The sequence below is a fragment of the Thermodesulfobacterium sp. genome (assembly GCF_030445475.1).
GTDB classification, from domain to species: Bacteria; Desulfobacterota; Thermodesulfobacteria; order Thermodesulfobacteriales; family Thermodesulfobacteriaceae; genus Thermodesulfobacterium; species Thermodesulfobacterium commune.
Genome location: NZ_JASUTP010000005.1, coordinates 1 through 57671, shown reverse-complemented (window position 1 = coordinate 57671; position 57671 = coordinate 1). Strand labels below are relative to the sequence as shown.

At 35.4% G+C, this 57671-nt stretch carries 56 protein-coding genes (1 of these 56 running past the window's edge); 17 read left to right on the top strand and 39 right to left on the bottom strand.

The window, feature by feature from the left end; translation table 11 throughout:
* A protein-coding gene (gene gatA / locus PWP26_RS03215; protein WP_345968896.1) for an Asp-tRNA(Asn)/Glu-tRNA(Gln) amidotransferase subunit GatA crosses the window boundary here: on the top strand, positions 1-1257 show its 3' portion. Its footprint begins 165 nt before the window's first position; 1257 of the gene's 1422 nt are visible here — the last part of the coding sequence; its start codon lies beyond the left edge, outside the window; the stop codon is at positions 1255-1257.
* An 18-nt stretch (positions 1258-1275) separates the two neighbouring features.
* Positions 1276-2151, top strand: coding sequence for a ParB/RepB/Spo0J family partition protein (locus PWP26_RS03210; protein ID WP_038060918.1), 876 nt, complete (start codon positions 1276-1278; stop codon positions 2149-2151).
* A gap of 16 nt (positions 2152-2167) precedes the next feature.
* On the opposite strand, the gene PWP26_RS03205 is transcribed toward PWP26_RS03210, so the two are convergent.
* From PWP26_RS03205 to speD, 19 genes are read right to left on the bottom strand one after another with little or no spacing between them, the layout of a single operon-like run.
* Positions 2168-2509 (bottom strand): DsrE family protein, encoded by a 342-nt coding sequence (locus PWP26_RS03205; protein ID WP_038060920.1) that lies wholly within the window; start codon positions 2507-2509, stop codon positions 2168-2170.
* Positions 2510-2523: 14 nt separating this feature from the next.
* Positions 2524-3540, bottom strand: coding sequence for an NAD(P)H-dependent glycerol-3-phosphate dehydrogenase (locus PWP26_RS03200; protein WP_287567971.1), 1017 nt, complete (start codon positions 3538-3540; stop codon positions 2524-2526).
* Between the two features lie 17 nt (positions 3541-3557).
* Positions 3558-5204 carry a peptide-binding protein gene (locus tag PWP26_RS03195; RefSeq protein WP_038060926.1) on the bottom strand — a complete coding sequence of 549 codons (1647 nt, stop codon included), beginning with the start codon at positions 5202-5204 and terminating at the stop codon, positions 3558-3560.
* A 2-nt stretch (positions 5205-5206) separates the two neighbouring features.
* Complete coding sequence (locus PWP26_RS03190) at positions 5207-5698, bottom strand: phosphate-starvation-inducible PsiE family protein (RefSeq protein ID WP_038060928.1); 492 nt, start codon at positions 5696-5698, stop codon at positions 5207-5209.
* The gene (thpR, locus tag PWP26_RS03185) at positions 5695-6264 is read right to left on the bottom strand and encodes an RNA 2',3'-cyclic phosphodiesterase (RefSeq protein ID WP_273025529.1); all 570 of its coding nucleotides are present in this window, start codon (positions 6262-6264) and stop codon (positions 5695-5697) included. The genes PWP26_RS03190 and thpR overlap by 4 nt, the downstream gene beginning before the upstream one ends.
* Complete coding sequence (locus tag PWP26_RS03180) at positions 6209-7477, bottom strand: nicotinamide-nucleotide amidohydrolase family protein (protein ID WP_287567974.1); 1269 nt, start codon at positions 7475-7477, stop codon at positions 6209-6211. Before PWP26_RS03180 ends, thpR begins: the two co-directional genes overlap by 56 nt.
* A gap of 13 nt (positions 7478-7490) precedes the next feature.
* Entirely contained in the window at positions 7491-7982 is a 492-nt protein-coding gene (locus PWP26_RS03175) for a phosphatidylglycerophosphatase A (RefSeq protein WP_301398944.1), read from the bottom strand.
* Positions 7969-8547, bottom strand: a complete 579-nt coding sequence (locus tag PWP26_RS03170) for a hypothetical protein (protein WP_038060935.1) — start codon at positions 8545-8547, stop codon at positions 7969-7971. The genes PWP26_RS03175 and PWP26_RS03170 overlap by 14 nt, the downstream gene beginning before the upstream one ends.
* On the bottom strand, positions 8540-9547 hold the full coding sequence (locus tag PWP26_RS03165) for a TrkA family potassium uptake protein (RefSeq protein WP_301398943.1): 1008 nt from the start codon (positions 9545-9547) through the stop codon (positions 8540-8542). Before PWP26_RS03165 ends, PWP26_RS03170 begins: the two co-directional genes overlap by 8 nt.
* Positions 9547-11358 carry a diguanylate cyclase gene (locus PWP26_RS03160; RefSeq protein WP_301398942.1) on the bottom strand — a complete coding sequence of 604 codons (1812 nt, stop codon included), beginning with the start codon at positions 11356-11358 and terminating at the stop codon, positions 9547-9549. Before PWP26_RS03160 ends, PWP26_RS03165 begins: the two co-directional genes overlap by 1 nt.
* A 58-nt stretch (positions 11359-11416) precedes the next feature.
* Positions 11417-12727 carry a hypothetical protein gene (locus tag PWP26_RS03155; RefSeq protein ID WP_287567981.1) on the bottom strand — a complete coding sequence of 437 codons (1311 nt, stop codon included), beginning with the start codon at positions 12725-12727 and terminating at the stop codon, positions 11417-11419.
* On the bottom strand, positions 12702-13586 hold the full coding sequence (xerD, locus tag PWP26_RS03150; protein WP_273010442.1) for a site-specific tyrosine recombinase XerD: 885 nt from the start codon (positions 13584-13586) through the stop codon (positions 12702-12704). Before xerD ends, PWP26_RS03155 begins: the two co-directional genes overlap by 26 nt.
* Complete coding sequence (locus tag PWP26_RS03145; protein ID WP_287567983.1) at positions 13583-14077, bottom strand: hypothetical protein; 495 nt, start codon at positions 14075-14077, stop codon at positions 13583-13585. Before PWP26_RS03145 ends, xerD begins: the two co-directional genes overlap by 4 nt.
* A 2-nt stretch (positions 14078-14079) precedes the next feature.
* Positions 14080-14739, bottom strand: coding sequence for a metallophosphoesterase family protein (locus PWP26_RS03140; protein ID WP_038060939.1), 660 nt, complete (start codon positions 14737-14739; stop codon positions 14080-14082).
* A gap of 8 nt (positions 14740-14747) precedes the next feature.
* On the bottom strand, positions 14748-15677 hold the full coding sequence (locus PWP26_RS03135; protein ID WP_038060942.1) for a radical SAM protein: 930 nt from the start codon (positions 15675-15677) through the stop codon (positions 14748-14750).
* Positions 15674-16741, bottom strand: coding sequence for a (Fe-S)-binding protein (locus PWP26_RS03130; RefSeq protein WP_038060944.1), 1068 nt, complete (start codon positions 16739-16741; stop codon positions 15674-15676). Before PWP26_RS03130 ends, PWP26_RS03135 begins: the two co-directional genes overlap by 4 nt.
* Positions 16710-17309, bottom strand: a complete 600-nt coding sequence (locus PWP26_RS03125; RefSeq protein ID WP_038060947.1) for an HD family hydrolase — start codon at positions 17307-17309, stop codon at positions 16710-16712. Before PWP26_RS03125 ends, PWP26_RS03130 begins: the two co-directional genes overlap by 32 nt.
* Entirely contained in the window at positions 17293-18159 is an 867-nt protein-coding gene (gene speB, locus PWP26_RS03120) for an agmatinase (protein WP_287567985.1), read from the bottom strand. The genes PWP26_RS03125 and speB overlap by 17 nt, the downstream gene beginning before the upstream one ends.
* A gap of 4 nt (positions 18160-18163) precedes the next feature.
* Positions 18164-18610, bottom strand: a complete 447-nt coding sequence (speD, locus tag PWP26_RS03115; protein ID WP_273010446.1) for an adenosylmethionine decarboxylase — start codon at positions 18608-18610, stop codon at positions 18164-18166.
* Positions 18611-18909: 299 nt separating this feature from the next.
* Here speD and PWP26_RS03110 point away from each other — a divergent pair, with 299 nt between their 5' ends.
* Positions 18910-20211: a M48 family metalloprotease gene (locus tag PWP26_RS03110; RefSeq protein WP_287567987.1), complete on the top strand. Its 1302-nt coding sequence runs from the start codon at positions 18910-18912 to the stop codon at positions 20209-20211.
* On the top strand, positions 20198-21109 hold the full coding sequence (locus tag PWP26_RS03105) for a sulfite exporter TauE/SafE family protein (protein ID WP_287567988.1): 912 nt from the start codon (positions 20198-20200) through the stop codon (positions 21107-21109). The genes PWP26_RS03110 and PWP26_RS03105 overlap by 14 nt, the downstream gene beginning before the upstream one ends.
* Here the strand turns inward: PWP26_RS03105 and PWP26_RS03100 are convergent.
* The 5 genes from PWP26_RS03100 to rpsU form a co-directional block, all read right to left on the bottom strand.
* Complete coding sequence (locus PWP26_RS03100; RefSeq protein WP_301398941.1) at positions 21099-22079, bottom strand: hypothetical protein; 981 nt, start codon at positions 22077-22079, stop codon at positions 21099-21101. The two genes, PWP26_RS03105 and PWP26_RS03100, sit on opposite strands and share 11 nt — an antisense overlap.
* 3 nt (positions 22080-22082) lie before the next feature.
* Positions 22083-23627 carry a sigma-70 family RNA polymerase sigma factor gene (locus tag PWP26_RS03095; RefSeq protein WP_301398940.1) on the bottom strand — a complete coding sequence of 515 codons (1545 nt, stop codon included), beginning with the start codon at positions 23625-23627 and terminating at the stop codon, positions 22083-22085.
* Positions 23628-23680: 53 nt separating this feature from the next.
* A complete protein-coding gene (gene dnaG, locus PWP26_RS03090) occupies positions 23681-25435 on the bottom strand; it encodes a DNA primase (protein ID WP_273010451.1) in 1755 nt (584 codons plus the stop codon).
* A gap of 131 nt (positions 25436-25566) precedes the next feature.
* Positions 25567-27870 carry an endonuclease MutS2 gene (locus PWP26_RS03085; RefSeq protein ID WP_301398939.1) on the bottom strand — a complete coding sequence of 768 codons (2304 nt, stop codon included), beginning with the start codon at positions 27868-27870 and terminating at the stop codon, positions 25567-25569.
* Between the two features lie 32 nt (positions 27871-27902).
* Positions 27903-28115, bottom strand: coding sequence for a 30S ribosomal protein S21 (rpsU, locus tag PWP26_RS03080; RefSeq protein WP_038060960.1), 213 nt, complete (start codon positions 28113-28115; stop codon positions 27903-27905).
* A 144-nt stretch (positions 28116-28259) separates the two neighbouring features.
* Between rpsU and PWP26_RS03075 the strand changes: the two genes are divergently transcribed.
* Genes PWP26_RS03075 through PWP26_RS03060 form a run of 4 tightly spaced genes read left to right on the top strand, consistent with a single transcriptional unit; the run spans position 28260 to position 33081 of the window.
* Positions 28260-30287 carry a GspE/PulE family protein gene (locus PWP26_RS03075; protein ID WP_287567996.1) on the top strand — a complete coding sequence of 676 codons (2028 nt, stop codon included), beginning with the start codon at positions 28260-28262 and terminating at the stop codon, positions 30285-30287.
* A complete protein-coding gene (gene fdhD / locus PWP26_RS03070) occupies positions 30288-31091 on the top strand; it encodes a formate dehydrogenase accessory sulfurtransferase FdhD (RefSeq protein ID WP_051754491.1) in 804 nt (267 codons plus the stop codon).
* A complete protein-coding gene (locus PWP26_RS03065; protein WP_287567999.1) occupies positions 31081-32478 on the top strand; it encodes an MBL fold metallo-hydrolase in 1398 nt (465 codons plus the stop codon). The genes fdhD and PWP26_RS03065 overlap by 11 nt, the downstream gene beginning before the upstream one ends.
* Before the next feature lie 21 nt (positions 32479-32499).
* Positions 32500-33081, top strand: a complete 582-nt coding sequence (locus PWP26_RS03060) for an RNA ligase partner protein (protein ID WP_287568000.1) — start codon at positions 32500-32502, stop codon at positions 33079-33081.
* Positions 33082-33086: 5 nt separating this feature from the next.
* Here the strand turns inward: PWP26_RS03060 and PWP26_RS03055 are convergent, their stop codons facing one another.
* The 5 genes from PWP26_RS03055 to PWP26_RS03035 form a co-directional block, all read right to left on the bottom strand.
* On the bottom strand, positions 33087-33623 hold the full coding sequence (locus tag PWP26_RS03055) for an LptE family protein (protein ID WP_273010936.1): 537 nt from the start codon (positions 33621-33623) through the stop codon (positions 33087-33089).
* Positions 33580-36165: a leucine--tRNA ligase gene (gene leuS / locus PWP26_RS03050; RefSeq protein ID WP_273010939.1), complete on the bottom strand. Its 2586-nt coding sequence runs from the start codon at positions 36163-36165 to the stop codon at positions 33580-33582. Before leuS ends, PWP26_RS03055 begins: the two co-directional genes overlap by 44 nt.
* Positions 36152-36361, bottom strand: a complete 210-nt coding sequence (locus PWP26_RS03045) for a ferredoxin (protein WP_273010942.1) — start codon at positions 36359-36361, stop codon at positions 36152-36154. Before PWP26_RS03045 ends, leuS begins: the two co-directional genes overlap by 14 nt.
* Positions 36361-37587, bottom strand: coding sequence for an isocitrate dehydrogenase (NADP(+)) (gene icd / locus PWP26_RS03040; RefSeq protein WP_287568006.1), 1227 nt, complete (start codon positions 37585-37587; stop codon positions 36361-36363). Before icd ends, PWP26_RS03045 begins: the two co-directional genes overlap by 1 nt.
* A 115-nt stretch (positions 37588-37702) precedes the next feature.
* Positions 37703-40057 (bottom strand): Lon protease family protein, encoded by a 2355-nt coding sequence (locus PWP26_RS03035; RefSeq protein ID WP_301398938.1) that lies wholly within the window; start codon positions 40055-40057, stop codon positions 37703-37705.
* A gap of 221 nt (positions 40058-40278) precedes the next feature.
* On the opposite strand from PWP26_RS03035, the gene PWP26_RS03030 reads away from it, so the two are divergent.
* Positions 40279-40692 (top strand): glycine zipper 2TM domain-containing protein, encoded by a 414-nt coding sequence (locus PWP26_RS03030; protein WP_211211349.1) that lies wholly within the window; start codon positions 40279-40281, stop codon positions 40690-40692.
* A gap of 18 nt (positions 40693-40710) precedes the next feature.
* Here PWP26_RS03030 and PWP26_RS03025 read toward each other — a convergent pair whose 3' ends face one another.
* The 5 genes from PWP26_RS03025 to fbp are packed head-to-tail and all read right to left on the bottom strand — an operon-like array spanning position 40711 to position 45020.
* Positions 40711-41910, bottom strand: a complete 1200-nt coding sequence (locus PWP26_RS03025) for a pyridoxal phosphate-dependent aminotransferase (RefSeq protein WP_301398937.1) — start codon at positions 41908-41910, stop codon at positions 40711-40713.
* Positions 41911-41950: 40 nt separating this feature from the next.
* On the bottom strand, positions 41951-42733 hold the full coding sequence (locus PWP26_RS03020) for a TonB C-terminal domain-containing protein (protein ID WP_301398936.1): 783 nt from the start codon (positions 42731-42733) through the stop codon (positions 41951-41953).
* 5 nt (positions 42734-42738) lie between these two features.
* Entirely contained in the window at positions 42739-43140 is a 402-nt protein-coding gene (locus tag PWP26_RS03015; protein ID WP_287568013.1) for a biopolymer transporter ExbD, read from the bottom strand.
* A 15-nt stretch (positions 43141-43155) separates the two neighbouring features.
* A complete protein-coding gene (locus tag PWP26_RS03010; RefSeq protein ID WP_038060990.1) occupies positions 43156-43881 on the bottom strand; it encodes a YkgJ family cysteine cluster protein in 726 nt (241 codons plus the stop codon).
* A complete protein-coding gene (fbp, locus tag PWP26_RS03005) occupies positions 43881-45020 on the bottom strand; it encodes a fructose-1,6-bisphosphate aldolase/phosphatase (RefSeq protein ID WP_301398935.1) in 1140 nt (379 codons plus the stop codon). The genes PWP26_RS03010 and fbp overlap by 1 nt, the downstream gene beginning before the upstream one ends.
* A 95-nt stretch (positions 45021-45115) precedes the next feature.
* Between fbp and PWP26_RS03000 the strand changes: the two genes are divergently transcribed.
* From PWP26_RS03000 to dtd, 8 genes are all read left to right on the top strand, one after another.
* Complete coding sequence (locus PWP26_RS03000) at positions 45116-45412, top strand: EscU/YscU/HrcU family type III secretion system export apparatus switch protein (protein ID WP_038060994.1); 297 nt, start codon at positions 45116-45118, stop codon at positions 45410-45412.
* Between the two features lie 65 nt (positions 45413-45477).
* Positions 45478-45909 carry a glycine cleavage system protein H gene (locus PWP26_RS02995; RefSeq protein WP_273019919.1) on the top strand — a complete coding sequence of 144 codons (432 nt, stop codon included), beginning with the start codon at positions 45478-45480 and terminating at the stop codon, positions 45907-45909.
* Positions 45906-46850 (top strand): ACP S-malonyltransferase, encoded by a 945-nt coding sequence (gene fabD / locus PWP26_RS02990; protein WP_038060998.1) that lies wholly within the window; start codon positions 45906-45908, stop codon positions 46848-46850. The genes PWP26_RS02995 and fabD overlap by 4 nt, the downstream gene beginning before the upstream one ends.
* A 74-nt stretch (positions 46851-46924) precedes the next feature.
* Positions 46925-47143, top strand: coding sequence for a ferredoxin family protein (locus PWP26_RS02985; protein ID WP_028842998.1), 219 nt, complete (start codon positions 46925-46927; stop codon positions 47141-47143).
* Entirely contained in the window at positions 47130-48215 is a 1086-nt protein-coding gene (gene vorB / locus PWP26_RS02980) for a 3-methyl-2-oxobutanoate dehydrogenase subunit VorB (RefSeq protein ID WP_287568016.1), read from the top strand. The genes PWP26_RS02985 and vorB overlap by 14 nt, the downstream gene beginning before the upstream one ends.
* The gene (locus tag PWP26_RS02975) at positions 48182-48940 is read left to right on the top strand and encodes a thiamine pyrophosphate-dependent enzyme (RefSeq protein WP_287568019.1); all 759 of its coding nucleotides are present in this window, start codon (positions 48182-48184) and stop codon (positions 48938-48940) included. The genes vorB and PWP26_RS02975 overlap by 34 nt, the downstream gene beginning before the upstream one ends.
* A gap of 12 nt (positions 48941-48952) precedes the next feature.
* Positions 48953-49525: a 2-oxoacid:acceptor oxidoreductase family protein gene (locus PWP26_RS02970; protein WP_287568020.1), complete on the top strand. Its 573-nt coding sequence runs from the start codon at positions 48953-48955 to the stop codon at positions 49523-49525.
* A complete protein-coding gene (gene dtd / locus PWP26_RS02965) occupies positions 49522-49974 on the top strand; it encodes a D-aminoacyl-tRNA deacylase (RefSeq protein WP_287568022.1) in 453 nt (150 codons plus the stop codon). The genes PWP26_RS02970 and dtd overlap by 4 nt, the downstream gene beginning before the upstream one ends.
* A 67-nt stretch (positions 49975-50041) precedes the next feature.
* Here the strand turns inward: dtd and PWP26_RS02960 are convergent, their stop codons facing one another.
* The 5 genes from PWP26_RS02960 to PWP26_RS02940 form a co-directional block, all read right to left on the bottom strand.
* Positions 50042-52153: an amylo-alpha-1,6-glucosidase gene (locus PWP26_RS02960; protein ID WP_301398934.1), complete on the bottom strand. Its 2112-nt coding sequence runs from the start codon at positions 52151-52153 to the stop codon at positions 50042-50044.
* 59 nt (positions 52154-52212) lie between these two features.
* Positions 52213-53259, bottom strand: coding sequence for a glycosyltransferase family 4 protein (locus PWP26_RS02955; RefSeq protein WP_301398933.1), 1047 nt, complete (start codon positions 53257-53259; stop codon positions 52213-52215).
* Between the two features lie 91 nt (positions 53260-53350).
* Positions 53351-54559 carry a glycosyltransferase gene (locus tag PWP26_RS02950; protein WP_038061014.1) on the bottom strand — a complete coding sequence of 403 codons (1209 nt, stop codon included), beginning with the start codon at positions 54557-54559 and terminating at the stop codon, positions 53351-53353.
* On the bottom strand, positions 54556-55182 hold the full coding sequence (locus PWP26_RS02945; RefSeq protein ID WP_301398932.1) for a DUF5752 family protein: 627 nt from the start codon (positions 55180-55182) through the stop codon (positions 54556-54558). Before PWP26_RS02945 ends, PWP26_RS02950 begins: the two co-directional genes overlap by 4 nt.
* Positions 55175-57403: a bifunctional alpha,alpha-trehalose-phosphate synthase (UDP-forming)/trehalose-phosphatase gene (locus PWP26_RS02940; RefSeq protein WP_301398931.1), complete on the bottom strand. Its 2229-nt coding sequence runs from the start codon at positions 57401-57403 to the stop codon at positions 55175-55177. Before PWP26_RS02940 ends, PWP26_RS02945 begins: the two co-directional genes overlap by 8 nt.
* Between the last annotated feature and the right edge of the window lie 268 nt (positions 57404-57671).

The window sequence follows — 57671 nt, the reverse complement described above, 5'->3', positions numbered from 1 at the left end:
AGCCTTTTAGGAATACCTCTTTCTATTAAAGACAACATTTGTATCAAGGGCTATCCTACGACCTGTGCTTCCAAAATTTTAGAAAACTTTATCGCCCCTTATGAAGCTACGGTGGTTGAAAAACTCAAAGCTGAAGGGGCTGTGTTGATAGGAAAGACGAACTTGGATGAGTTTGCCATGGGATCTTCTACAGAAAATTCTGCCTTTTTTCCTACAAGGAATCCATGGGATTTAGAAAGGGTGCCTGGAGGCTCATCTGGCGGTTCTGCTGCGGCTGTAGCTGTAAGGATGGGGCTTGGGTCTTTGGGTTCTGATACAGGAGGGTCTATCAGACAACCTGCCGCTTTTTGTGGGGTGGTAGGATTAAAACCTACTTATGGCCTGGTCTCCCGTTATGGTTTGGTAGCCTTTGCTTCTTCTTTAGACCAGATCGGACCTTTCGGATTAACCGTAGAAGACACTGCTATACTCTTAAAAGCCATCGCAGGAAAGGATGAAAAAGACTCTACCTCTGCCGCGGTTAGCATACCAGACTACCTACAAGTAATACATCAAAACGAAAAAACTAAATTTACCATAGGTCTACCTAAAGAATATCTCCAAACAGAAATGGACCCAGAAATAAAACAAAAGATCGAAGAGGTGGTAAACCTGCTCAGGAAAACCCATGAAATTAAAGAGGTGTCTTTACCTCACACCCCTTATGCAGTAGCTACTTATTATATCATCGCTCCTGCTGAAGCTTCATCAAACCTGGCACGTTACGATGGTGTTAAATATGGATTAAGAGTGGAAAGCACTAACTTGATTGACATGTATAAAAAAACCAGAGCCAAAGGGTTTGGAAAAGAGGTAAAAAGAAGGATCATGATAGGAACTTATGCCCTTTCTGCCGGATACTATGATGCCTTTTATCTCAAAGCCTCTAAGGTGAGAACCCTGATTTTAAGGGACTTTTTAGAGGCTTTTAAACAGGTTGACCTTTTAATCACCCCTGTAACCCCTACTCCACCCTTTAAAATAGGAGAAAAGATTACCGACCCCTTGCAGATGTACCTTTCTGACATCTTTACCATCCCGGTTAATCTGGCAGGACTTCCTGGTATTAGCCTACCAATAGGCCTTAACTCAGAGGGGCTTCCTATAGGATTACAAATAATAGGACCTCATTTCAGAGAAGATTTACTCCTTAGCTTGGCCTATCAAATAGAAAAAATGATAGACCAAAGGTTTATACCTCCTCTGTTAAAAAATTGAGCTTCAAGGATAAGAAACATGAAAAAAAAGGCACTTGGCAAAGGGCTTTCTGAACTAATACCTGACATAGACCAGGAGATCTCTTTACAAGAAAAAACTGACCATAAAGGTATAAGGTTTATTCCTGTAGATCACATACTTTTTTCTCCACTACAACCTAGATTGGTGTATAAAGAAGATGAAGAGTTTGAAGAGCTGGTTAAGTCCATCAAAGAGACAGGGATTTTGCAACCTATTTTAGTACGAGAAAAAGGGGAAGGTTTGTTTGAGTGTATCGCAGGAGAGCGCAGGCTTAGAGCTTGTAAAAAAGCTGGACTCTCCGAAGTCCCTGCCATCATCAAAAACCTTTCTGATGAAGAGGTCTTAATAGTTGCGCTGATAGAAAACCTGCAAAGGAAAAATCTCAATCCCTTAGAAGAGGCTATAGCTTATAAAAACCTTGTAGAAAAGTTCGGTTATACCCAAGAAGAGATTGCAGCTAAAGTAGGTAAAGACCGTACTACTGTAGCTAATCTGCTAAGGCTTTTAAACCTTCCTCAAGAAATCCAGCAAGACCTTATGGAGGAAAAGCTTACGGTAGGACATGCTAAGGCCCTTCTATCTCTAAGTTCTAAAGAACAACAATTAGAGGTAAGAAACATTATCCTACAAAAAGGACTTTCAGTAAGAGAAACTGAAAGACTGGTTAACAAGCTTTTAGCAGGAGAGAAAGCCAAAAAATTAAAACAACCTGACCCTAATCTTTTATATCTGTCTGAAGAAATAAGTAAGCTTGTTGGCACAAAGGTTAATATAAAAATACAAAACAAAAAAACTTATTTCATCTTCGAGTTTGAAGAACCAGAAAGGGTAGAAGATTTTTTGGAAACTCTTAAAAAAGCCTTCGGTATTTAGAACTATTTTCTAACATTTAAGCCCTTACATAGGCATATCCTTCCTGTTGCAGCTCTACCAAAGCTTTAATACCAGCAGGAACGGTTTTACCTCCTTTAGGCACTGCCTCAAAAGGTATGTTAAAGCCTTTTAAAGCGTTTTCACAAAAATAAACCTCTCCTCCTAAATCAAGTAGCTCGTTAAAAAGGTCTGTATAAGGGGTAAAATCTTTTAAAACGGTTATTCCTTCAAAGTTCACGATTATTTTAACCAAAGGTTGTTCTTCAGACCTACAGGCATTAAGAAAATTTTTCGCCATTTTTAATGCTGGTACAAACCTATCAGATTGAGGAACATGTAATAAAAGCTTTAACTCCATACTTACCCCCTCATCTATGATAATATATCCAAGTTCTCAAACTCTTTTTTAAGACTCCTTGAAAGGAGCCTTTTCAAACATTTTTGAGGGTTTTCCTTTTCAAAAAGGACATGGTAAACCTCTTCACAGATAGGCATCTCTATCTTAAAATGACGGGCTAAATTTTTTACTACCTTAGCAGTTTTAACTCCTTCAGCTACCTCTCTCAAATTTTGCAGGATATCTTCTAATTTCTCTCCCTTTCCTATTCGATATCCTACTTGATAATTTCGAGAAAGGGCCCCTGTACAGGTTAAAACAAGGTCTCCAAGGCCTGCTAGCCCATAAAAAGTAGAAGGCTGTCCCCCCATCTTGATACCTAAACGTATCATCTCTATAAGACCACGGGTTATCAAAGAAGCCCTGGCATTAAGACCTAATTGAAGTCCGTCGCAAATTCCAGAAGCTATGGCTATCACGTTTTTTATAGCTCCAGCGATCTCAACCCCGAGAGGGTCATCGCTTCTGTAAACCCTAAAATAAGGCTGGGCGATTAGTTCTTGGATCTTTTTGGTTTCTTCTTCTTTTTTACCTGCCAAAACTACCGCTGTAGGAAGCTCCTTAGCCACCTCTTTAGCAAAAGAAGGTCCTCCCAACACCATCACTTCACAACTTTCAGGCAACAATTCCGTTAATATATTATAAGGGGTCTTTCCTGTTTCTAAGTCTATACCTTTGATAGCGGAAACATGATATTTTATCCGTTTAGCCAAAGATTTTAACCCTTCTAACAAATGTCTTAAGGCATAAGAAGGCACCACCCAAAAAACAGCCTCAGAATTACCAAAAGCTTCTTCTGGGTCTAAGGTAGCTTTTAATTTTTTAGGTAGCTTAATTCCTGGGAGGTAAAAAGGATTTTCTTTTTCTTTATTGATACTATCACAAACGACCTCCCTTCTAACTAAAAGAGAAACCTCGATGTCTTTTGAGGCTAATACTTTACCTAAAGCTGTTCCCCAACTTCCTCCTCCTACTACCGTTATCTTCTTCATATACTCATACCTCTTTTTTATGGTATCAAATATTTTTGTCTTTCTTTAGGAACCCACCATTCTTCTAAGTTATACCCTATTCCTATGGCTGAGGTTTTTACCTCCTGAACCCTTGAACTTATAGCCTCTAAACTCATAGGTATATAAAGAAATGTATAGGGTTGGTCTTCAGCCAAGATCTCTTGTACTTTAAAATAGATTTTCTTTCGTTTTTTTACATCTAAGGTATATCTTCCTTGTTCTAAAAGACGATCAAGTTCAGGATTAGCGTATCCCACAAAATTTAACCCAGGAGAGACTGTTTTGGAAGAATGGAAAATGTCGTAAAGGTCTGGGTCTGGGCCAGTAGACCAACCCAAGATAACTGCTTCAAACCTTCTTTTGTCTATAAACTGATGGATAAGGGTGGTCCATTCTAAAGTTCGAATGTTTACCTTTATTCCTATTTTTGAAAGCTCTTGTTGAATAATCTGAGCGGCAAGAAGCCTTGGAAGATTACCTTGATTAACCAATAGGGTAAACTCAAAGGGTTTACCTTCCCTTTCTAACAAACCTTTTTCGTTTCTCTTAAAACCTGCTTCTAAGAGTAAGGTTAAAGCCTTTTGAGGATCATAGGGACAACTTTTTTCTATCGCCGGGTTGTAAAACCAGGTATCAGGTTTATAAGGACCATAAGCCGGTATCCCCTGACCTAAAAGCGCCCCCTTTACTATCTTTTGTTTATCTATCGCATAACACAAAGCCTTTCTTACCCTTTTGTCTCTAAAAATCGGATGAGCCAGGTTATACCCTATGTAAGTAAAAGAAAAAGCAGGATATTTATAGATATGAAAAGACTTTTCTATTTCTTTTTCCCTCTGAAGTTTTAAGTATTGAAGAGGGGTTAAGGAAACCCAATCTATACTCCCAGAACGAAGTTCCATAAAAAGGGTTGTAGGGTCAGGAATGATACGATAGATAAGATAGTTTAAATAAGGTCTACCTTTATAGTAAAGAGGATTAGCTTTTAAAACAATTTCCTGCTGAGTCTTCCATCGTACCAACGTAAAAGGGCCATTACCGATGGGATTTCTTCCAAAAACATTTTTTAAATAATCAAGGTCCTTCCCCTCAAGCAGATGTTTCGGAAGAACCACCAAATTACCCCAAGAAGACAGAGCTAAAGCAAATGGCCTTTTATAGGTAACCCTAAAGGTATAAGGATCAAGTATCTCAAACTTTTCTACCTCAAGAAAATCGCTGGCATAGGGAGTAGGTATCTTAGGGTCAGTAATCAACCGGTAACCAAAAGCTACATCTTCTGCTGTAACCTCAACCCCATCACTCCATTTAACTCCTTTTCTTAAATAAAAAGTAAAAGTTTTTTGATCTTCTGATATTTCATACCTTTCAGCCAATTCCCCTACAAGATTAAGGTCAGGTCCGTATTTAACCACCCCCAAAAACAGATGCCCCCCTATCGTATGACTCATAACATCTGTGGCTATCATAGGCACCATTACGCTGGCATCAGCTATAGCTCCTATAACCAGGGCATCTCCGTAGTCTTTAGAAAAGCTCTGTTTAGAGGTAGTTCCATAAAGCAAAATCAACGTCCCAAAACCAAAAGTAAAACATAAAACTAAAACTAAAACTAAAATTAAAAACTTTGGTTTCAACGACATGGTTATTCCTGTAAAGAGCTAATCCGAGGTTTTTTAAAAATTTTTATTCCCTTGTATATTATCAAAATAAACCTGCTCACTACCACCAAAACGATGGCAAAAGCCCACCAAAAAACTTCAAATCCTGTGACCTTGCCTTCAAAAAGATGTATCATAAACTCTCTTATCAAGAAGGCTATCAAAGCCTCTATCAGGATTTCCATACTTACTGCCTCGTGTTCAAAATAATCTACAAAAGCCCTTATCAATTCAAGTACCACTATCAAACTCAATACGTTGGTTACCAGATCTTTAAAACTTGCCCTAACTGTGGGTTCACTAAAAACAAAGGTAAGATCTTTGACGGTTTTAAAAATTCCTATTCCTAAACTTACGATCAAAATGATGATGGCTAAATTAAAAGCAAGCTTAATGATACCTTTATAAACACATAAAACAACATTTTGTAAAGCCTCTAACTGAGAAGATGGGCTACAGGGAAGGTCTTTTTTCATACCTTTAGTCCTACCTCCTTAAAAATTTTATAGACAGGACCTTTAGGGGTTAGTTTGCTCTCAAAAAAATCAATCTTTCTTACAGGAAACCTTATACCTTCAAGTCTTTCAGCCTCTTTGTAAAGGTTCTTAAAGTAGTCTTCAAAGGCTGACTTGTCTTTTATTTCTTTTATCCTAAAGAGGGTGATATGGGGGTGAAACCTTTGATCAAGGCCTAACTTGAATTTTTTAAAGGCTTTATGTAAATCTTCTACCAGTTTAAACAAAGTCCCTGTCTCTTCTTTAATCCCTATCCAAACCACCCTGGGATTGCCTTTTTCAGGAAAAAACCCAAGTTTATCTATGGATAAAACAAAACTTTGATGTTGGGTAGCCACCTTTTCTACAGACTTAACCAATCTTTCCAAAAGGTTAGCCCCAATTTCACCGAAAAAAACTAAGGTAAGATGAAAATTTTCCAGTTCTACCCATTTAGTCCTAAGACCCTCTGGTTGTGTAACTTTTTCTAAATCAGCAAGACCTTTCTTCAACTCCAAGGGCAAATCTATACCTAAGAAAACTCTCATCATATAGGATAAGCCTCCTTAACATATCTAAAGCAGTATAACTACTCATCAACTGAACCTCTCTTCTTTCTAAACCATAAAACCCAAATCTAAAAGCCTTTACCTTGTTTTGATAAGCAAGTCCTATGTAGACTGTTCCCACCGGGTTTTCAGGAGTACCTCCTCCAGGGCCTGCATAACCTGTAATTCCGATAGCAAAGTCTACCTTTACCTGTCTTCTTACTCCCTCTGCCATATCTAAAGCCACCTGATAACTCACCACCCCAAACTGTTCTATATGCTCCTTTTTTACCCCAAGTAGTTCCATTTTGCTCTCAGGACTATAAGTCACCCAACCTCTTTCAAAATAGTTAGAACTTCCTGCAACTGAGGTTAAAAGAGAAGCCAACATCCCTCCTGTACAGGATTCGGCAACCGCTACCTTTTTTCCTCGTTCTATCAAAAAGTCCCCAACCACTTCTACCAAAGAGCGATCTTCCTCACTTACTAAGGAAACTCCAAACTTTTTTTTAAGCTCAGATATTACCTCTGACAATAGGCCTTGATTTTTACTCCTAACCACCAACTTAACCTCAGGCCCAAGGGGATAGTATCCTATCTTTAAGTCTTGAGTATTTAAAGTATAACTTTTTAAAAATAAATTAAGGTCTGTTTCATTTAGGTCAAAAAATCGCAAAGATTTAGATAACTCTAAACCTTCTGCCTTAAACCTCTGAGATAAGAGTGGTAGTACCTTTTGGGTTAAAAGATATTCAAACTGATGAGGTACTCCAGGCAAAACAAAAATAAGTTTTTCTTTAAAGTCTAAAAGATATCCTGCCATAGTTAAGTTATCTGCCAAAGGCACCGCACCCTCAGGAAGCAGAGACATCTTTTTGGCTATTTCTTGAGAACTAGCATATTCTTTAGAATCCTTTATAGCCTTAGACACTTCCTGATTTTCAACCAAATTAAGCCCTAAAGCCTCAGCCACAGCCTGGTTAGTGAGGTCATCATCTGTAGGTCCAAGCCCACCAGACAAAACCAAAAAAGAATACTTTACATATAGGTCCTTTAAATAAGACTTTACCAAAGATAGATCATCAGGGATGGTAACTATTTCTCTAACCTGAAATCCATGCGAAGAAAGTTGCCTGGTAGCAACGATAACGTTGGTGTTTACCACCAACCCAGAAATTAGCTCATCTCCGATAAAGATTAAAGCACCTTTCATCTTAAAGATAAGTTTATATCAAACCAGAAAATTTGACAACATAGACTAACAAGGTTACGATGGCGTTGGTAAGGAGCCCTGCCAACAGATCGTCTAACATAATACCCCATCCCCCAGAAAAACTCTCTAAACTACCGATAAAAAATGGTTTTCTGATGTCTAAAACCCTGAAAATTACAAAGGCTAAAATAAATTCAAATAAGCTAAGTTTGCCTATCAAGGAAAACCACATCCCTGCTATCTCGTCTATCACCACAAATTCTGGGTCTTTCTGTCGAACGATTTTACTTGCCAAGTGGCTGGATAAAACCCCTAAGAGTGAAAGGCTTAACGTTAAAAAAATCTGAGTTAACAGGTCAGCCTGTTTGATAAACCAAAAATATATAAGCCCGGTTAAAGCTCCCAAAGTCCCAGGGCAAACAGGTAAAAACCCTACAAAACCCCCTGAGGCAATAAAAATCCAAAAAAGATTTCTTAGAAATTGAGGCTGCTTAGAAAGGGGCATTTTCTATCTCTTGGTTAAATTTTTCATAATCTTCTAAAGCTATCAAAGACCTCAGTTTCCATAAATAAAGTTCTATCCTTAACCTTTCTTCTCCTTTTTTGTTTTTTAATATCTCTTTAGCCTTTTGTTCCACAGCTTGATATTTTTGCATCGCTTCCTTTTTAAGGGTTTCTCGGTAGGTTTCAAGCTTGTTTTTTAAAGTTTCTACCTTAGGTTTAAACCTTTTCAACTCCCTTTCGCATTTTTTATAATACTTCTTTTTATAATACCCTTCTATACGTTCCCACTCCTTTAAAACAGCCTTATGTTCTTCCTTATAAAGGTCAGGTACCTTAGCTCCTTTTATCCATTCTATCATCCCTTTTATCTCTTGGTAAAGCTCCTTAGGTGGAGAATGAAGAGAAACATATTTTCTCACCAAAGGTAGGTTTGAAAGAAAAACCTTAACACGCTCTACGTTGTCCTCTTTAAACTCCTGAAAACGCTCTTTAAGGGTACAAGAAGACAAAAATAAGGTTAAAGTTAAAATCACAACCAAATTTTTAATCAACCTCTTTCTACCCATTAGTCATCTCTTTCTCAAGTAATTCAAGTTTATCTGGAGGTCCTATAGCTAAAAGAATATCTCCAGGCATGATATAGCTTTCTGCAGAAGGATTAAACTCTATCTTTCCTTCTCGTCTTTTTATTCCTACGATAATTACTCCGAAAATCTTGCCTATTTCTGCTTCCTTCAGTGTCTTACCTGCATAAGGAGATTTTTCTGATACATAAATTTCTTCTATGTCCACGTTTAGGTATTCTGAGCTGGTTATAAACTCCCAAAAGTCAACCACATTAGGCTTTAAAATAGTATGAGCCATCCTTAAACCGCCTATATGATAAGGACATACCACTTTGTTTGCCCCTACCATCTTTAGTTTTTTTCTGGCTGACTCTTCTGCAGCCCTGGCTATGATAAAAAGGTCAGGGTTTAAAGCCCTGGCACTTAACACCACGTAGAGATTATCGGAATCTGAAGAAAGGACTGATACAAGCCCTTTTGCTTTTTCAATGCCTGCTTCTTTAAGAATCTCATCTTTGGTTGCATCTCCTATCACAAATAAGTATCCCTCTTCCTTAGGGTCAAGATTTTTTTCTATCACCACTACCTCCTTACCATTAGCCTTAAGTTCTTTTGCAATAATCCTTCCCATCCTTCCATAACCACAGATGATGTAATGACCTCTTAGTTTTTCTAACATCTTTCTTCTCCTCCTTTCGTTAAAAACATCTTTTAGCTCTCCCTCTATCAAAATTTGAGCAATGGTTGTGGCTGCATAGGTAAAAACCCCAAAACCCAGGACAATAAGAACTATGGTGAAAACTTTACCTACTTCACTAAGCTCTTTGACCTCTCTAAAACCCACGGTAGCTAAAGTTATAACCGTCATGTATAAAGCATCCAAAAAACTTAATTCCTCGATTACCATATAACCAACAGTTCCTAAACCTATCAAAAACCAAAATAAAGTTAAAATAAAAAAAAGACGTTTACCTATCGAATATGAATATTCTGTAGGCATTAACTTAACACCTTAATAACTCCTCTTCCTTCAAACTTGGCTTTGTAAAGTGCCTGGTCTACTTTAAGTAGCAACTCCTCTAACTCCCTATCTGGCTCTATCTTAATAATACCTATACTGACAGAACCTACCACTTCTTTTCCGTTTGCTTTGATGCGGATTTTTTTAACCTCCTGTAAAACTCTTTCAGCTAATTTTTTTACCCCTTCAAGGTCTGCTCTAAGAATTAAAAGAAATTCGTCCCCTCCCCATCTAACAGCAATGTCCTCTGCCCGAGTATTTTTCTTTATTACCTCAGCTATAGCTTTTAAATATTCATCTCCTACCAAGTGTCCAAACTGATCGTTTATTTCTTTTAGATAATCCACATCCATAAAAAGTAAACAGTAGTTTTGCCCTCTCTTTACCAACTCGAAAATCCGTTTGATAACATCCTTTAAATATACCCTGTTATAAAGTCCTGTAAGTTGATCTTTAGTTGCTATATCAAAAAGTTGTTCCACCCTTTCTTTAAAGTAAGAAACATCATATCCTATCACTAAGTAATACAGACTGTATTCTTTTATAGGGATTATCTCAAAGCTGAAACACACCTCTTTTCCATTTTTTACTTTTAAACAAAACTCAAAACTCTCATCTTTTTCTAAATCTTTTGAATCCATTAAAGACAAAAAGGAAGATAAAGATTTATCGTCCATCAAGTTTTTCCATAAACTGTTTGCATATATCAAATTTTTTTCTTCATCAAATACCGCAACCACCAAGTTAGAACGTTCTGCTATCATCTGATAGATCTTCTTAGCTTGGTTGATTTCTTCAAGCTGAAGTTTTAAGAGTGAATAAACTTCGTTAAAATGTGCTACCAGTTCAACAAGCTCATCTTCTCCTTTTAAGGTGATCGTTTCCTTTTTACCCTGAGCAATCTGTTCTATTTCATCTTTTACAGAATGTATCCTTTTTAACACTTTCATCATATAAAAATAATATATTCCAAAAATAAGTGCTAAAAATAAGGCTTGTATCAGGATAAACTCCCAAAAATATTTTTCAAACATCAACTTCCTTGGAGTAGTAAAACTCAGAATCAAAGGATTACCAAAGAAATCTCTAAGTGTGGTGACAACCTCATAAAACCCTCTTTCATCAAATTTAATGCTATTCTCGACCTTTCTACCTTTATAATAAACAAAACTTACTTCGCTAAGCCCAAAAATGTGTTTAATCAAATCTAACTTCTCTTCGTCTAAAGGAGAAACCATAACCAAAATCCCTACAGGTGCCTTTATGCCCTCTGAATCACTTACAGGATAAAAACTGACTATAGATGGAACGTTTTTATAAAAAGAAATCGCGGTATAAACAGAAGTTAAGGTTATCTCTTTGTAAAGAGAACGATAATAGCGATAGTGTTCCTCTAACCATAAATGGTCTAAAGGAAGGATCTCTCTAGTTTTCTTATCAAAAAAACCTCCTGCCTTTACCCTTCCGTCAGGATAAAGATAGATAATCACAGAAAGTTTGTTGTTTTCATAGGATTCCTTGTTTAAGTTTGACTTAGGAAAATTAGGATTTTTATCCTGTAAAAATTCATATGCCTCATCCCAAACCGCCCAATCTCTGGTTAAAAGTTCAACTCTCTTTTTCTCTGCTTCAAGGTATTTTACTATTTCTACACTTGTTGAAGCAATCCAGTTTTTTTCTATTTCAAGTAAAACTTTTTTAAAAAAACCAGAATAAATCCCCCAACTTAAAACTAAGAACAGAAAAAGTTGAACAAAAAGCCAGAACAAAATCTTCTTTTTAAGCCTCATATAAAAACCTTAGTTTTTTTAATCTATACGCTAATTTTAATAAAAAAAGCAAATTTTACTACTCATTTTTAACCAAAAACTTTTTTAAAAACTCTATTTCATCTTCTTTAGTTTTAACCTTTCCTTCTAACCTTTTTAAACGAAGGATCTTTAAAAGTTCTCCTATTTCTTTCCCTGATCTAAAACCCAATTTTTTTAAATCTTCACCGTTTAACTCAGGTCTAACCTTAGAATAAACCTTTAAATACCGAAAAATTTCTTCTTTAAGTTCAGGGAAAATAACTGCAAAAGCACAAAGATACTCCCTCCGAACTTTATCCCACCACTCTAACTTTTCTTTCAAACTTAATCTGTTTATTTTATGATAAAATCCTCTAAAGTTATTGAGAAGACTTTCAATCCTTGTAATCTCTACCTCACTAAAACCTAATCTCTCTAAACCACTTAAGCTTTCAACCATCCCTAAAAAATAAACCTTTTCCCTTTCTTTGGGACTAAACTCTTCTTTTACCTCTTTTAACACCTCACAAAGTAACGGAAAATTTTCCCTGGCTACCTCAAGCCCTGCCTCTTTAAAAACCTCAAGCTGATAAGTAGTTTCAAGGAGCTTTAACAGAATCTCTTCCCCTTCTTTAAACAAATAAAGTTTCAGCTCATTGGCCAACCTTGCAGAAGAAAGCTTTTTTAAAGCTTCCTTTTGATAACAAACCTCTAAAGCCTGATAAAACTCCTCAGAAAAATCAAATCCAAGCCTTACTTTGTACCTTATCCCCCTAAAAATACGGGTAGGATCTTCCACAAACGAGTTAAGGTGCAAGGGTTTAACAAGAGAAGCTTCAAGGTCTTTTAAACCGTCTAACAGGTCAAGCAAAAGCCCTTCATAAGGAGCAGAAAGCCCTATGGCTAAAGCATTTATCGTAAAATCCCTTCTTAAAAGGTCGTCCATGAAGTTAGAAGGAAAAACCTTAGGAAGCTGGGCAATTTCTTCATAAACCTCTCTTCTTGCTGTGATAAAGTCCACCTCCAGAGGTTCTCCGTCTAAAAAAAATCTTACTTTGTAGGTAAGAAATTGAGACTTAAAAAGGATTTCTTTGTTTAGGTCTTCGTTTAGTTCCTGTAAAAACTTCTCTAAGTTTCCCTCTAAAACGATATCAAAATCTTTAGAACTTTGTGGGTTTAGTTTGCCTTTTTTAAAAAGGAGGTAATCCCTTACCACCCCTCCTGCAAAATACAAAAACTCTCCTCTCTTTTTGGCTAACTTCCTAAGTCTATCCAAAAATTCTTTGGTTTCCTCTTCCTTAGCCACAAAATCTAAAAAATCTTCGAAATCAACAGGATAAACCTTAGGCCCTTGGGTGATGTTTGTCATAAACTTCTCTAAGCCTCTTGTAGTCTAAGTGGGTATAAATCTGGGTGGTAGCTAAGCTACTATGTCCAAGCATAAGTTGAAGGGCTCTTAAGTCTGCCCCTCCTTGCAGGAGATGAGAAGCAAAGGAATGTCTTAACACATGAGGAGAAACCTTTTCAGGGTCTATCCCGGCTTTTAAGGCATACTGTTTAATTAACTGCCAAAATCTTTGTCTGGTAAGAGGACCTCCCCTTCGGTTTAAGAACACATAGTCTTTACTTTTAGGGTTGGCAAACAAAGGCCTTATGTTATAAAGATAGCCCTTTAAAAACTCAAGGGCATAATCTCCCATCGGAACAAGCCTCTCTTTTCCACCCTTACCCATAACCCTTAAAAAACCTAACTCAAGGTTGAAATCCTTGATCTTTAGTTCTACCAATTCAGAAACTCTGAGGCCTGTGGCATACATCACCTCAAGCATCGTCCTATCTCTATATCCCAACGGATGGGTCAGGTCTGGTTGAGACAACAACCTTTCTGTCTCATCAATACTTAATACCTTAGGGAGTCTCATCGGAAGTTTAGGGTTTTCAAACCAATCCGAACCGATGGTAAGTCCCTTTTCTACCTGTAGAAATTTTAAAAAACTCCTAAGACTTGAAAGCTTTCTTGCCACGGTAAAAGGATTATAACCTTTGGTCTTCAAATACTCTAAGTATTCGTTGAGATTGCCTATGGTTTCTACATTTAACACGCCTTTTTTTTGTAAAAACTCTTCTAAATCTCTCAGGTCATACCCATAGGAAACAATCGTGTTGAAAGAAGCATTTTTTACTGCCAAAAGATAAGACAAAAATTCTTCGATATATTCCTTAATCAAAGGGAAAGTTCCTTTAGAAGGGTTTCTACCTTAAAACTTATGGTTTCATCCTTAGAAGTAAGCACCAACGTTTTTAGCTTAGAAAGCATACCCTGTTTTTCTGTGGTAGTCCTTTGAGGAAAAAGTTCCTTTATTTTTTCTAAGGTTTTGATTACCAAATTTTTGTCGTCCAGGTCTAAAAAAAGCATAAGGGTCCGCCAATCTTCAGGCAACCCATATCTTTCCACAAACTCTTTGGCTAATTTTTTGAAATTCTTATTTTCATATTGCTGGTGTAACCGCTCTAAAAAACTCTGCTTTTCCAGCTCTTCTTTATCTACAAAAAGTTTATCAAGCTCTTTAAGGTATTTTTGTTTGTTTTTGGTGTCTATCCCAGAGGAAGCCTTATCTTTTCTTTCAAGTTTTTTTCTGATTTTACTTAAACCACTTTGAGACTTTAGTTTGTCTATCTCTCGCCAGGAAAGTTTTCTGTCTCCATCGTCTTTCGACATGGCTACCTCCTACTTTTACATTTTACCTGAAAAAATTTTATATCTGGTAACATAACCGCCGTTAGAAAACCTCCATACACACAACCTGTGTCTATACCTATCCTATCAGGACCTAAAAATGGAGTTGGAAAAGGGGTATGACCAAAAACTACTGTTTTAGGTAGAACCTTTTTTGACTCATAAAAGAGCCCTCTTATCCATAAAAAATCTTCTTCTGTTTGATCTTTCAAACTCTTATAAGGATTTATCCCAGCATGCACAAACAAGTAATCTTCACACTCAAAAAACAACCTTAACTCCTGAAAAAAAATCTGATGCTCTAAAGGAAGCTCAACCATTCGTTTTTCTGAATTATAATACTGACTAATAGTGACCTCTCCTCCGTTATAGAAAAAAAGTTCCACGTTTTTCCCCTCTAAAAACCATTCAAACATCAACTCGTGGTTTCCTTTAAGGGTAATTACATGCTCTGGATACTTCTTTTTTAAGGTTATAATTTTTTCTACCACCCCTCTCGGATTTTCTCCCCGGTCTATGTAATCACCTAAGAAAATCAACAGATCCTTTCCCCAGTTAATCGGCAAGATTTCCAGCAAGGCTTCTAAACTTTCCAGACATCCATGAATGTCTCCAACAGCAAAGATCTTTAAACCCTCATACATATACAACCTTACAGATCCCAAAACCTTGCCCTGCGATCATCAAGACGCTTAAGCCCATACTTTTTTGCCCAACCTAAGGCTCTTTTCCATTCCTCTTGGGTAATCTTTCTATCAAGGGGAGGATATTTCCAGGCATCTCCACAAGGTCTGTACTGATCCATAAGGTTAAAGTAGGTATCCTTTGAAACCTCTTCAGCGATAAACTTAATCACCTCTTCTGTCTGAGAAAGGTCTTCAGGTAAAACTAAATGTCTTACAATCAAACCTCTTTTGGCTATACCCCCTTCTATCACCAAATCTCCCACCTGTCTATGCATCTCTTTTACAGCTTCCCTTACCACAGAAGAGTAGTTTTTTACTTTAGAAAGTTTTAAAGCAATTTTATCATCCATATATTTGATATCAGGCATGTAAATATCTACTATGTCTTCCAATAATCTTAAAGTTTCTAAAGATTCATAACCTCCGCAGTTATAAACAATCGGAAGCCTTAGCCCCATTTCTGCTGCTAACTTTATAGCCTTTACAATGAAAGGAACTTGATGGGTAGGAGTAACTAAGTTGATGTTATGACAGCCCCAGACCTGAAGGATAATCATGATCCTTGCTAAATCCTCTACTTCTAATAAGTCCCCTTCTCCTAAATGACTGATTTCCCAGTTCTGGCAATAAACACAAGCCATATTGCAGTAAGTAAAAAAGATAGCTCCAGAACCGTTTTCCCCTACCAGAGGTCTTTCTTCTCCAAAATGAGGGCCATAACTTGAAATCATAGGCTTATGTAAAACCTTGCAAAAACCTCTTTCCCCCTTGAGCCTGTTAACCCCACACCGATTGGGACAAAGGTCACAACTTTCAAGCTTGGCATAAAGAATTTCTATCCTTTTATCTATCTCTCCGGTTTCCATCAGTTTAAGATAAGAGGGATAGGCACTCATAACAACTCTAACCAATGCTTTATCTGAGGAGGTGAGCTTAATACCATGTTAAAATTAAGAAAACAACCGGCACAAAATGTGGCAACAACCTTTACCTTTACTAAGTTTTGAATCCAAACCCGTTTATATTTCTCCGGAAAACCTTCCCAATAAAGAGAAATCTTTGGAGAACCACAACAAAACTCACTTACCTTTATTTTATTTTTTACCAAAGAAAACTCTTCTGTCAAGTGGCAAGGAAGATGAAAAAGAACAGAACTATCCTTTGACCTATCAGCTAAAACTTTTAACTCCTCTTCTCCAAACAAAGAAAGGGCTTTATAGGCAAAAATTCCCCTTTTAGCTAAATCTAAAAAATCCTTTTCATAAGAGGTGCCTTCGAAAAACTTAGGATAGACCTTTTTAAACATCCAGAGACAGGTAGCACAGAAAAAAACCACAGGAGCCTCTACTTCTTGCAAAACCTTAAGGTTTTTTAATGCCCTTTGTTTTACCAAAGAGGGGAACCCTAAGCTTAAAAAATGCGCCCCGCAACATTCAGAGTCCTCAACTACCCAAACGTTTATTCCTTTCTTCTTTAGCAAACTTAAAAATTTTTCTAAAACCTGAGGATAAAGATGTTTTAAGTCACAAGAAAAATAAACCAACAAATCTGGTTTTCCCTGATTTTCTTTAAAAGAATAGATCTTTTTAGGGTTAACTTTACCTTTTTCTGGTAATATCTTGTCAAACCTGTCTAAAAACCGAAGTTTAGATAGGATTTGTAGGGGATGACCCCCTATAAGGTCAGAGGCTTCTTTCAAAATTATGGGTTCTTTTTTATCCTTTATAATTTCAAGGCCTGACTCTACAAACCCAACCCTGTTGGGGCACACCCTTTCACATTTTCCACAAAACAAACAAGCCTCAAGGGACTGATGATATATTCCTCTTTGAAAAAAAAATAACCTACCTCGTGGGGAATAAGTCTCAGACCTAAAAACCCTGTAGGTTGGGCAATGAGGAACACATTTGCCACAACGAGTGCAGAGGTTAGCGTTGATGTTTTTTACGGTAGAGGTCATTGTTTTTTATCAAAAAATCATACCACCAGCTACACCAATCAGTTTCTAAAATACTTTCAACCAGGGTTTTAGCAACCTCGGTGATTAACTTTGGCTTGGCATAATCGATCCATTTTTGAGCATAAGGGTTATTGAGGTCCTTTTGTTCTTTAAGCTGTATGATAAGGTCGATTACGTCTGCGTCATGAACCAGTCTTGCCTCTAAAGAGTTTAGGCTTCTATACTCCTTCCATAGCTCAAGAACTTCCTCACTTAAGGGTATACCCTGAAAGGCGTCTTCAAGAGCCTTTTTTTCGTCAGTTTGGTTGTAAAGCTTGTTTAAAGCATTAAAATCTCCAGTCCTTGTCTCTGGAAGGTCATGTATTAAGGCTATCTTGAAAAGCTTTTCTTTATCTACTTTTTCTTTTACAAGCTCTGAAAGTATCCAAGAAATAAAAGCAACTCCAAAGGAATGAGAGGCTACATTTTCATGCCCTGTACCAAGATAGGGATATCCTGTCCTTTCTACTCTCTTTAGAAAAGCTACCTCAAAAAGAAGATTAGCATATCGATTATAAAAGTCCTTCATTTTTAGCGGCCAGATATACAGCTACCTTAAAAATAAGTTTAGCTGCCAAGAACTCTGTAACAGGATTCCCAGGGTCTGGCTTTACCTCAACCAAATCCATACCTATCAACCGATGCTTTACCAGGATTTTAAGTATGTTTAACGCTTCCCACCAATCAATCCCTCCTGGTTCAGGAGTTCCAACCCCAGGGGCTACCGCAGGGTCAAACACATCCATATCAAAACTAAGGAAAATATAACCATCTTTGAGAAAACTTTCTATCTTTTTAAGGCATTCTTTAAGATCAACCTTTAAATCTTTAGCCCAAATGACAGGATAGTTTTCCTGTTTTATAAACTCATACTCTTCTTTACACAGAGTACGAATTCCTATGCTTAAAACAGGAACACCAAGTTCATAAATCCTTCTCATAACTGTAGCATGGGTGATTGAACTATGGTTATACCGGTCTCTAAGGTCTAAATGAGCATCAAGATGAACCACCTTTAACCTAGGAAAAAACTTTTTTAAAACCCTTATACTTCCTAAAGTAACCGTATGTTCTCCTCCGATAACTAGCGGGAATCTATTTAAACTAAGAGTTTCCTCTACTTTTTGAGATATCTCTTTTAGCGCCTCTTCAGGGTCAAAGGATAACTCCTCTACCGGATAGGTAAAAAACCCCATCTTTTCTGAAGGGTCTAAGAAATATTCTTCGTCAAAAAACTCCATGTTAGGACTTACTTTAAGGATTTCTAAGGGAGCTTCTTTTGTGCCCTTTTTCCAAGAGGTAGAATACTCAAGAGGAGCTGGGATAAGGGCTACCTTGGCCTGAGGATGGTCAGGTAGCCCTAAAAAAGAAATTTTCATAAACCTATATTATAAGGTCCTTTCTTTCCATCTTGATAAACTTTTCTACTGCCCTGATAGAACGCGGGAACTCAAGACCTCTGTCAAAAAACTTTATCTCGCTCTTTTGGATTTCAAAAATTCGGGTAACGTCACTGATAACCTTGTCAGCATCAAAAGGTTTACAGGAAAATACATCGATGCTGAGGTAAAGCTTCTCTGGGAAGGTATGGATGCTTATATGGCTTTCTGCGATGATAACAAACCCAGAAATACCCCAGTCCTCAGGCACAGGAGCATAATATTTAAACACATAGGGAGGCATAATCTTGGTCATTTCTATCTCTTCAGGATATTTACTAAGAAAATTATATATAAAATCTAAATCCATAAGCTTTTCTCTGTTAGCACCATAACCATCTATCACCAAATGCTGACCAAAACCATACTCAAACTTTTCCATCTCTTTCATCTTTATATCCCCCCTAACCTAAGTTAGATTAAACCTCAAGTCGGCTTTTAAAATATATCAGAAAAAAAATTTGTCAAGATTTTTCCTGTAAAATTTTGAAAAATTTTTAATTATCTAATAATAACCTGATTAAAACCCTAAAAGCTTTAAATTTTTTTGTTTATTCTTTATTTTTTGGTAAAATTTGTCGTTGACTTATTAAACTTTAATTTTTATAATATGTTTATAAATAATTACCTTTTTGAGTTGTGCCTTGGTTCGAAATTTTTTGAGAGGTTTTAATTTTAAATCAATTTTTTATGATTAAAAGTACAAAAGACATTTTTTTAAAAAAATTTTTAACAACCATTTACCTGTTTTTGGTGCTTTTTGTTTCTGGTTGTGCCAACTCTAACGGACCTTTTTTAAACTTAATTCCTGAAGAAAAAGAGATAGAATTAGGGAACCTATATGTCTATCCTGCTATAGAGGAATATGATGGGCTTTATCCTGAGAAAATGGTGCAAGAGTATGTATCAGGCTTAGGACAAAGGCTTGCCAGGTTTTCTGAAAGAAAGCTCCCTTATAAATTCTATGTAGTAAACTCTGACGTGGTAAATGCCTTTGCTCTACCAGGAGGTCCGGTGATAGTTACCAGAGGTCTACTTTTAACCTTAGACAAAGAAAGTCAGCTTGCTGGGGTTTTAGCCCACGAAATAGGACATATAACCGCTAAACATCATGTAAAAATGTTAGAAAAACAGCTGGCCCTAAACTTTCTTCTTCAAATAGGAAGCCTGTTAGTCCCACAAGACCTTACAGGAGAAATTTTGTTAAAATTAGGGGCTGTGTCTGCTTCACTACTCCAGCTTAAGTTTAGTAGAGATCAAGAAAAAGAGGCAGACTACTATGGTTTTCTCTTTGCCTATAAAGCAGGATATTCTCCGCAAGGCATGATAGAGGTCTTTGAAAAGTTTAAACAGATGGAAAAAGAACGACCTCCTGAATGGCTTTCTACCCACCCCTTACCTGAAACGAGAATTAAAGAAGCTCAAAACTATATCAACACCTTTAAACCCTCTGGTGCCTTTATCTCTGACACCGAAAAATTTCAAAAAATAAAAAACTTGTTGGTTAGCACTAAACCTTCTTACCAACAAGTATCCAAAGGTAAGGCTGAGTACAAGAAAAAGAACTTCGATGCAGCAGAAGCTTATTTTAAAGAAGCCTTAAGTTTATATCCTCAAAACACTGTAGCTTTAGTTTATTTAGCTTCTATTAGGTTAGAAAAGAAAGATTTTGAGGGTGCAAAAAACTATGCCATTAAAGCTGTAGAAATAGACCCTAACTTTTTCTCAGCTCAGCTAATCGCAGGTATTTCCTGCTTCAAGATAGGAGAATTAAGTAATTCCCTTGTTTACTTAGAAAAGGCCTCACAGCTTATTCCTTTTAACGGGATTTCTTATTATTATAAAGGTAGAGTTTATGAAACTCAAAAACAATTCTCTTTAGCCTTAAAAAACTATCAAAAAGCTTTAGAATTAGGACCACAACAAGCCTCTTGGTATTCTGACTGTAAAGCAAGATATCAACGATTGAGGTTTTATTATGAAAATGGATAATCTCTTAGACCTTTTATTAACCTCTTTACCTTGGGTTGTAACCTTTAAGACTTCAGGGGTAACCACCTCTCTTCTACTACCTCCTTTAGTTGCTTTTGTCATCTCTTTTCTCTGTGCCTCTGGAGGAATAAGCGGTGCTTTTTTACTTTTACCTTTTCAGGTAAGTGTCCTTAGGTTTACCACTCCTGCGGTTAGTGCAACCAACCATCTTTTTAACGTGTTTGCCATTCCTTTTGGGGTCTATAGGTACTGGAAAGAAAAACGTTTTTTCTATCCGTTAACCTTAATAATTGCTGTAGGCACCTTACCTGGTGTGATTATAGGATATTTTTTAAGAATAGGCTATTTTCAGGAACTGTTAAGATTTAAGCTTTTGGTTGGAGCTGTACTTTTGGTAATAAGCTTAAAGTTTCTTTATGATATCATATTTCCTCCTAAAAAAGATGCCTCTTTTTCTCCAGAACCTCCAAAACTTCTCCAGTTTAACTGGAAAACCTTAGCATTCATCTATGACCATAAAACCTACCAAGTAAGTTCTTTAGCTATATCTCTGGTTGCTTTTTTTATAGGGATTATAGGTGGTATTTATGGGATAGGAGGAGGGGCGTTGATGGCCCCTATCTTGCTTGGGTTTTTTCACCTACCTCCTTACGTGTTTGCTGGGGCCACTCTTTTTGGAACTTGTTTAACCTCAGTCGTGGGAGTATTGGTTTTTACCTTTGGAGGGAATCCACCAGACTGGGCGCTTGGAGCTCTTTTAGGTTTAGGAGGAGCAGCTGGACTATATTTAGGAGCTAAAGCTCAAAAAAAAATGCCTCAAAAGCTTATAAGGGTTATCATAACAGCGTTGGTACTTTTTATAAGCTTAAGATATCTCTATTCTTACTTTATGCGGTAAAAACATCGTCATAAAAAAGTTTTAACCTAACCTTTTTTAATTCTTTTAAGGTGGTAAGCATAAGATATTCGGTGATATCTATTTTTTGAGCCAGTTCTTCTATCAACTTTATTTCCTCTTCGTTTTTAAAATGACACATCGTATACAGGTTATAATCCCAAAAAGGATAGGTCTTTCTTTCATAACAATGAGTGATAAAGGCTTTCCTGGTAACTTCTTTAACAAAACTTTCTATCTTTTGTTGAGGTACCTTCCAGGCTACCATGACGTTAGTTTTATATCCTAAGCGGTCATGTTTTACCAAGGCCCCTAACCTTCTTAAACCGCCTTGCTTTTTCACTTCCATCAACCAAGAAAAAATCTCATCTTCTCTGACACCGAGTTTTTCAGCTATAGGTTTAAAAGGTTCTTTTATCAAAGGAAGAGGCTCTTGAAGATGTTTAACAAACCAAACATCTTTTTCTGAAAAACTTTCCTCTGTTTGCTTTTGAAACCCTATCTCTTCGTTTTTTTCGTTTTCGTAACCTTCTACTTCTAAAACCGTAGATATCTTAAAGACCCTTAAAGCAGGTAAAAATAAAAAATCTTCTACTTGACATCGCTTACAAAGATTTTTTGCCTCAGTCAAAAGGTCTTTTCCTGGGGGCACTACTAAAATAAACCAGAGGTTGTAATCATGAGATCTTAAGTAGTTATGACTTACCCCTTGATGACTGTTTATGATCTCTATTATCTGAAGAAGGTTTTCTTCCTTAGCCTTTAAGGCAAAAAGCCCAGACCTATGTCCAAAAAAACCAGGATTAAAAATCGCAGAAATCTGCCTTATTATTCTTTTTTCTTGTAACTCCCTAACTTTTTCTAAAAAAAAATCTTCTTCTAAACCAATCTTTTCAGCTAAGCGTAAAAAAGGTCTATTTTCTAAAGGAAAATCTTTTTGGATAACAGAAAGAATCTTTTTCTCAACATCCATACGTTAAGAACTATAAATAAGAAAATTCTTTAAAAACTTTATCCTTTGAGGATGTTTAAGTTTACGCAGGGCGATGTTTTCTATCTGTCTGATCCTTTCTTTAGTAACCCCAAACTTGTTTCCAACCTCCTCTAAAGTGTAGGATTCTCTTTCACCTATTCCAAATCTGAGCCTTATAATTTTTTCTTCCCTAGGGGACAAACTCTTTAGAAGTTCTCTTACTTTTTCTGATAAAGCTTGGTTAAAGGTAATTTCATCAGGTTTTAAAGCTTTTTGGTCTTCTATAAAATCTCTTAGTGTAGAATCGTCTTCTTCACCTATGTTGGTTTCCAGAGAAATAGGTTGTTTCATGATCTTAAATATATAGTTAAGTTTTTCTATAGAAAGGCCTGTTTCTTTAGAAAGTTCCTCTAAAGTTGGGTCTCTGCCATATTCTTGATAAAACTTATTAGAAATAAGTTTACTGATTTTGTATATAGTTTCTATTATATGAAGAGGAATCCTTATGGTCCTGGTATTTTCTGCCAGATATCTGGTGATAGATTGTCTTATCCACCAGGTTGCATAAGTGCTAAATTTAAATCCTTTTCGGTAATCAAATTTTTCTATGGCTTTAAGAAGCCCTATGTTTCCTTCTTGTATTAAATCAGAAAGAAACATCCCTTTAGGAGAATACTTGCGGGCTATAGAGATGATAAGTCTTAGATTAGCTTTTACTAACTCCTCTTTACAGGCCTTGATAACTTGAAAAGCCTTATAAATCTTCTCTCCGCTTTGGTATACTTTCTCTAAAGGTTCTCCAAAGAATTCATCAAAATGTTTCATAAACTTACGATGTTCGTTTACTTCTTTAACCAGCTTATCTAAATCTATCTTATCGATAGCGAATCTTTTTGCTAAACGAAGAAAATTAATCTGTCTTCTGTTAACTGAAAAAATTTTTTCTATCGTGATAGGTTTGATCTCGTATTTAGTTTGTAGTTTATTTTTTAATCTATTTAGGTTGTTAACCCTTTGATAGGTTTCTAAAATCTCACAACAAAGCTCATCTAAGAGCAGTTTACTTGGTCTTACTTGATAAATAAGTTCTATGGTCTTTTCCAACAGCTCAGGGTTAACACCATGAGAATTAAAAGACTCTAAAATGTCACTTAAGCTTTGCTTTAAACTTTGTATCCAATGTTTAAACTTTTCTTTATGTTTTTGTAATTCATCACAGTCCTTAAAAAGCAGGCCTAACTTGCCATATCTTTCTGATTGAATAACCAGATGAAAAAACTTGGCAGTAGTAGCATAATAGCTAAAGACCTCATTCAATATTTCCTTTTCTTTTTCTTCTATAGTCTTCCCTATCCTTATTTCATCTTCTTTGGTAAGAAGTTTATGAGAAAAAACTTCCTTAAAATAAATCTTTATAGGGTCTTCGTCTTTAACTCCAGACCTTTTTTCCTCTTCTTCAGGTAACCAAAATTTTTCTGAAGAAGCCTCCTCTAAGAGCATTTCATCTTCTTCAAAAAGACAAAAAGTTTTTTTATTTCGGAGGCTCATCCAATCCTCCTTTATTAAAAATTTTTATACAAACTTTTGTTTAATTATCTACTTTAATTATCTACTTTGTCTAAACCACAAACCTTATTAAGCAAAGTGGATTTCAAAAGGCAAAGATACTGATTTTTTTCTTCTTTTGCCCCTATATTTTCTAAATTTTTTATACTCTCTGCAAGTTTTTTAAGTTCCAGCTTGATTAAAGACTTTTGGAGAAAGGATTTTATGTCTTTGAGAACCTCCTCTCGACTTTCAAAAGGAGGACTAAAGAGAAGATCGCTTAGAATAGACTGAAATTCAGGATCAGAGACACAAGAAAGCTCTCCCAGCCCTTTTTTCAAACTCTCGATTAACTTTTTTAAAAAAACCGCATACTTAGAAACACAAACTTCTAAATACTTAGAAAGTCCTGACTCCTCTAAAATTTCTAAATCTTGAGGATAATTTACTAAATATTGAGCGATCATCCTCAAACAACTATCTTCCCTAGGCTCAGCTGAATTTTTTTCAGAAGATGAAATAAGTATAGCAGGTTTTTTAGATACTTCCTTTTTAGATAAACTTTTTAAAATCTCTGTTTCAGACAAATCCAGTTTAAAGCTCAATTCCTTAGCTACTTTTTTCTTTAAAAACGGGTCTTCTATACCCTGAAAAACCTCAATCAATTCTTGATAGGCCTTAGAAGGATTTTGTTTGAATTTGTCTTGGAAAAAAGAAGCAACAAAGGAAATTCCATCTTGGGTTAAATCCTTTATTTTTTCCTTAATCTCTGAGGAATTCATCTTAATTTTTTGGACAAAAGAATCAGGATCCTCCCCTTCAGGTAAAACGACACATTTAGGTAAAATCCCTTCTTTTACAAACAAAGACACAGCCCTTACCGTAGCTTTTTTCCCAGCTTCATCGCCGTCGTAACACACCAATATCTCTTCTGATAATCCTTTAAGAATCTTTACATGATTAGGGGTAAGGGCTGTACCACAGGTAGCAACCGTATTTCTTATCCCAGCCTCCCAGAAAGAAAGGAAATCAAAGTATCCCTCTACTAAAAAACAGGTTTTTTCTTTCTTGATATATTCTTTAGCCTGATAAAAACCATAAAGGATTTCTGATTTTTTATAAATCTTAGACTCTGGGGTATTTAAATACTTGGGCTCATCTTCTTTAACAAGGGCCCTTCCTCCAAAACCAACACATTCTCCTTTGGAATTAAAAACAGGAAAAATTATCCTAAACTTAAAAAGGTCTACAAAAGAACCATCTTGTACTTGTTTGATCAAGCCAAGCTCTTCTGCGTGTTTGAATTCTTCTTTCGAGGTTCTTAAATAGCTAGTTAATACCCTACCTTCTTGAGGAGCAAAACCTAACAGGAAATGCTTTATAGTTTCCTCAGAAAGACCTCTTTCTAAAAGATATTCTCTTCCTTCTTTAGCCCCGGGATGAAAAAACAGCAAATGATGGTAAAACTTGGCTACTTTATAAGCCAGACTAACAAGCTCGTTTTCTTTTCTTTTTTCTAGAAAAATCTTCTCTTCTACATAAATCCCTGCTTTCTCTGCTAATTCTAAGATAGCTTCTTTAAAAGATAACCCCTTTATCTTCATGTAAAAAGTCACCACATCCCCAGACTCTCCACATCCAAAACATTTGAAAATCTGTTTCTCAGGACTGACCACAAAAGAAGGGGTTTTCTCTGAATGAAAAGGACAAAGCCCTACAAAATTTTTGCCTACCCTCTTTAACCTTACATAGTTAGACACTACTTCTACAAGGTCATAGATTTCTTTTATCTTTTCAAAAAGTCCTTCCAAAGGTTACCTCTGTGAACTTTGTTTGGTCTTTAAAGTTAAAGTATTAAAGATAAAGATTGAAAGAAATTTTTTCATCAAAAATTTTATAATACACTTTTTTAAATATGCAATAGTAAAATAAAAAAACCTCCTTAATAGTTTTTTTCCAAGAAAACTACGGTAACCCCTGTCCCTCCCTTACTTTGTTCTGCAAACCTAAATTCTCTTACCAGAGGATGGTTTTTCAGATGTTTATGAATAGCTTCTCTTAACCTTCCTGACCCATGCCCATGAACAAGATAAACCTCAGCTACCCCTTCTAAAAAACTCCTGTTAAGTTCTTTTTCTACCTCTTCCAAAGCCTCATCCACTGTCAAACCCAAAAGATAAACGCTTTTCCTAATTCCTTTAGATATTTGAGACGTAGGAGAAGCTTTTAGAGAAAAGCCCTGAAATTGATTTGATTTTAGTGTATGATTCTCTAAGATAACCTTAGATAACCTTTCTAAGGGTAACTCTAATTTTAAAGCACCACACACAACCTCTGCTAAACTATTATTTTTTATCTTTATAACCTTTCCTTTCTGATTAAACCCTTTTATTAATACATAATCTCCTTCCTGAATAGTTTCTTCTTTTTGACTTTCTTTTAAAACCTTAGCCACAAACTTTTCAAACTCTTTCGCCCCGCCTTTTTTACCTATACCCTTTTCACTCAATTCCTCTATCAGTTTCTTAAACTCCCTTTCCCATTCTTTAAACTTGAGTTCGAGTTGTTTGACATAATGTTTTTCAAGTTCTTCTTTTTTATAATTAAGTTGAAGCTCTCTTAATTCTAATTCTTTTTCTTTGTTTTCTAAAGATTCTTTAAGCTTTTTAACCTTATCAAACTCTTTTTCCCAAAGTTTATACCATTCCCAGTATTCTTTATTTTGCAAGTATTCAAAGGCTCTATCTAAAATTCGCTCAGGAATACCTATTTTTTTGGCCAGCTCAAAGGCTAAAGAATCCCCATAAACATCATAAACCAAACTGTAAGTAGGTTCTTTAGTCTCAAGGTCATACTCCATCGTAGCAACCTTTAACCCCTCTATCTTAAACCCTAAGGTTTTCAAAAACTGAGAATGGGTAGTAACCACTACTTTTACCCCTCTTTTTAGAAGCTCTTCCAACACCGCAGCAATAAGTGCCATACCTTTTTCAGGGTCTGTGCCTCTGCCTGGTTCATCAAGAAGCACCAAGGTTTGACTATCTGCCTGGTCTAAAATCTCTTTAAGGCCTCTTAAATGAGAAGAAAAAGAAGACTCGCCCTGAAAGATATCCTGATCATCTCCTATATCAGCAAAAACTTGGGTAAAAACCGGGATTTCAGCTCTTTCTGCAGGTATTAAAAAACCGGTCTGAGCCATTAAACAAATCAAACCTATGGTTTTTAGAGAAACTGTCTTACCACCTAAGTTAGGTCCTGTAATAAGCAACCCCTTTTCTAAGAAAAAATCGTTTCTAGCTGCCTTAACCTGTTTTTTTTCGGTTTGAGAAAGTAATAAAAAAGGATGAACTCCTTGCCAGATCTTAAGGCTTCCCTGAGGTTTTAACTCAGGGAAAATCCCTCGATAAACCCTTCCTAAGTTTACCTTCCCCCAGGCTATTTCGAACTCTAAATAAAGGTCTTCAAGCTCAAAAAAAAGATCTCTTTTTAAAAACAACTCTTGAGAAACTTCTTTTAAAATCTTTAATTCTTCTCTTTGCTCTTGGTGACGAAGGGTTTCCACCTCATTTGAAAGCCCTATGATAGAAACCGGTTCTATAAAAGCAGTAGCCCCACTTGAAGAAAGTCCATGGAAAATCCCTTTTACCTTATTTTTAAACTCAACCTTAACAGGAAGAACATACCTACCTTCTTTTTGGGTATAAAGATTTTCCTGTAGATAACCTTTTTTAAAAAAATGTTCTCTAAGTTTATCAAGCTTAGTATAAAGAAGGTCTAAAGCCTCTCTAATCTTTTTTCTTATTACATAAAGTTGATAGGAAGCTTTGTCTTTAATTTCCTTTCTTTCATAATCAAGTACACGGTCTAAAACTTGTTGCTCTAACTCCATAACACCTTGATAGACCTCCACAAGCCGAGAAAAAGGAGAATTATTGAGAACTGAAGATAACCTTTTTAAAACTGTAAACCACTGCTTAATCTGTATAAGTTCTAAAGGAAGAAAAACAGAACGTTTTTGAGCCTTAAGAAAAAGAAATCTTAATGATTTAAGGGGGACAAGGTCTATCCTTTCCCCCTTTTCTATAAGGTTCCAAAGATAACTTGTTTGCGCCTGAAGTATATAGGCTTTTTCAAAATCAAAATTAGGTAATAATTGTTTTACTTCTTGTTTAACAAAATCACTAACTACATTTTCCGAAAAATAATCTAAAAGTTTAGACCATTCAAGTTTAACAAAAGATTTCAACACTACGTTCTAAAATTTTAGAGGAATACCCCTTATTTTTCTTTCATTTTTTGTTGCAACTTCTTAAGTTTTTTCAGCAGTTTTTTACGGGCTGCTTGCATCTTTTTTCTACGTCTAACCCCAGGCTTTTCGTAAAACTCTCTTTTTTTAACCTCAGAAAGTATTTTTGTTTTTTCTACAAGTCTTTTAAACCTTTTTAAAGCTTGTTCTAAAGACTCTCCTTCTTTAACGACTATCCCCGCCAAAAGATAACCCCTCCTTTTTTAAAATTTTGGTTTAGTCTAACGGGTTTTCTGATTTTGTCAAGTTTTTTAAAAGGTTTTAATATACCTTTTATAAAACGTTAAAACGGGTTGTTTTTTAAAAATTATTAAATAAAATTATTAGATATGGAGAATACTGCAAGGCAATTAAAAGATTTACTTACTGAAAATCTCAACAACTTTCTTGTTTTCAAAAAAATTTTAGAGGACTACGAACCAAGGATTCAATCCTATGAACTTTTAGACATTCTGATAAGTCTTCTTCAAAAAAAAGAGGTATTAAGTAAAGAGGTAGAGATTTTTCTTTTGTCAAAGATTGCCTATATTTGCGAAAACAGCTATGAATTTAAAAAGGCCTTTAACATCTACAAACAGCTATTTATTTCTACTTCTGACCCTAAATATTTAGAAAAAACAGAAAAACTTCAGGTACTAAAGAAGCTTGAACGATTAAAGTTTGTTTTTAAAAAACTTAATCTTAAAATAGAAGAACTTTTAAAACTTTATACCGAAAGTTTAGAAACTAACAAAAGCTTAGAACTTTTACTTATAGAACGGTATAAAGTGAAGAAGTCAGAAATACTTGAGTCTGTTAAAAACGTTTATCAAATCCCGGTTATTGACGCAAGAGATTTAACAAAGTATTCTAAAATGCCTCAAGTTTTAGGGATCAAGAAACAGTTTTTTTTAGATGCTCTTTGTGTACCTTTAAAAGAAAAAGAAACCGGTAGGATTTATCTTGTCTGTTATGATCCTGAAGACCAAGAAAACATAGAAAAAGTTAAAAAAGTCCTTCAACTTTCTTCTGAAAGCTTGGTGTTAAGTTTTGCGATCAAGGAAGATTTGATAGACATCGTAGATAGTTATTTTTCTGAAGGGAGCTTGTCCATACTAGAAGAGGTTGGGATAGAAGAGGTACAGGAAGAGGAAGAAATAGAAGATGTATCTTTGATAGATAGTGCCATCGTTCAACTGGTGAATTTCATCATAGAAGAAGCTTATAAAAGACGAGCCTCAGACATTCATTGGGAAAGTTTAACCGGGAAGAAGGGGTTGCAAGTAAGGTTTAGGGTGGATGGAGAGTGCTTTCAGTATTCTACCATCCCTGAACATCAGAAAAGACAGGTTATCTCTCGTATTAAAATCATGGCCAATCTTAACATTGCAGAAAAAAGATTACCCCAAGACGGAAAGATAAAATTTAGAACCAAAGAAGGCAAAGAGTTTGAAATAAGGGTAGCCACCATTCCTACCATCGAAAATAATGAAGACGTAGTTATGAGAATTTTAGGAGGGATCGAGTTTAGACAATTAGAAGAAATAGACCTATTAGAAGAAAACTACCAAAACTTCAAAAAAATTTTAGACTATCCCTATGGGTTGATCTTAGTAGTAGGGCCTACTGGTTCAGGTAAAACCACAACCCTTCATGCTGCTTTAAAATATTTAAATAAGCCAAACAAAAAAATCTGGACAGCTGAAGACCCAGTAGAAATAGTACAAGAAGGTCTTCGTCAGGTACAAGTTAACCCTAAGATCGGGCTTACCTTTGCCAAAGTACTTCGAGCCTTTTTACGTGCAGACCCTGACATCATCATGATAGGAGAAACAAGAGATGAAGAAACAGCTCATACTTTAATAGAGGCCTCTCTTACCGGCCATTTAGTTTTAAGCACCTTACATACTAACAGTGCCCCTGAAACCATCACCAGACTTTTAGGGATGGGTATAGATCCGTTTAACTTTGCAGACGCTTTACTGGGAGTTCTTGCTCAAAGATTGGCTAAAAGACTCTGCAAAGAATGCAAGGAACTTTATACCCCTTCAGAAGAAGAGATAGAACGTCTTAAAAGAGAATACGGATTTCATCCTACTAAACCTCTGACCGATGAAATGATTGAAAAAGCTACTTTTTTCAGGCCTGTAGGGTGTCCTCAGTGTAACTATACAGGTTTTAAAGGTAGGATGGCTATACATGAACTTCTTATTCCTGATGAAGAAATAAGAGAATACATTATAAAAAACAAACCTGCTAACGAGATTAGAAACTTAGCTATCACTAAAGGATTTACGACCCTTAAACAAGACGGTATTTTAAAAGTTTTAAAAGGCGAAACTACCTTAAAACAAGTGCTTGCTGTAACCGTAAGGTAAATGCCTTTACCTTCACCGATCAAATTTAAAAAAGTATGGAAAGTAAAGACTAACCAAGACATATCTGAGTTTGAAGATTTATTAGCAACAGAAACCAAAGTTAGGCTTCTGATAAACGAACAGGAAATCCTCTCCCTTGCAGCAACCCCTATGCACCTTAAAGAACTAATCGTAAGTTTTATCCTTACAGAAGGTCTGATACAGGATGTCTGGTGTCCGGAAGAACTTGAATTAATAGAAAAAAACGGAGAGGTCATCGCTAAAGTATATACCTATGAAAAAGTGGATCTTCCTTCAAAAACTCTTTCTTCAGGATGCTTTGCCTCATACAGTTTTCTCTCTGAGATACAACCTTATAACTCTTTTAATTTTAAGGTTGACAAAAACTCTATATTTAACTTGTTTAAAGCTTTTGTTAGAAAAGCAGAACTATTTAAACTCACAGGTTGTTTGCACTCAGCAGCCATTTGTAGCCAAGAAGACATAATTTTTTATGCAGAAGACATAGGAAGACATAATGCGGTCGACAAAGTATTAGGATATGCCCTTTTAAATGGTCTTTCCTTCGAAGACAAGCTTATCCTCGTAAGCGGTAGGATTTCTTCAGAAATGGTACTTAAGGTGGGGAGATGGAAAATTCCCTTTTTAATAAGCCGCAGTGCACCCACCTCCTTAGCCGTTGAACTTGCTGAAAAAATCGGAGTCACTTTAATAGGCTTTTTACGAGGTGAAAGGTTTAATGTTTATACCTACCCTCAAAGAATATTAGAGTTTGCAAACCACGGAGGGTCAAATGGGAATTAAAATCGGATTTTATGGAGGAGCGGGAGGGGTAACGGGAAGTTGTTTTCTTTTGAACATAAGAAATACAAAGATCTTGGTTGATTGTGGGCTTTTCCAGGGACTTGAGAGTTCAAAAAACCAGAACTCTTTTCCTTTTGACCCTAAGGAAATCTCTTATCTTATTCTTACTCATGCCCATATCGACCATTGTGGAAGGCTTCCTCTTTTAGTAAAAGAAGGCTTCAGAGGCAAAATCATCTGTACTAAACCTACTTCTCAAATAGCTAAGATTATGCTTCTTGACGCAGCAAAAGTGATGAGAGAGCATTATAAAACGCTATACAAAAAATCGATTAAGAGAGGATTAGACCTACCTCCTCCCCCTCTTTATGACGAATATGATGTAGTAGAAAGTTTTAACTTTTTTAAAATAAACCTCAACTTTAATACACCTTTGATTTTAGAAAACAAAATAAAAGTCCTTTTTAAAGACGCAGGCCATATACTTGGGTCCTGTTTTGTTCAGATAGAAGACTTAGAGACCAAACAAAAAATAACCTTTTCTGGAGATTTAGGAAATAAGAACAAACCTATCGTAAAAGACTTTGACTATCCCTTACCTACAGACTTTTTATGTATAGAAACCACTTATGCAGATAGAGATCATAAATCTTTTGAAGAATCAAAAAAAGAACTGTTAGAAGCAATTCTTGAAACCTTCGAAAGAGGAGGAAACGTCTTTATTCCCACTTTTGCTCTCGAGAGAGCTCAAGAAATTCTTTACACGTTGAGAGAATTTTATGAACAAAAACTTCTTCCCCCTTGCTATGTCTTTTTAGATAGTCCTCTTGCCATCAAGGCTACCAAAATATTTAAAGACAACCCTGAATTTTTTGATGAAGAGGCTTATAAAGTGTTTACTCAAAAAGACCCTTTTGAGTTTCCCTATCTAACCCTTACAGAAGACGTAGAAGAATCTAAACAGATAAATAACGTAAAATCACGGGCTATAATCATTGCAGGAAATGGCACCATTACTGGAGGAAGAATTCTTCATCACCTAAGAAACAACATATATCGCCCAGAATGTAGTTTGGTTTTTGTAGGTTTTCAGCCTAAGGGAACCTTAGGGAGGCTCATCGTAGATGGAGCTAAAAAAATACATATTTTTGGTGAAGAACTACCTGTTCGACTAAAGGTTTACACCATAAACGGTTTTTCCTCCCATGCAGGACAAAAGGAGTTGTTAGAATGGATTTCTCGTTTAGACCATGTTAAAAAATTGTTTTTAGTACATGGAGAACCTGAAAAGATGGAGGTCTTTAAAAAAATCCTTTTAGAAAAATATCCTGAAAAATTTGATGAAATCCATATTCCAGCATTATTTGAAGAGATGGTTTTAAACTAAGCAAAAAAATTGGAGTAAGACATGGAAAAAGAGAGATTAGTTCCAGATACAAGTATTTTTACCAATCCTGACGTTTATAAACAGTTTGGTTCAAACCCTTCAGAAGCCTTCACTAACTTTCTTTTAATGGTAGCAGAATTAGAAGGAGAGATAAACGTTTATTTACCAAGTTCTGTGTTCGAAGAGCTAAAAAGGATGCTTAACAACCTTAAACTCCCTCCTAAAGCAAGATCAGTGCTTAAGGTGAAATCTCCCAAAAAATATGAACTCTATATCCCTGCTTTTTTGATGTATGAATTTATAGAAGAATTAAGAAATAGGATCAACAAAGGCCTTAGAGTAGCCGAAGAGGCGGTAAAAGCCTCTACTTATAAAAAACCTGAAGAGGTCCTTAAATTTTTAAGAAGAAGATATAGAGAAGTATTAAGGGAAGGGATAGTTGACTCTAAAGAGGACTTAGAGATTATCCTTTTAGCCCTTGAGCTCGATGCCCTTGTACTTTCTGCAGACAAAGGGGTTCTCAACATGGCTGATAAGTTAGGCCTAAGATACCTTGAACCTCAGGATATAAAAGAAACCTTAGAGGGACTTAAACTCTGGTAAGGGTTTTATAGTTTCAACTCGTTAAACATTATGTCTTGAAGTATAATTTCAGCTAAATCTTGAGAAAGAAGTTTTAAGGCCTCTTCTCTACCAGGGTCTAAAAAATTAACCACCTGTTGTTGAGCTACACGATAAATCTCATAACGGCTAATCGGTCGTTTTAAAATAACCTTTCCGGTTTTTCTTTCGATAAGCTGATATTCTCCCTCAAAAAATATCTTTCTTTCTTTAGTAACCAAAAAAGTTTCATAAGAAATCGGATCTAAGTAGACCTTTTTCACCTCACCTTTTAAAATCAGATCTGCTTTTTCTTCATCATATACAGGAAGTAAAAACTGACCTTGTGCAAACTTATGTCTTAGGTAATAAGAAAGATATTCTCCCAAAGAAGTTTCAGAAGAATAGTTTTTCCACGGGGGGATATAAATAGTCTTCCAGTCTTCTTTTAAATATAAAGGGCGCTGGTAAAAACTATAACCACAACCTAAAAGTATAAAACTAAACCACAAAATTAATAAGTTTCTTAGGGACAAAAACCACATTTTTGATTGTTTTTCCTTCTAAATATTTTTTTACCTTTGGTCTTTCTTTTATCATGGCTTCTAACTCTTCTTTAGTAGCCTCAACCGAAACCTCTACTTGATCTCTCACCTTACCGTTCACCTGAACAACAAGCGTATAGGTCTCATCTATCAACCAAGCTTCTTCGTACTCAGGGAAACGTTCGCAGGAAATAAAAGTCTTATTTCCAAGCTCTTGCCATAACTCTTCTGCCAAATGAGGACATACAGGAGATATAAGTAACACCACCTTTTCTAGACACTCTTTTATTAGTTTTTTATGCACCATGTTGTTTAAATCCATTTCTTTTAGATAATCCTGAAATAGGTTTAAAAATTCCATGATAGCCGCAATCCCTGTGTTAAACCTGAGTCTTTTTTCAAAATCTTCAGAAACTTTTTTAATAGTCTTATGAAGTTTTTTTCTAAGAGGCACTAACTTGGGATCAAGATTTTTAAACTCTTCAGAGGAATATTCTATTCCTCTTAAGTCCTCTGCATATTCTAACACTAAATGATAAAGTCTTTTTAAAAACCTGTATGCACCTTCTATACCATGGTCACTCCACTCAAGGTCTTTTTCAGGTGGAGCTGCAAAGGAGATAAAAAGTCTTACGGTGTCTGCTCCGTATTTTTTAATCATCACATCAGGGTCTACTACATTACATTTACTTTTTGACATCTTTTCAAACTTACCTACGATGATTTTTTGATCACATCCTGGTTTTAAACATTTTCCCTCAGGAGAAACCTCTTCAGGATAAACCCATCCATGCACCGGACATTTATAGGTTTCTTTTATAACCATCCCTTGGGTAAGTAATTTTTTAAACGGCTCGTTTATCTTAAAATAACCAAGGTCTCTTAGAACTTTGGTAAAAAATCTAGCATAAAGAAGGTGTAAAATTGCATGTTCTATACCACCAATATACTGGTCTACAGGTAACCAGTAATGGATATCCTCTGGATTAAAAGGTTCAGGATAATCAGGACAGGCAAACCTTGCGAAATACCACGAAGACTCCATAAAAGTATCAAAGGTATCAGTTTCTCGTTTAGCTGGGCCTCCACACTTAGGACAGGTAGTATTAACAAAATCAGATAACAAAGGCAAAGGAGATCTCCCAGTAAAGTCTATTTGAACGTCTGTAGGTAAAACTACCGGAAGGTTTTCCAGTTTTTCAGGAACAATTCCGCATTTATCGCAATAGACCATAGGAATAGGACAACCCCAATATCTTTGTCTTGAAACTCCCCAGTCTCTAAGCCTGTAAGTTATCTTTTTTCGGCCCAAACCTTTTTCTTCGAGATAAGCAGTTATTTTACTTTTTCCTTCTATACTTGGGAGACCGGTAAAAGGTCCTGAATTTACCATAATCCCAGGTTTTTCATAAGCTTCTTTAAGGTCTTCAGGGTTTAAGTTCATACCCTCTGGTTGAATTACTATTTTTATAGGAAGATTATATTTCTTGGCAAACTCAAAGTCTCTTTGGTCGTGCGCAGGAACACACATAATAGCTCCGGTTCCATATTCCATAAGTACAAAATTGGCTGCATACACAGGAAGTTTCTCCCTGGTCAAAGGATGGATAGCATAACTTTCTAAGAATAAACCCTCTTTTTCTGCCATACCTGTTTCAATTTCTCTTCTTTCCTTCCTGACTTTATCTATAAACTCAGCTAACACCTGAGACAACCCTTTTTTTTCAGCTAATTTTTTAGCTAATGGATGTTCAGGGGAGAGAGAAATAAAGGTAGCACCATAAAGGGTATCAGGGCGGGTGGTGTAAACTATTAAGTCTTCTTCTATGTCTGGTAAAAAGAACTTTATTTCTGCTCCTTCACTTTTCCCTATCCAGTTCCTCTGCATTACAATAACTTTTTCAGGCCAGTATTTCTCAAGCTCATCAAGATCTTTTAAAAGTTCCTCAGCATAAGCTGTTATTCTTAAAAACCAACCTTCCATTTCTTTATAAGTGACCTCAGTTCCACAACGCCAACAACATCCATCCTCCACCTGTTCGTTAGCAAGTACCGTATGGCAAGAAGGGCACCAGTTAACCAACGAGGTTTTCCTATAGGCAAGTCCATTTTCATACATCTCGATAAAAAACCTTTGTTCAAACTTATAATAACTTGGGTCACAAGTAGCTAATTCACGTTTCCAGTCGTAACTAAAACCAAGTTTTTTTAACTGCTTTTTCATGTAGGCTATGTTATCATAGGTCCATTTAGCAGGATGAACCCCATGTTTTAAAGCCGCATTTTCTGCAGGGAGTCCAAAAGCATCCCATCCCATAGGATGAAGCACGTTATACCCTTTCATCCTTTTTACTCGGGCTAAAATATCACCTAAGGTATAGTTTCTTACATGCCCCATATGTATTCTTCCGGAAGGATAAGGGAACATTTCAAGAACATAATATTTAGGTTTAGAGGGATCGGTTTTGGCTTCAAAAACCTGATGTTTTTCCCAGAGTTCTTGCCATTTTTCTTCTATAGTAGAAAAATCATACTTTTTCATAAGAACCCCCTTCTACAGAAATAGCTTTTACAGGACAATTCTCTATGGCAGATATACAATCACAAGATTTACATCCCTCAAAATTATAAACCAAAGCCTTTCCTTCCGGACCCCACGTAAAAACCTCAGGACATATCTCTATACAATATCCACAGCCTATACAACTTTCTTGGTCTACTTCTAAGGAAGTAATCATTACATTTCTTCCTTGTAAATGTTTTCTACTATAGCTTCAGCAAACTCAGAACATTTAACCTCTTTGGCCCCTTCAAGTTGTCTTGCTAAATCATAAGTCACTATCTTTTGTTGAATGGTTTTGGTAAGACCTTTCCAAATAAGTTCAGCAGCCTCTTTCCATCCAAGATATTCAAGCATCATTTTTCCAGAAAGTATCAAAGAAGAAGGATTAACCTTGTCTAACCCAGCATACTTAGGAGCTGACCCATGGGTAGCCTCAAAAACAGCATATCCATCTCCTATGTTAGCACCAGGTGCCATCCCCAAACCACCTACCTGAGCAGCTAAAGCATCAGAAAGATAGTCTCCGTTTAAGTTAGGAGTAGCAAGTACCCCATAGTCCTCTGGTCTAAGTAAAGCCCACTGAAACATAGCATCGGCTATTCTATCGTTAATGATAACCATACCTTCAGGAACACCCTCGGGGAACCTTTCTTTTAGCTCTTCCTCTAATACTACCTTGTCTGGAAACTCTGCCTTAGCTACCTCATAACCCCAAGCCCTAAAAGCCCCTTCGGTATATTTCATGATGTTACCTTTATGCACCAACGTAACCGTTTTATATCCATTATTTAAGGCATACTGGATAGCTTTTTTTACCAACCTTGCGGTTCCAAACTTACTGATAGGTTTTATCCCTATACCTGAATCTTCCCTTATTTCCTTTCCAAAAGTCTCTTTGATAAACTCTATCAGTTTTTTAGCCTCAGGGGACTCTGCTGGAAACTCTATACCTGCATAAACATCCTCAGTATTTTCTCTAAAAACTACCATGTTTACCTTTTCAGGATGTTTAACAGGTGAGGGGGTACCAGGGATCCATTTTACAGGCCTTACACAGGCATAAAGATCAAGAACCTGTCTTAAAGTAACGTTTAAACTTCTAAAACCTCCTCCTACCGGAGTAGTCAACGGTCCTTTTAAAGCTACTACTGAACTTTTGATAATTTCTAAAGTCTCCTCAGGAAGATAGGTACCTGTCTCTTTATAGGCCTTTTCTCCTGCTAAAACCTCTTTCCATAAGATCTTTTTCTTACCTCCATAAGCCTTGTCAACCGCTGCGTTCAATACCTTTAAAGTAGCCTTCATTATATCAGGCCCAATTCCGTCACCCTCGATATAAGGAATTTCTGGATCGTCAGGTACGATAAGAGAGAAATTTTCACCAATTTTAATCTTAGCCATCCTGTCCCCCTTATAGAAAAATTGATTTTTTTTCAAATCTACCACATCTTAGTTAAACTAACAACTTTTTATCAACCTGATTTTAAACAAATTTGATTGAATACTTAAAAAAGAATTATTTTTTAGACTTTTTTGTTTTAGAGGTTTTTACCTTTTCCTTACTTAACTCGTAAAGCCTCTTAAGACCTTTACTAACCTCTTTATGAAAACTTTCAGGTTTTTTCCCGGTAAGAAGCTCCATCACATCGTCTATCGTTTCTACAGTATATACCTGAAAAACGCCTTTCTTTATATCTTCCAAAACTTCTTCGTCTAGAAGAAGATTATCAAGATTTTGACGTGGTATAATAACCCCTTGATTCCCTGTAAATTTTTTTACTTTACAAACCCTATAAAAGCCTTCTACCTTTTCTTTGATACCCCCTACAGGTTGAATATTACCAAACTGATCGATAGACCCAGTGATAGCAAGGTTTTGTTTGATAGGAATTTTTGATACTGCCGAAAGGATAGCCATAAGTTCTGCAGCTGAAGCACTATCTCCTTCTACCGGTTCATAAGCCTGTTCAAAAGTAAGGGTGCAAGAAAACTGAAGAGGAAAATTGGTACTATAACGATGGTAAAAATAAGAAGAAAGGATAAAAACACCCTTTGAGTGAATAGGTCCACTCATATCTATTTCTCTTTCTATGTTAACCACCCCTCGACTTCCAGGGAATACATTAGCGGTTATACGAGAAGGCCTACCAAAACTGTAATCTCCGAGCATATAAACGCTGAGTCCGTTTACCTGCCCAACCTTTTCACCCTCTACATCTATGATGATTTTTCCTTCTCTTATAAGCTCCCTTATCTTTTCCTCTATGATGTTAACCCTGTAAATTCGATCTCTAACAGCCTGTTTTATCTCTTTTTCTGTTATATATTGATTCGAAGAAAGAGTGTTTGCTTCTCTTAAAAGGTCGATTAAATTTTGTACGATTAAACTTATTTTCCTTTTATGTCCTGACTGATAAACCGCATATCTAAAGAGCTCGCTAAGACCTGAGCTATCAAGGTCTTTTAAACCTTCTTCTACTATTACTTTTTTTACAACCTTGGGAAATAAAGATACTAGCTCTTCATCTATAGAAACCACAGGTTCAAACTCTGCTTTAAGTTTAAAAAGTTGAGGAAACTCAGGATCATACAACATAAGAAGTTGGTAAAGGTAGGGATCTCCTATCAAAAAGACTTTAGCAGAAAAAGGCACTGGCTCTGGCAAAATACCTACATGAGGTACAGGGATCTCCTCTATCATACCCCCCATAAGATGAAGTTCTTTATGAAGAAGTGTTCTCTTTAAAAGAAACCATACATAGGGATTCTTCAACACCTCCCAAAGATCAAGAACTACATACCCTCCGTTAGCCTTATGAAGAATACCAGGAGCTAAACTTAGATGATCAGCATAAAGTATTCCCATCTCTGCCTTATAATTTATTTGTCCAAAAAGCCCTTTCAAAGTAGGTATTCTTTCATAAACTACAGGTGCACCCTTGGTTTCAGAATTATCAACCAGTACGTTTACCCTAAAAATGTTTAACGCACGGTTGATGTTATTCTGAACAATGACGTTACCTTTTAATTTTTCCCAGTCTATAAATAGTTGAATATTTTTAACAAGTTCTTGTTTAAAACTTTTTAAATATCCCTGAAAACCCTCTACCTCAGAAAATTCTTCTTCTAAAGTTTTACACGCTTTATCCACCAAACTTTCAGCAATCTTTTGTCTTAACTTTAAAAGGTTTTCTCCTAAGATATTATCGAGCTCTCTTAGCTTCCGTAGGTAATCCCTAAATTTAGGTTCAAAGGCCTCAAGGTTTTTATGATACTCTTCTCTAAGCTGAGGATTATTTAAAAGCTCTTCTTGAGGAAGAGAAGTTTGTACCTTAAAAAGAGGCATTAACCTTACCCCTTCAGGACCAAAAAGAACCATCAAATTATAAGATTTAGCCTCCTCCACTAATTGGTTTATTACTTCCTCTTTCTTTCGGTCGATTTCCTTGGTGATTGCATTTAACTCTTCTTCGTACTCTTTACCTTCAAAAGCTTTTATAGTTTCATTTTTTAAAAATTCTAAGATATTTTCTATATGCTCAGCCAATTTTTTTCCATAACCTGGAGGAAGGATCAAAACCTTCGGTTTATAAGGCTCTTGAAAATTATTTACATAACAGATGTCTTTAGGAGTAGGCTTAGAAGAAGCTATCTCTTTTAGTCTTTTTAATGTATATCTAGTCCTTCCTATACCATTAGGACCACAAACATAAACATTATAATCCTCTTTGTCGATGCTTAAAGCAAGGTCAAAGGTCTTTTCAACCCGTTTTTGTTTAAAATAACATTCCTCAACCTGAATATTCTCAGTGCCAAAAGAAAACTCTATTCCTATTTTTAGATCCCTTTCTTCAACCTTTCGCCAGCTCATAATAATAGAAATTTTAAAATAAAAAAAACAAAAGACAAGACTTTTAAGGCAGGTGTTTTACAAATATTATAAAATCTCGATTGGCCCCGCCCCATTAATCATTACCACCTTCTTTTCGTAAAAATTCGGAAAAAGGTGCTTTCTAAGGATTGACTTAAAAACTATAAAGTTTAAACTTTAATATTAAAGCAGCTTTATTATACTCTCATGAGGAGGGGATCATGAAAAACAAACTTATGCGTTGTTTGAGTTTTTTTATGGTTTTTTGTTTGATAGGGTATTTACTTACCGGATGTGTTCCTGAAACAAGTCAAAAAACTAAGGAAGGAGCTACGATAGGTGCTGTAGCTGGGGCAGTTTTAGGTGCCCTGATAGATAAAAACAATCGTTGGAGAGGAACAGTTATCGGTGGGGTTATTGGTGGTATCATCGGAGGGACGGCTGGAAGCATCATGAACAAAGCAGCGGCTGAGGCAGCTACTACAGGAAAACCGGTAGAATATGTTAGCGAAGACCAGGTCCAAAAGGTTTATGCTACCCCTATAGGGAAAAAGGACAACTGCGAACAAGTAAAAGTCCAATACTACGAATATGGAAAATTAGTAAAAGAAGAAATCAAAACAGTCTGCAATTAAAGTTTTTATCTAAACTTTCTATCTCAGTTGAGATAGGGCCTGCTTTATCCTATGGCAGGCCTCTTTTAAACTTTCTTCAGAGTTTGCAAAGGAAAGCCTTATAAAACGATCATCTCCAAAGGCTATCCCAGGAACAACAGCAACTCTTGCTTCATCTAATAGATATTCAGCTATATCTAAGGAACTACCGATGTCTTTTCCTTCTTTGTTTTTCTTTCCATAATACACTGAAACATCAGCAAAAAGATAGAAGGCCCCTTGTGGCTCGATAAACTTTATACCAGGAATTTTTCTTAGTTCTTCAGAAAGCACCTTTGCTCTTTTAGCAAAAACACGGCACATTTTTTCTACCTCTTCTTGAGAAGAGGTAAGAGCGGTTTCACAGGCTTTCTGGGCAAAGCTGGTAGCATGAGAAGTACTCTGGCCCTGTATGTTAGCACAAATTTTTATTATCTCCTTTGGTCCAACAAGCCAACCTATCCTCCAACCAGTCATGGCATAGGTTTTAGAAACCCCGTTTACTATAAAAACTCTTTCTTTAAAATCTGGTGCCACAGATAATATGTTTTTAGGTGGCGCAAAGTCAAATCTTAGTTTATCATAAATGTCATCACTTAGTACCCAAATGTCTTTTCCTCTTAACAATTCTGCAAGGTCTTTTAAAAATCTATCAGAGTAAATACAGCCTGTAGGATTTGAAGGGCTGTTAAGAATAATACCTACGGTATTAGAATTAATAGCTGCCTCGATATCACTGATAGATGGCTCAAAATTATTAGCCATGTCAGAGGGGATAAACTTTGGAGTACCTCCAGCTAACTCCACCATTGCAGGATAAGAAACCCAGTAAGGAGAAAGGATTAAAACCTCGTCTCCTTTATCAACCAAAGCTAATAGCAAATTAAAGATAGCTTGTTTTGCTCCTGTAGTTACCAATACCTCTTCTGGTGTATATTCAAACCCATAGTCTGCTTTTATCCTTTCACATATAGCCTTCCTTAAACTTAAAAGTCCAGGAGTTGGGATATACTTAGTTAAACCCTCATCCAAGGCTTTCTTACAACTTTCTTTAATGTAAGAGGGAGTGTCAAAATCTGGCTCCCCTGCAGAAAGATTAATCACGTCAATTCCTTGAGATTTCAAGGCTTTAGCCTTTGCATCTACCACTAAAGTGGCAGAGGGTTTTAAATTTTTGGCTCTTTCAGAAAGTTTAAACATAACGCTCCTCCGTAAATCTCTTTAATTTTATTTAAAACTCTTATTCAAGCTTTCCAACTCCTGTAGCTTTAAATTCTACCACTACTTGAACTGGTCTGTCAACAGGTAAGGGAGAGGCGGTTTTCAAACATCTTTCCACGGCAGAATTAAACTCCCCAACTGAAGATTTTTTGATAAAAGCATAACTTACCAACCTTCCGTCAGACCCTATGTTTATCCTTACCATAGCTGCTAAGTCCTTCTGAGTTCTTAGATAGATAGGAATTTCAAAATGGTTTTGCAACTTCCTTTTTATCAAAAGCAGATATTCTTGACTTAAAGCTTGACCACCTGCTTTAAAACCGTAGGTTCCCTGACCTAAAGAGTACCCTGTACTTCCACCAAGACTACCTTGCTGTTCTATCCTATAGCTTGCACTCACTCTTTCTTTAGCTCCCTTTTTTAGACTCGCAATCTTTTTGTTTAAAAGACCTAATTCTTCTGTTGTAGTTTCTACCTCTTTTTGTTTTGACTTTATGATCCTGGTTAATCTTTCTTCCAATAATTTCTCCTCTTTATTTTCTGTTATATCAAATTTTCCCTCCTTTTTAGATACTAAGTCCTTAGACAAAGTTCTGTCTTTTCCAAGCTCAGTTCTCTCCCAAGGTTCTGAATCTGGATGAACATTTAGATTTTTTGATGTTATAACATTAGAAACTAATTTTACTTTTAAAGTCTCAGGTGTTTTAGAAAAAAACTCAAGGTTAGAAAAAAGTAAAAATAAAAAACAAAAGTTTAAAAATAAAGAAAGAACATAATAACCCAAGTTGTATCTTATAAACATAGTATTTATTGTTGCTCAGATTGCGTTAACAATCCTAATTCTGAAAACCCAGCTTTTTTTAATTCAGAGAGTACCTTAGCTACTATGCCATAAGGGCAATCTTTATCAGCTTCTATCTGAATTTCTTTGGCTAACTCTCTTTGTTTGGCTTCTTCAGCCCATCTGGACAAAACCTCTAAACTTATTTCTTGTCCATAAAGCTTGATCTTTCCTTCTTTGGTAATGGTAATCTTAATTGGCTGAACTTCCTTTTGGGCTATAGGAAAATCTTTGGTTTTAGGAAGTTCTACTTCAATTCCAGAGGTCATAAGAGGAGCTGTTATCATGAAGATGATAAGGATCACCAAAACCACATCAACCAAAGGAATGATGTTTATTTCTCCCTGAAGGTCTTTACCTATTTTCATCAGACTACAAAGGTATTACCATAAGTTTTCTTCAGAAAGAAGAACATCCCGAATGTAAATTATTCCCTTTTCTAAAAGTTTTTCTTCAGGAAGTTCAAGATCATCTTTAGAAAAATCTGCTACCTCACCCTTCTTTATCATCTCTTTTAATTCAGGCAAATTATAAGAAAACAAAAATATAAGTTCAAGTACATCAGCAGTTAAAGGAGTGTCTATAAATTTCTGTCTTTTTGACACCACTTCAGCCCAAAGGTCATTATAGTATAAATATTCTTCTAATCCTTGCTCTTTAATATATTCCACAACTTTGATAACCCTAGGTTCATAATGACCTTTGCAATGGGTTTCTCTGATGATTTTAAAGATTTCCTGTTTTTCTCCTTTTTGGTCTTTGCTGATGTATCTTGCTAAAGGATAGAGCCTGCAAGAAGCAGGCCTATCCCGATAAACCTTACAACCTTCCTTTTCATCTAAAAAGGGACAAGCCATCGAATAGGGGTCCATGTTAACAGAAATAACCGGAAGTTGGGTCACCTCACCGATGTAGGCCTCTCCAAACTTTTCTACAAACTCCTCAACTGAGAGGTTTAATGCTTTTCTTAATCTTAAGAAATCATAGGGAGTAAGCACAAGTTTCACATCATAACAACAGCGGTTAAAACATACAATCCCTTTATAACAGGCAAACTTTATCTGGTCTTCAAGGGTAAAATCCTTAGGGTCAAAAATAAACTGATGCATTATTCTGCTATTTCTCCTTCAGAAGAAAATTTAGGTTTTTTTGTTTCTACCAGCTTAAACCTATCTTTTAGCTTTTCAAGCACCTTAGGAAGGGTGGTATACTCCATCTCTTCAGGAGGAAGTCTGTGAGGTTCAAAAATTCCTTGACGTCTTAGTATATTTGCCATCTTGTTACATTCTTCTCTTGCATGATCAAAGGCAGGGTCATCAAACAAGTCAGATGGTCCGATCAAATACCCATCTGCTATCTGATAACCCGCTGCTATCACACGAGGAGGCCCGTCAAACCTGGTGGGTTTAGCATTTTTAAAAGCTACTGGCATAAGAGGCCCGGTATGAGACCCTCTCATCCATCCTTCTACCAGCCAAGGCCTTGCAAAAGGCTCTAAAATCTCACCTATGGCTGGAAAACCGCTCTGAGCTCTAACGATAAGCACTGGGTCGTCTTTTCCCACATACCTTCCTGCCATAAAAGAAAGTTTCTGAGTAGAAGCAGCGGCTGCTATCTCTCCGTCAGATTTTCTATAGACAGCCCTTACTACATATCTGCTGGTAGCACCTATAAAAACCAAAAGGTCATAAAGTTCTTCAGGTGTTTTTAGTTGGATACCCATACCGGTATAGGCATCCATCACGTCGAAAATAAAACCTTCATGCATAGAAGGGTCTATCACCAGCCCTGCAGTGTTCATAGGGTCAGCAAACATCTCATAAAGTGGTAAGTTCCAGGCACTGGGAGAGGTTTTGTCTGCAAAAAACACAATAACAGGTTCGCTTTTCCTTTCTACAAACTCCATCTCTGCTATCCCTGGTCCCATTCCCTTAACATTACCTGAAAAAGCCTCAGCCAAAAGGTCTTGTCCTGCACCATACATCTTTAATTTTTTAGCAACTTCTGTCCCTTCTTTAAAAGCATTCCATGCAAGTTCATGAACCTCTGAAGAATCAACCCCTTTAGTATGGGTCATGACTAAAGCTATATCATCTCCGCAAACCAAAACAGAAACATCTCTGATTATCCCTTTATCTTTTCCATCTTCAGCTACTTCTTTAACCTTGGCAAGCACATCTTTATGAACAGAAGAATGACCTACGAACCCTCCGATATCAGCTTTTATAACTGATAATGTAAGCTTCATAGCAGCCTCCTTTACAAATTTTAATTTTTACCGAAAATAAATAAAATAAGATTTGAATGAATTATAGCACATACTCATAAAAATGTAAACCAAAAATGGAAGACCAAAACCACGAAAAAACAGCAGTAGCCCTTAAATATGAGCCAGGAGATGAAGCTCCTAAGGTAGTAGCCAAAGGGAAGGGGTATCTTGCTGACCTTATACTCGAGATAGCTAAAAACCATAACATCCCGATTAAAAAAGACTCTAAATTAGTACAACAACTGTATAAGATCGAATTAGAAAAACCTATACCTCCAGAACTTTATCAAACAGTAGCTGCTGTATTAGCCTGGGCTTATAATTTAAATCAAAAATTAAAAGAGAAATTTATCAAAAATTTTTCAAAATAAAGACTTGTCAATTTTAAAAAATTCGTTATAACACTCTTTTAATTACAATCTCACGGAGGTTTTTTATGTTTAAGGTTCCTGAAGATAGACTATATACCGAAGGGCATCTCTGGGTGAAAAAAAAGAAGAAAAAATTGGTAAGAATAGGTATTACTGAATATTTTATTTTAAAAAATATGGAAATAATCGATATTGACCTTCCTGAAGAGGAAGAAGAATTTGAAAAAGATGAAATTTTTGGAAGTATCGAAACTATAGAGCAAGTTTTCGACCTTTTAATGCCTGTTTCTGGTAAGATAGTAAAGGTTAACGAAAAAGTTTTAGAAGACATAGAAATTCTTAATGAGGACCCTTTTGATGAAGGATGGCTTATCGAAATAGAGATGACCAACCCGGCTGAACTCGAAGAGCTTTTGCCTCCAGAGGATTACGAGCTTCGGCTTGAAGATTTAGAAGATGTTGGACCAGAAAAATTTTTGGAGGAAGAAGAAGAATGATTGCCTGCGTTTTTCCTGGACAAGGATCTCAGTATATAGGAATGGGTAAAGAGTTTTACGAACATTTCGAATATATTAAAGACCTCTTTATCAAAAGCGAGGAAGTCACCGGTCTTCCTGTAAGAAAATTATGTTTTGAAGGACCTATGGAGGAGCTTACCCAAACAGAAAAACTTCAGGTGTGTCTTACGGTGGTTAACATAGCTTGTTTTAATGTGCTTTTAAATGAGGTTTTAGGTGGAAATAAAAGTCTGATTTCTTTTGTAGCCGGGCATAGTCTGGGTGAATACAGCGCACTTTTTGCAGCTGAAGTTTTATCCCTGGAAGAGGTTCTTTCAGCGGTCAAACTAAGAGGTAAGGTTATGCAAGAAGCTGCTGAGAAAAATCCTTCTGGGATGTATGCCATCATCGGAATTAACAGAGACGAGTTAGAAAAAACTATTCAACAGGTCAACGGGTTGATAGTCATTGCCAATTTTAACTCTCCTAAGCAATTGGTGGTAAGTGGAGAAGTTTCTGCTTTAGAAGAATTAGCGAAAAAAGTCAAAGAATTAGGGGCTAAGGCTGTTAAACTTAAAGTAAATGCTGGTTTTCATAGTCCTTTCATGAAAGAAGCAGAGGATAAACTTGCCTCTTATTTAGAATCTTTTTCCTGGAAAAATCCCAGAATACCTGTAGTAACTAATGTTTCTGGTAGAGCTGAAATCGAAGGGAAAAAACTTAAAGAACTTATGAAATCCCAGATTACTTCTTCTGTTAAATGGACAGACTGTGTTCAGTTTATGTTTCAGCAAGGAGTAAAAACTTTTATAGAAGTAGGTCCTAAAAAGGTTTTGTGTGGCCTTATAACTCAAACTTTAGAAAACCAGACTTTTAACTGTTTTAATCTGGAAAATTTAGAAACGTTACAAGCTTTAAAATTGGGTTTACAAAATACTTAATTGAATTATATTAAAACCCTTATATGAAGATAAGGGACGAGTACACAAGTAAATCTTAATTAGGAGGTACGGAGATTTTTAAGATAAAGATAGACGAAAACAGATGTAAAGCCTGTGGTTTGTGTATACATTTTTGTCCTAAACAAGTATTAGCCTTTTCTGAAAAAAGAAATCTTCAGGGTTATAAAATTGTTTATGCTAAAAACCCTGAAGCCTGTACTATGTGTGGTATTTGTTATCTTGTATGTCCAGATATAGTGTTTACAAAAGAGGATGAAAATGAAAAAGGATAAAAAAATCTTAGCTAAGGGTGTTGAAGCTATTGTATTTGGAGCTTTAGAAGCGGAATGTAAATGTTATTTTGGATATCCGATAACCCCTCAAAACGACATCCCAGAGCTTATGTCAAGAGAGCTACCTAAAAGAGGTGGGGTGTTTTTACAGGCTGAAAGTGAGCTTGCAGCCATCAACATGGTGCTTGGTGCCTGTGCTACTGGGGCTAGAGCAATGACCAGTTCTTCAAGCCCTGGTATTTCCCTTATGTGTGAATCTTTTTCTTATTTAGCGGCTCTTGAGCTTCCAGCGGTAGTTGTAAACGTAATGAGAGGTGGACCTGGTTTAGGAGGAATTGAAACCTCTCAGGGAGACTACTTTCAAGCAACTAAAGGTTCTGGGCATGGTGATTTTAGATTTTTGGTGTTAGCTCCTTCTAACGCTCAAGAAGCTTATGAACTTACTGCCAAAGCTTTTGAACTTGCAGAAAAATATAGAAACCCTGTGATGATTCTTTCAGATGCTATTTTAGGTCAGATGAAAGAACCTCTTGTTTTAAAAAAGTTAAAAATAAAAAAGTACCCACCAGAGACTTGGGCTTTGACCGGAGCTAAAGGCAGAAATAGCAGATTTTTTAGAAGTCTTTTTTTAGATGCTGAAGAACTTAGACAACATAACTTAAAGCTGATGAAGAAATACCAAACCATGCAAAAAGAAATAAGATATGAGGCAAAAGTTGAAGAAGATACTGAGGTCTTAGTCGTTGCCTTTGGTTCTATGGCAAGATTGGCTAATGAGGCTATCGAGGATCTTAGGAATAAAGGTTATCAAGTAGGATATTTTAGGCCTATTACTTTATATCCTTTCCCCTATAAAACTCTGAAAGAAATAGTAACTAAGGCCAAAAAACCTCTTAAAATTTTAGTGCCTGAACAAAACTGTGGGCAGATGTTTGAGGATGTGAAACTGGCGGTAGAAGGAAAAGCAGAGGTAATTTCTTTACCTTATCCTCCGAGCGTAGTTCCTTTTCCAGAAGACCTTAAAAAGGAGATTAAAAAATGTCTAAACCTTTCCAAGTCCCGAAAAGTTTAAAGAAAACACCTTTTCATTATTGTCCTGGTTGTCAACATGGCGTAGCTCATAGATTAGTATGTGAGGTAATAGACGAATTAGGTATCCAAGATAAAAGTCTTGCTATTTCTTCTATCGGATGTTCTGTTTTTCTTTATTTTTATATAGATGTAGACATGACAGAAGCCCCTCATGGAAGAGCCTGTGCTGCAGCTACAGGAGCCAAAAGAGCAAGGCCAGATTTAGTGGTGTTTACCTATCAGGGAGACGGAGATTTTGCTGCTATAGGTTTTAATGAAAGTTTTCAAGCAGCAGTAAGAGGAGAAAAAATCACCTCTATTATGATTAACAACACTATCTACGGAATGACCGGAGGTCAAGCCTCTCCTACCACCCTTCCTGGACAAAAGACAACCACCACGCCAGCAGGAAGGGATCCAGAAACCTTTGGGTACCCTCCTAAGATAGCTGAGATTTTGGCTACCCTTGAAGGAGTTGCCTATTCAGCCAGAGTAGCCCTAAACTCTCCTAAAAGGATTGTAGAAGCTAAAAGAGCGATCAAAAATGCCTTTTTAGCTCAAATAAACAATTTAGGATTTGGGTTTGTAGAAATTCTTTCTACTTGTCCTATCAACTGGAAGATGGACCCTGTATCTGCGGTTAAAGCTGTAGATAAAGTTATCGAATATTTTCCTTTAGGAATATTTAAAGATAAAGTAACTCCCTTTTTAAAAAATCAAAAATAAGGAGAGAAGACCTTGAGGTTAGAACTTATCATAGCAGGTTTTGGAGGACAGGGAGTTCTTTTTACAGGAAATTTAATCGCTCAAGCCTCTATGCTTGCCGATTATCACGTAACCTACTTACCGGTTTATGGTCCTGAAATGAGGGGAGGCACATGTAATTGTACTGTAATTATCTCAGACAATCCTATTGCCTCTCCTTTAGTTCTTAATCCTTCATTTTTGATCATACTCAATCTTCCCTCTTTTCTTAAGTTTATCCCAAGACTCAAAAATAAAGGTAGAGCTATCATTAATTCAGACTTAGTAAAACCTGAAAAAATTGACAACATAGAAGCCTTACAAAAAAAATATAAACTCTACTTTGTGCCAGTAAACTCTTTGGCTGAAAGTTTAGGTAAACCGATGTTAGCTAACATCTGTGCTTTAGGGGCTTTTTATAAGATTTCTAAAATTTTTTCAAAACAAAATTTTGAAGAAGCTTTAAAATATATGCTTGGAGAAAGTAAAGCTCATCTTATCGAGCCCAACTTAAAAGCCTTTGAGCTTGGTTCAAAATATATAGAGGAACACTACAAGATTAGATGAAGGCTGTTATCCAACGGGTTAAAGAAGCTTCTGTTTCTGTAGACGGAAAAATTATCTCTCAAATCAACCAAGGACTCTTAGTATTAACCTGTGTAGAAAAAGGGGATGATGAAAAAATTGTTGACTGGATGGCAGATAAAATCGTCAATCTAAGGATTTTCCCAGACCCTGAAGGTAAGTTTAACCTCAGTTTAAAAGACATAAACGGTGAGGTATTATTGGTTTCAAACTTTACCATATGCGGACAACTTAAAAAAGGTACACGACCTTCTTTTCACTTAGCAGAAGACCCAGCCCAAGCTGAAGCTATCCTGAAGAGTTTAGCTGAAAAAATCAAACAAAAAGGAATAAACGTAAAGGAAGGGGTATTTAAAGCCTACATGGACATTGCCTTAATCAACGATGGCCCTGTTACCATAATTTTAGAAAAATCTAACCAAAAACCTTAACCTTTATTTTAACCTTTATCTATTTTCAAGCTACATTTAGTTGTGTCTAACTCTGCAGGATAAATTGTCATTTTTCTACCAAAACTTTAACTTCACCTTCTTTATTTATTATGTTTATTCCTACATCGTTTCCGCAATTTTTAAGATATAAATCTACTTTTCCTCTTTTTATCTCAAAATTTTTTATCCACATTTCTTCTATAAAATCTGGAAGTAAGGGATGCTTAAAGCGAATTTCGTTTCCTTCTATTGCAAGTCCTAAACAACCTTGAAGAATTAAAAACACGGCTCCTGTAGACCAAGCCTGTGGATAACAAGCTACAGGGTAATAAGTAGGGCCTTCGTTAACTCTTCTCTCAAGTCCACAAAAAAGTTCAGGAAGCCTATGAAGTTTAAAAAAAATACTTGCTTCAAAAAGAGCGTTTAAAATTCTTAAAGCTTCTTGTTTAAATCCATACAAACATAGACCAAAAGCTATGATAGCATTATCATGAGGCCATACAGAACCATTATGATAGGAAAGAGGATTATATCTTTTCTCAAAAGAAGAAATCGTTCTTATACCCCATCCTGAAAAAAAATGTTTTTCAAAAAATAAAGAAGCGAGAATTCGAGCTTTGCTCATAGAAATAGCCTTAGTAAAAAGTAAATGACCTGCATTACTTGATCTAACTCTACAGGGTCTTTTATCTCCATCAAGAGCTAATACAAAACAATTTATTCCATCATCCCAAAATTTTTCCTCGATCAATTCTCTTAACCTTTCTGCTTCTTTTGCCCATTTTACTGCCAATTTTTCTTTTCCTAAAACTTTTGCAAGTTTTGATGCTTCTCTTTTGGCTTTATATACATATCCTTGAACCTCAACTAAAGCAATAGGTGGTTTTGCCAATTTACCATCTTCATAGAACACACTATCTTCCGAATCTTTCCATCCTTTATTGATTAAACCTTTTTCGGAAGGTACATACTCTACCAGTCCATCTTTATCTATATCTCCATACTTATCTATCCATGTTATTGCCATTTGAATATTTTTCCAGATATTTTTTATAAACTCTATATCGCCTGTTCTTTCGAAATACTTACTTGCTAAAATTACAAAAAGAGGAGTAGCATCTACACTTCCATAATACAAAGCATAAGGAATTTCTTTAGTTGCAGCCATTTCACCTTTTCTTATCTCATGCACAATTTTTCCAGGTTCTGCATCTTGTTCCCTATTAATCTTTTTCGCTTGATAATGAGCTAAAAAAGATAAAGTCCCTTTAGCTAAAGAAGGATTTATCCATAAACATTCTAAAGCAGTAATTATCCCATCTCTTCCAAAAACGGTATTAAACCATGGTATTCCAGCATATGGATAAGGTCCATATGGGGTTGTTGTTGTAAGCATTACTATATCTGCAAAGGACCTTTGTAGCCATCGATTAAATAGCTCATTTGAAGTATAAATCTTACAACTCTTATTCTCCCACTCTCTAAATTTTTTAGTTATATAATAAAGAGCTTTGTTATACGAAATCAGTTCAGAGTCTTCATTTTCTATTAAACATCTAATATACAAGTTTAAAACAACTTTTTCTTTTCCTCCTAAATTAAATAGATATACAGCTTTATTGGAAATAATTTGTTGAGGTAGAGGATCAAAGATTATATCAGTTGTTCTTAAAATATTATCAAGACCTCTATAAACAAACTTAATGCCATTTTTAATAGTCTTAAGTGGAAAGATCTTACCTCTTTGTCTTCTTTTCATTCCGCGAACTTCAAATACATCAGCAAAATCACTGTTAAAGTAAAAACTAATCTCTATTTTAACAGGGTCAAAAAAATAGTTTTTTATCCATATTTTTTCATAACAACAATTTTGATACAAAAATTTATTTCTTAAAATATGTACTGTTCCCTCTGGGATTATAACTTCTTCATTTCTTATAATTTTAGGATTAGTTAAATCTACTGTAAAAAGAGAATTATCTTCTTTAACAGCTGAACTTAAAAGAATAGGAAGTTGATCAAAAAGATAAAACTTATGACATGAAAGAAACCTTGTCCCTTGATAGTAAATACCTTCTTCAAAATTTCTTTCAACATCAATGTTTCCATAGGCGTCAAATATGGCAAAACTTTCTTCATGTTTAAGTGTATGAGTCTCTACTTCAAGCTTTCCTTTCATTATTTTTTCTTCCAGTTATCGTTTTATAAACACAACTTTATAAACACAACTTGGTTAAATTAAACTGCTCTTTTATAAACCTCTTTAAAAATTACTCGTTGATAAACATTTAAATATTCTTCCGCCATTCTTCTTGCAGTAAATCTTTCTTCAAAACTTTTTCTACAATCTTCTCTATTTAAGTTTTTAACTTCCTCTAAAAAATTCACTGCTTCTTCTATGGTTTCAACTATAAACCCTGTTTTTCCGTGTTCTATAATTTCTGGAACTGAACCACATCTCCATGCTACTACAGGAGTTCCGCAAGCTAAAGCTTCAATCATAACTAATCCAAAAGGTTCAGGCCAATCTATAGGAAATACTAAAGCATACGCATTTCCTAAAAACTCATTTTTCTCTTTTTCTCCTATCTCTCCAATAAATTCAACCCATGGGCTTTTTAACATAGGTTTTATTACTTCTTTAAAATAAGTTTCATCAGCCTTATCAACTTTAGCAGCAATTATTAATTTCATACCAAATTTTTCTGCAATCTCAATAGCTCGATCAGGTCTTTTTTCAGGAGAAATTCTTCCTAAAAAGGCTAAATAGCTGCCATGCTGAGGTTGAAATTTATAAAGATCTTCTGGTAATCCATGATAGACATTGGCTACCCAATTTAACCATGGCAAAGGCTTTCTTTGTGAATAAGAAATAGAAATAAAAGGAGCATTTTTAAAAATCTTAAAAAACGGAACATATTCTGAAAGATTAAGTCTTCCATGTAGAGTATTAACAAAAGGAAGATTATACCTTGTAGCTAAAGGAAGATGTAAATATTCTGTATGAAAATGAATAACATCAAAAAATTTTGCTCTTTTTAAAACTTCTTCTATCATGTAAAGATGCCAGATTAACGGATCTTTACAGGTTTTATCAAATCTTAAAGAGTTTGGACAGATAGGAATTAACTTTGCTTTAGTTTTTGAATCTCCACTTGCGAAAAGAATCACTTCATGTCCCATTTTTACAAGCTCTTCGGTTAAGTAAGAAACAACCCTTTCTGTTCCCCCGTATAACTTTGGGGGAACACTCTCATATAGAGGAGCTACTTGAGCAATACGCATTTTTTCCTCCCTTATCTAGGAATTGAGCTTTTTAGGATTTTTTTAAGATTAAAAATAATTACTCAAATTCTAAAAACAAGAGTGAATCCTTTTAAAATTTAAAGTTTAAAATTCTTGAGATTATTAAACAATAATCCCTTAAATGGCGAATGATTAAAAACCTATGTTTTACTCTTTCTTTACCATAGTATCCCATTTCTTTTCTAAAATATTCATTAGCAAGAAGTTGTTTTATTCGCATTGCTAATCCTTCTACACTGTTTATTAAATATCCAGTGATACCGTGTATTATTTGTCTTTTTATCCCACCCACATTAGATCCAATAACTGGTTTTTCTTTCCACATTGCTTCTGAAACAACAAGCCCAAAACCCTCTTTTAAAGATTTTTGAACAACAACTGTTGCTCCTCTTTGAAAGGCATTTACTTCTCTATAACTATCAGGTGGGAGATTTAAAACAAACACCTCTTTATCATCTGAAGTAAGGTTTAAAAGTTCCTTATACACTTCCTCTCCTTCTGGATCATCTTCTGCGAAAGAACCTACAAGAGCAAGCTGACAATCGTATTTTTTTCTTACGATTCTAAAAGCTGATAATACTCCAAAGGGATCTTTTAATCTGTCAAAACGAGAAACCTGAAGAATAAAAGGTTTTTCTGGATCTATCCCAAATTTGGTTAAAGTTTGAAAAATTTCTTCTTGAGACAATTCTATGTTTTTGGGATGTAGAGGGTCTATCGAAGGAGAAATTATATAAGTAGGAATTTCTATCCTTTCATAAACAAATTCAGGCATATGAAAAATACAAACATCATAAGCGTTTAAAAAATTTTCAAGAAAGTTCCAAGCATTGGGATCAGGACTCGAAGTATCTATGTGACATCTCCAGATCCATTTTTGCCCTGGCAATTTTTTAATCACAAGACCCATAGGTTGAGGATCATGAATGAAAACTACATCATAGTTTTCTGTGTCTATTTCTTTAAAATTTTCATAAGTGATTTTTAAATAATAAACAATCTCTTCACTCCTGATTTTTTCACCATATCCTAAGTGAAGTAGGTTGTGAAGTTTTTTGGTAAAAGAAAAAAACTTTTTGTCTCCCTTAAATACCTTCCAGTCTGTTTTAACTCCAAGTGCATTCATAAGAGGAACCATTCTGTGTAAAATTTCAGCAACACCACCACCTTTATAAGTAGAGTTAACATGAAGCACTTTTACCCCATTCAGTTTCTTACTTAAAATAAACAACTCTTCGATCGTTTCTTCGCTTACAAAGGGTATGTATTCCTCAATCATTCTTTTTCTTCCAAAATTTTTATTATATTATTTTTTATCTCATACAGGTTCATAACATAAACATCTAATTTGTTTATTTTTTCTGCTTTTTTAACTTCTCCTAAATTGGTAAGCCAGGCAGAATAGTCATTTATAAGGGTTTTGTTTTCTATTCTTGAAGTTACAAGATGATAAAAAACAGAATTTATGCTTGATTTTTTAATTCTCTCTAAAAACTCATCTAAGTTATTAGCAACATCTACACCCTCTATGATTTCTCTTTCAGCTTTGATAAAATAAAAAGCTTCTTGTCCACTTTTATCTTCCGTTGGGTTGTAATTTTCTTCAAGAGTTTGAACAAGAACATTCCTCAGTTCTTCTAAATCGTAGTATTCTAAGGGATCAATTACAGAGAGTTTTTCTGCAAGTAAAAGATGACCGTTTTTGTATAACCAGTAGGAAAAGCTGTTGTTATAAAAAGTGGGTAAATTGTGATAGTTAAAAATGTTTATATACAAGTGGTAAAAGATAGAAAATTTATCAACTGTTTTAAGTGCCTCTATAAACTCCTTTATAGAATAAACCTTTATTCCTGTATACTGAGGAATCCAAAACTCAGACTTAAACACAAAAGGCTTATTCATTGGTTACCAAAGCATTTAATAATTTTCTTACTTTTAAATAAGATTCTACACTGTATTTAGCAAAAGACTTTCCAATTCCTACTTTTATGGTGATAGCATTTTCAGGAAGATCTCTAAATAAATCTTCATCTGTGGTATCATCTCCTACTGCAAAAATAAAATCGTAGTTTTTTTCCTTTAAAAATATGTTAGCAGCTATTCCCTTGTTTATTCCTGCAGGTCTTATTTCAATCACTTTGTTCCCTATTATTAAATTAAGATTTAAATTACTTGTTACCATCAAAAGTTCGTCAATTAGTTCTGCTACTCTTAAACTTGCTAATTCTTGATCTGCATTTCTGTAATGAAAAACTATAGAAAATTCTTTCTCTTCAATAAAAGATCTTGGTAATCGATCTACATAAGTTTCCAGAATGTTTTTAATCTTTTCTTTGAATTCTCTTACGAATTCTTGAGGAAGATGTAAAAGTGTTTCCCAATCCTTGTTATATTTTTTTACGAACATTCCATGCTCAGAAATAAAGTTAAGCCTTATTCCGTCAAACCAGTTTACTAAATCTTCTTTTTTTCTTCCAGAGATAATTACTACATCAGTATTAGGAATATTAGAAAGTGCTTTTAAAAGATTTTTTAACTCTTTATCTGGGGAAGCTAAGTGAGGGTTACTTGCAAAAGAAACCAAGGTTCCATCATAGTCCAAGAAAAGTATTCGAGAAGACGCTTTTTCGAAAGATTTTTTAATTTGTTTTATTACTTCGGTAGTTAATAACTTGGTTTTTAAAGCTATTTTTCTTTCTTCTACGTCTGTTAAAGTATAGAAAAAGTCTTTTCCCCACTTCACTATGTCGTACCTTTTTAACCTTTCTTGCATTATTCTAATTCTTTCTCTTTGTTCTTCTTCTGAAATTTCAAGAGCGTTTTCTATGGCATAAGAAAGTTCACTGATAGAATTTGGATTTACGATAAAGGCTTCCCCCAACTCCTTTGCAGATCCTGCAAATTCTGAAAGAATTAGAACACCTCTTTGGTCTTTTCTTGAAGCTATAAACTCTTTAGCAATAAGGTTCATACCATCCTTTAAAGGCGTAACAAGTATTACATCAACTGCTAAGTAATGAGTAACAAGTTCCTCAAAGTTAAGAAATCTATAGTAATACAAAACCGGAATCCAATCTATCTTGCCAAATTTTCCGTTTATCTCACTTACTTTTTCTTCTAATTGTTTTTTCATTCTTTGATAATGTTCTACCCCCTCTCTTGAGGGAACAACAACCATAATCAAAACAACTTTTTCATGAAGATCTGGTCTTCTTTTTAAAAGTTCCTCATAAGCCAAAAGACGATTATAGATTCCTTTAGTATAATCAAGCCTATCCACTGAAAATACTATCTTCTGATTTTTAAATCGTTTTTTGATTTTGTTAACTAATTTTTTAATTTTTACTTTCTCGCAGGCATTATGGAATAAATCAAAATCGATTCCCATAGGAAAGGTATCTACCTTAATAACCCTTTCCTGATACATAATCTCTCCCATCTTATGATCTATACCCAACGTACGAGAAAGGGTTCTTAAAAAATTAGCAGTGTACTCGTAAATATGAAAGCCTATCAAATCACAACCCAAAAGACCTTCTAAGAATTCTTTTTTCCATGGAAGCTGCATAAAAATCTCTGGAGGAGGAAAGGGAATATGTAAGAAAAAGCCTATTAAGGTATTAGGTGCTTCCTTTTTTAACATTTGAGGTAGAAGCATAAGATGGTAATCGTGTATCCATACTACTGAATCTTCAGTAACGTGTTTTAGAGTTTCTTCACAAAATATTTCATTTACAACGATATAATTTTTCCAATAACTTTCATCATATACCGCATAACTGGGAAGACTGTGAAATAGAGGCCAAAGTATTTTGTTACAAAAACCATTGTAAAATTTTTCTAACAATTTATGAGAAATAAAAACAGGATAGCAATTAAGTTTTTTAGCCTTAGTTTTTACTAACTCAAAATTTTTTTTATTCAAATTGGCTCCTGGCCATCCAATCCATACATAATTTTTAATCCCAGATTTTTTTAAAAAAGTCTCAATCCCAGAAACTAAACCCCCAGGACTTTTAGAAAGACTTAAGTCAGATTTTACAGAAAAAGGCAAACGATTAGATACTATTATCAATTTTTCAAACTTTCCAAAAATATCTGGTTTTTTTCTAAAAATATCCATAGAAATGTTTGTCAAAAAATCAAAAATTTGATTTGAAAACTTAAAAGAACAAATTTTTAATATCTAATTATTAACATAAAAAAAACTTTTAGTCAAGTTTAAAAAGATGGTAGTGTTTCATTAATTGTGTCTAAATCTTAGGGGTAAAGGGCTCCCCCCCTCCTGGTAAAAATGATAGAGTTAAACTCAAAATTTAAGAACGAGGAAAAGCCTATGAAAGACTTAAAAGATATGTATAATTTCATTGAAAATGAAGTTAAAAAAGTAG

Coding starts and splice junctions, on each gene's coding strand:
- PWP26_RS03210 (WP_038060918.1), top strand. CDS start 1,276: ATGAAAAAAAAGGCACTTGGCAAAGGGCTTTCTGAACTAATACCTGAC.
- PWP26_RS03205 (WP_038060920.1), bottom strand. CDS start 2,509: ATGGAGTTAAAGCTTTTATTACATGTTCCTCAATCTGATAGGTTTGTA.
- PWP26_RS03200 (WP_287567971.1), bottom strand. CDS start 3,540: ATGAAGAAGATAACGGTAGTAGGAGGAGGAAGTTGGGGAACAGCTTTA.
- PWP26_RS03195 (WP_038060926.1), bottom strand. CDS start 5,204: ATGTCGTTGAAACCAAAGTTTTTAATTTTAGTTTTAGTTTTAGTTTTA.
- PWP26_RS03190 (WP_038060928.1), bottom strand. CDS start 5,698: ATGAAAAAAGACCTTCCCTGTAGCCCATCTTCTCAGTTAGAGGCTTTA.
- thpR (WP_273025529.1), bottom strand. CDS start 6,264: ATGAGAGTTTTCTTAGGTATAGATTTGCCCTTGGAGTTGAAGAAAGGT.
- PWP26_RS03180 (WP_287567974.1), bottom strand. CDS start 7,477: ATGAAAGGTGCTTTAATCTTTATCGGAGATGAGCTAATTTCTGGGTTG.
- PWP26_RS03175 (WP_301398944.1), bottom strand. CDS start 7,982: ATGCCCCTTTCTAAGCAGCCTCAATTTCTAAGAAATCTTTTTTGGATT.
- PWP26_RS03170 (WP_038060935.1), bottom strand. CDS start 8,547: ATGGGTAGAAAGAGGTTGATTAAAAATTTGGTTGTGATTTTAACTTTA.
- PWP26_RS03165 (WP_301398943.1), bottom strand. CDS start 9,547: ATGCCTACAGAATATTCATATTCGATAGGTAAACGTCTTTTTTTTATT.
- PWP26_RS03160 (WP_301398942.1), bottom strand. CDS start 11,358: ATGAGGCTTAAAAAGAAGATTTTGTTCTGGCTTTTTGTTCAACTTTTT.
- PWP26_RS03155 (WP_287567981.1), bottom strand. CDS start 12,727: ATGACAAACATCACCCAAGGGCCTAAGGTTTATCCTGTTGATTTCGAA.
- PWP26_RS03145 (WP_287567983.1), bottom strand. CDS start 14,077: ATGTCGAAAGACGATGGAGACAGAAAACTTTCCTGGCGAGAGATAGAC.
- PWP26_RS03140 (WP_038060939.1), bottom strand. CDS start 14,739: ATGTATGAGGGTTTAAAGATCTTTGCTGTTGGAGACATTCATGGATGT.
- PWP26_RS03135 (WP_038060942.1), bottom strand. CDS start 15,677: ATGAGTGCCTATCCCTCTTATCTTAAACTGATGGAAACCGGAGAGATA.
- PWP26_RS03130 (WP_038060944.1), bottom strand. CDS start 16,741: ATGACCTCTACCGTAAAAAACATCAACGCTAACCTCTGCACTCGTTGT.
- PWP26_RS03125 (WP_038060947.1), bottom strand. CDS start 17,309: ATGAAGGACTTTTATAATCGATATGCTAATCTTCTTTTTGAGGTAGCT.
- speB (WP_287567985.1), bottom strand. CDS start 18,159: ATGAAAATTTCTTTTTTAGGGCTACCTGACCATCCTCAGGCCAAGGTA.
- speD (WP_273010446.1), bottom strand. CDS start 18,610: ATGAAAGAGATGGAAAAGTTTGAGTATGGTTTTGGTCAGCATTTGGTG.
- PWP26_RS03110 (WP_287567987.1), top strand. CDS start 18,910: ATGATTAAAAGTACAAAAGACATTTTTTTAAAAAAATTTTTAACAACC.
- PWP26_RS03105 (WP_287567988.1), top strand. CDS start 20,198: ATGAAAATGGATAATCTCTTAGACCTTTTATTAACCTCTTTACCTTGG.
- PWP26_RS03100 (WP_301398941.1), bottom strand. CDS start 22,079: ATGGATGTTGAGAAAAAGATTCTTTCTGTTATCCAAAAAGATTTTCCT.
- PWP26_RS03095 (WP_301398940.1), bottom strand. CDS start 23,627: ATGAGCCTCCGAAATAAAAAAACTTTTTGTCTTTTTGAAGAAGATGAA.
- PWP26_RS03075 (WP_287567996.1), top strand. CDS start 28,260: ATGGAGAATACTGCAAGGCAATTAAAAGATTTACTTACTGAAAATCTC.
- fdhD (WP_051754491.1), top strand. CDS start 30,288: ATGCCTTTACCTTCACCGATCAAATTTAAAAAAGTATGGAAAGTAAAG.
- PWP26_RS03065 (WP_287567999.1), top strand. CDS start 31,081: ATGGGAATTAAAATCGGATTTTATGGAGGAGCGGGAGGGGTAACGGGA.
- PWP26_RS03060 (WP_287568000.1), top strand. CDS start 32,500: ATGGAAAAAGAGAGATTAGTTCCAGATACAAGTATTTTTACCAATCCT.
- PWP26_RS03055 (WP_273010936.1), bottom strand. CDS start 33,623: ATGTGGTTTTTGTCCCTAAGAAACTTATTAATTTTGTGGTTTAGTTTT.
- leuS (WP_273010939.1), bottom strand. CDS start 36,165: ATGAAAAAGTATGATTTTTCTACTATAGAAGAAAAATGGCAAGAACTC.
- PWP26_RS03045 (WP_273010942.1), bottom strand. CDS start 36,361: ATGATTACTTCCTTAGAAGTAGACCAAGAAAGTTGTATAGGCTGTGGA.
- icd (WP_287568006.1), bottom strand. CDS start 37,587: ATGGCTAAGATTAAAATTGGTGAAAATTTCTCTCTTATCGTACCTGAC.
- PWP26_RS03035 (WP_301398938.1), bottom strand. CDS start 40,057: ATGAGCTGGCGAAAGGTTGAAGAAAGGGATCTAAAAATAGGAATAGAG.
- PWP26_RS03030 (WP_211211349.1), top strand. CDS start 40,279: ATGAAAAACAAACTTATGCGTTGTTTGAGTTTTTTTATGGTTTTTTGT.
- PWP26_RS03025 (WP_301398937.1), bottom strand. CDS start 41,910: ATGTTTAAACTTTCTGAAAGAGCCAAAAATTTAAAACCCTCTGCCACT.
- PWP26_RS03020 (WP_301398936.1), bottom strand. CDS start 42,733: ATGTTTATAAGATACAACTTGGGTTATTATGTTCTTTCTTTATTTTTA.
- PWP26_RS03015 (WP_287568013.1), bottom strand. CDS start 43,140: ATGAAAATAGGTAAAGACCTTCAGGGAGAAATAAACATCATTCCTTTG.
- PWP26_RS03010 (WP_038060990.1), bottom strand. CDS start 43,881: ATGCATCAGTTTATTTTTGACCCTAAGGATTTTACCCTTGAAGACCAG.
- fbp (WP_301398935.1), bottom strand. CDS start 45,020: ATGAAGCTTACATTATCAGTTATAAAAGCTGATATCGGAGGGTTCGTA.
- PWP26_RS03000 (WP_038060994.1), top strand. CDS start 45,116: ATGGAAGACCAAAACCACGAAAAAACAGCAGTAGCCCTTAAATATGAG.
- PWP26_RS02995 (WP_273019919.1), top strand. CDS start 45,478: ATGTTTAAGGTTCCTGAAGATAGACTATATACCGAAGGGCATCTCTGG.
- fabD (WP_038060998.1), top strand. CDS start 45,906: ATGATTGCCTGCGTTTTTCCTGGACAAGGATCTCAGTATATAGGAATG.
- vorB (WP_287568016.1), top strand. CDS start 47,130: ATGAAAAAGGATAAAAAAATCTTAGCTAAGGGTGTTGAAGCTATTGTA.
- PWP26_RS02975 (WP_287568019.1), top strand. CDS start 48,182: ATGTCTAAACCTTTCCAAGTCCCGAAAAGTTTAAAGAAAACACCTTTT.
- dtd (WP_287568022.1), top strand. CDS start 49,522: ATGAAGGCTGTTATCCAACGGGTTAAAGAAGCTTCTGTTTCTGTAGAC.
- PWP26_RS02960 (WP_301398934.1), bottom strand. CDS start 52,153: ATGAAAGGAAAGCTTGAAGTAGAGACTCATACACTTAAACATGAAGAA.
- PWP26_RS02955 (WP_301398933.1), bottom strand. CDS start 53,259: ATGCGTATTGCTCAAGTAGCTCCTCTATATGAGAGTGTTCCCCCAAAG.
- PWP26_RS02950 (WP_038061014.1), bottom strand. CDS start 54,559: ATGATTGAGGAATACATACCCTTTGTAAGCGAAGAAACGATCGAAGAG.
- PWP26_RS02945 (WP_301398932.1), bottom strand. CDS start 55,182: ATGAATAAGCCTTTTGTGTTTAAGTCTGAGTTTTGGATTCCTCAGTAT.
- PWP26_RS02940 (WP_301398931.1), bottom strand. CDS start 57,403: ATGGATATTTTTAGAAAAAAACCAGATATTTTTGGAAAGTTTGAAAAA.